Below are 57671 nucleotides of genomic sequence, written 5' to 3'. Positions count from 1 at the left end.
GTAGCCTTTTCTTATTGTACAAATTGGATAGACTAGTTTACAATCGAGCGTATGAAAACGGAATGAAGTAGGGGGATTAAAATGAAGCATATTTCAATTTTAATAGCTGATGATGAGGCGGAAATTGCTGATTTAATTGCGATACATTTAGAAAAAGAAGGTTACCACGTCGTTAAAGCAGTTGATGGAGAAGAGGCAGTTCATGTTATTGAAACTCAGCCAATCGATTTAGTGGTTTTAGATATTATGATGCCGAAAATGGATGGTTATGAAGTGACGCGCCAAATTCGCGCCAAGCATCATATGCCGATTATTTTCTTAAGTGCGAAAACATCTGATTTTGATAAAGTAACAGGTCTTGTGCTTGGTGCGGATGATTATATGACGAAGCCTTTCACACCGATTGAATTAGTCGCGCGTGTAAATGCACAATTACGCCGTTTTCTTACGTTAAATCAACCGAAAGTAGTGGAGAATAAATCTGCTTTAGAAGTAGGTGGAGTTGTTATTGATCCTGAACAAAGAACGGTAAATGTGTACGGAGAGCCAATTGAGTTAACACCGAAAGAATTTGATATTTTATATTTATTAGCAAGTCATCCGAAGAAAGTGTACAGTGTGGAAAATATTTTTCAGCAAGTATGGGCTGAAGGGTATTACGAAAGTGGAAATACAGTTATGGTACATATCCGTACTTTGCGTAAAAAACTTGGAGAAGATAAAAGAAAGAATAAGTTAATAAAAACAGTGTGGGGAGTAGGTTATACTTTCAATGGCTAAAAAGATGAGAAGCTTTCGCTCGAAGATGGTTATGCTATTTGCGTTAAGTATGATATTAGCTGGTGGCGTAACGTATATGATTTATGAAGGATTACGGCTTTACTATAAATCAGTAGTCCGTTATGAGGATCCTTTAGCTCAATTTCGTTCAATGGTAAGACAAATTGGGGACATTAATTTCTTTTTAATTATATTTATTCCTCTGTCCATTATGTTTTTCTTCTTCCTTACTAGACCGTATTTAAAATATTTTGATGAGATTTCTAATGGGATTCATCATCTTGCGAACGGAGATTTTACAAATCAAGTTCGGGTTTTATCAAATGATGAGTTTGGATATATCGCCCGCGAAATGAATGTAGCGAGTGAGAAATTAAAAGAAGCAGTTGAACGAGGAGATTTTGCGGAAAGTAGTAAGGATCAGCTCATTGTTAACTTAGCTCACGATTTAAGAACGCCATTAACATCTGTTTTAGGTTATTTAGATTTAATTCTTAAAGATGAAAATTTGACGAAGGAACAAATCAAACATTTTTCCACAATTGCTTTTACGAAATCCGAAAGACTGGAAAGTTTAATTGATGAATTATTTGAAATAACGAGAATGAATTATGGCATGTTGCAAATTGAAAAAAGACCAATTGATATAAGTGAATTACTTATACAGTTAGATGAAGAGTTATATCCGTTATTAGAAAAAAAGGATTTAGAAGCGAGATTGAATATTGCTCCTCATTTACCTATTAATGGTGATGGAAAATTATTAGCACGAGTATTTGAAAATCTTTTAACGAATGCAATTCGCTATGGGTATGATGGAAAGTTTGTTGATGTGAACGGATATATTGATCTTGAAGAGGTAGTTGTACAAATTATAAATTACGGAGATAGCATTCCAGAAGAAGATTTACCGTATCTTTTTGATATGTTTTATACAGGTGATAAAGCAAGATCGGAGCAGCAGGGCGGAACAGGTCTTGGACTATTTATCGCTAAAAATATTGTCGAGCAGCATAATGGGACAATCACTGCTGAAAGTAATGTAATTCGAACTGTATTTGAAGTGAGATTACCGAAAGAAGAGACTGCGGAAATTTAATAAAAATTTAAACTTTACCCCACTTTTTATTTTAATAGTTTTTTCTATTCTATACGTAAGTTACGTTAAGGAGGAACTAGAAATGAAAAAGTGGGTATTTATTTCTCTTTTTATATTATGTACAGTCTGTGTAGGCTTTTATATATCACCATTATTTCAAAAGGATATCGATGTTAAAATTGCAGAAAAAGCTAATAAGGTAAAATCGGCGAATATTGAAAAGATAGAGGTTACAAAAGAAGAGATTTATAAGGGAAATCTATTATTAGTTAACAAAGATTACCCAGTAAAAAAAGATAGTATTAGGTCTGATATTATAAATGTAAATCACAATAGTGAATTAGTAAGAGGTTATGTGATATTCGATAGAAATCTGCGTTTATCAAAGGAAGTTGTGAAAAAGTTTTTAAACGTTGTTGATGCAGCTGGAAAAGAAAGTGTTAATCATTTTTTGATTAGTAGTGGCTATCGAGATTTCCAAGAGCAAAGACAGCTATATGAAAAAATGGGATCCGATTATGCACTTCCACCAGGATATAGTGAGCATAATTTAGGATTATCGCTGGACGTTGGATCAACTCAAAAGAAAATGGAGAAAGCTCCTGAAGGAAAATGGATTGAAGATAACGTATGGAAATACGGATTTGTTTTACGTTATCCGAAAAATAAAAGTAACATTACGGGCATTCAATATGAGCCGTGGCATATACGTTATGTCGGCCTACCTCATAGCGCAATTATGCAAAAAAAGAAAATTACATTAGAGGAATATTTGGACTTCTTAAAAGAGGAAAAAGAAATTTCGACTGATGTTGAAGGGAAGAAATACACGGTTTCTTATTATAAAGTTTCAAATCGCATGAGCGTAAATATTCCGGTGAATAAGCAGTATGAGATTTCGGGGAATAATATGGACGGGGTTATTGTGACGGTTCAAGAATAGATGTTCCTTTGAAATAAAGTGAAACTTTAATCAGTGGGGGTTTTGTCCATCCCCCACTGATTATTAGCCTTCACCAATCGGGCTTTTACGGGCAGCCCGACTCCCACCTCGCATTCGCCGAATTTTGAGGTGGGAGTCTTACTACCCGCAAATAGCGGGATAAAGTTTGATTTTCCCATAATAGGAGAATCAAAATAGAGGAACAGGTACAATTCTTAATAATAGAAAAAGCAATCTTCATAGGAAGAAGATTGTAATTAAAATATTCTCAACGGCTTTCATTCAGAGTGAAAAAAATTGGAGCCTCATCAACATTCTTCAGCCATATATACTCTTGACCATTTAAACCATTCTTCACCCAAACATCACCTTTATATACATTTGTCTTCTTGCGAAACCAAGTAAGATAAGATTCAACAACTTGAGGATCTTCATCAAGTTCATTCTTTTTGGGGAACGAGATTTGTCTTTGTTCTTTTGTTTTTATATTGATAATATAAAGCGTTGTGACCATCGTCGGAACAGGACCTTCCTTCCATTCCTTGTTCTCTTTTGCACGAGCCACAATCACTTTGTCTGGTGAGAACCATTCCAAATCAAGGTCTACATAACCTACAGGTGTGTATTCCTTTTGTTGCGTTAATGTTATTATGTCTGCAACTGTGAATTTTTTGTTTTCTACAAAAAATCTTCCTTCTCCTGAAATATAGGCCAGTTGATTGGCTGATGGAGCCCACTTCATCCAGTCTTTGAACCCTAGCATTTTACCAATCGCTTGAAAGTGCTCTCCTTTTGATGAGATTGCACATAACGTATTGCTATCCATTGACAAGGAAGCGGTAGGGGTGGCTAAAAAACTAATCCACTTTCCATCAGAACTCCACTTAAAATAGTTAGCATTAATCGAAAATAAATCATTTTCATTTGTTTGAATCGTATAAAAAGGTTTCACTTTATTTGTAGCAAGACTTGCATCTACTGGAATTCTATAAAGTGGGATTGGTCCCCATCCAGTAGGACGCAAGCAGGATTGTGAGGAAACGATAAATTCCTTCCCATTCGGGAACCATTCGAAATCACTAACCCCAAGTGATACATTTTCAAAACCTTGCGGGCGACCATTCTTTGTTTTTGTAATGTTTAATAAACCTTGATCGGTGTAGGCTAATTGATTTTTGTTTGGTGACCACTTAAAGTCAGATGTTACGACCCTCACATAAGGCTGATAGCTTATTTTCTCCTTAGTATCATAAATGAATAGATTAGATTTTTCCGCCTGTTCATCACTATCAATATAACCAATAAACCTACCATCATAAGACCATTTCGGAGAATACACATATTGATTCTTTGTGATTTGTATTTCTTGATTACCCTTTTTAATCCATAGCCGTGAGTGGTGGGGTCTCTGCGCTAACCATCGTTGATAAATGAAAACTGATTAAGATTATAAATAATAAAATCCGAAATCCCAAGAACATCCCTCCTACATATAGGCTGTCCGGATATTTAATGAAAATTCTCCAAGATGCTCATTTCAATTTATAATATTCTAAGTGTTCTTCCACAAAATTGTCCTTTAGTGGAACGACTTTATTTCAAATTCACATTAGAGGAGGAAGTAACGTACAATTAAACATTATAACGTTATATTTACTTCTCCCTTTTTTTGTGTTACGCTAAACGTGTAAAAGAGATATAAAATGAAACTTTAATGTAAGCGTATTCTTATGGCTTCTTATAGAAAAGGGTGGAAATACAATGACAGAACGATTCGTGCTACGTAATGTGAAGCGTGTGAACGGGGAAGAGGTTGACATTGTAGTTGAAAATAATAAAATCGCTGAGGTGACGAAAGCTGGTGCTGGCGTGGGTGGAGAGGTTCTTGATTACTCAGGTACTTACGTATCGAGTGGCTGGATTGATTTGCACGTTCATGCTTTTCCAGAGTTTGATCCGTATGGCGATGAGGTGGATGAAATTGGCGTTAAGCAAGGGGTAACGACAATTGTTGATGCGGGTAGCTGCGGGGCTGATCGTATTACAGATTTAGTATTAAGTAGAGAGCAGGCAAAAACGAATTTATTTGCCTTTTTAAATATTTCTCGCATCGGTTTGAAACGAATTGATGAATTATCCAATATGGAATGGATAGATAAAGAGAAAGTGATAGAAGCAGTAGAAAAGTATAAAGATGTAATCGTTGGATTAAAAGCGAGAATGAGTAAAAGTGTCGTTTGTGATAGTGGAATTGAACCGCTTCATGTTGCACGCTCTTTATCTCGCGAAACATCATTACCGATTATGGTACATATCGGATCAGCACCTCCGCGTATAGAGGAAGTTGTACCACTTTTAGAAAAAGGTGATGTGATTACACATTACTTAAACGGGAAAGAAAATAATTTATTTGATGAAGAAGGAAAACCGCTACCTGTATTACTAGATGCAGTGAAACGCGGTGTGCATTTAGATGTTGGTCACGGTAATGCTAGTTTTTCTTTTAAAGTAGCAGAGGCAGCGAAGCGTCACGGCATTGCCTTTAATACAATTAGTACAGATATTTACCGGAAGAATCGTATACATGGTCCAGTTTACAGTATGGCTAACGTTCTTTCGAAATTCCTTTACTTAGGTTACACACTTGAAGAAGTGATTGATGCGGTTACGAAAAATGCAGCAGAATGGATAAAAAAACCAGAGCTTGGCCGCATTCAAGAAGGGGATATTGCAAACTTAACTTTGTTTACGGTTAAAGATGAACCGATTACGTTAATTGATTCAGAAGGGGATCAGCGCATTGCTGAAAGAAGAATTGATACGAAAGGGATTGTAATTAATGGGTCATTCATTGAATGCTAAGTACGGATTAAAAAGAGTTATTAATGCGAGCGGTAGAATGAGTATTTTAGGTGTATCGGCTCCTACAGATACAGTCATGGATGCGATGAAGCATGGTGGACAAAATTATGTGGAAATTGCCGATTTAGTAGATAAAGCGGGGGACCATATTGCGAGAATTCTAGATTCAGAGGCGGCAGTTGTTGTGAATTCAGCATCGAGCGGAATTGCGCTTTCTATCGCAGCACTTGTGACAGAAGGAAATCGCCGCAAAAGTGAAAGACTTCATCAAGAAGTCATCGCGAAAAATGAAGTGATTATGTTAAAAGGTCATAACGTTCAATACGGTGCTCCTGTTGAAACGATGATTTATTTAGGCGGAGGTAAGCTCGTTGAAGTAGGTTACGCAAATGAAGGGAAAGCAGAACATATTGAAGATGCGATTGGTGAAAATACAGCTGCGATTCTTTATGTAAAATCACATCATGCAGTGCAAAAAAATATGATTTCTGTTGAAGAAGCATGGGAAGTAGCGCAGCGAAATAATGTGCCACTTATCGTCGATGCGGCAGCTGAAGAAGATATTCAAAAATATGTGAAGTATTCAGACCTTGCAATTTATAGCGGTTCAAAGGCAATTGAAGGACCTACTTCTGGTATCGTTGGCGGTAAACGAAAATATATTGAATGGCTGAAAGTGCAATTACATTGCATCGGAAGAAGTATGAAAGTTGGGAAAGAGACGACTTTTGGCTTACTTCAAGCGCTTGATGAATACGGAGTAAAAGAAGATAAGAGCCAGCAAGAAAAAGAGTTGTTACAAGTACTTATGCCGCTGAAGGAATTAAACGGTGTAAATGTAACGATCGTTCAAGATGAAGCAGGAAGAGCGATCTTTAGAGCACGTATTCAAATTAACGAGAAAGAGTTAAATAAAACAGCAAAAGATGTTGTGACCGCGTTACGCGAAGGGGACATCGCAATTTACACACGTGATTATGGAGTAAGACAAGGATTCTTTGATATTGATCCACGTCCACTTCAAGGTGATGATATACATGTTATTGAAGAAAAAATGAGAGAAATTGTAGGGGGAAACTAAAATGACAAACATTCAAAAACGTTTTTATAAAGGCCGCGTAGCATTAAATGTATTAGCGAACAATATCGAGAATGCGAAAGACATTTTCGAAGCAGCAGAAGGTTATGTAGTAGTCGGTGTGTTATCAAAAGATTATCCGACAGTAGAAGAAGCAGTTACAGCGATGAAAGCATACGGAAAAGAAATTGATGACGCTGTATCAATCGGACTAGGTGCTGGAGATAATCGTCAAGCGGCGGTTGTAGCTGAAATTGCGAAGCATTATCCTGGTAGTCATATTAACCAAGTGTTCCCTTCAGTTGGAGCAACGCGCGCAAATCTTGGCGGGAAAGATAGCTGGATTAATAGTTTAGTATCCCCTACAGGAAAAGTAGGTTACGTAAATATTTCTACTGGCCCAATTAGTGCGGCTGGGGAAGAACAAGCAATCGTTCCAATTAAAACAGCGATCGCACTTGTACGTGATATGGGCGGAAATTCATTGAAATACTTCCCGATGAAAGGTTTAGCTCATGAAGAAGAGTATCGCGTGGTTGCGAAAGCTTGTGCTGAAGAAGGATTCGCACTAGAGCCAACAGGCGGAATTGATAAAGAGAACTTTGAAACAATTGTACGTATTGCGTTAGAGGCAAATGTAGAACAAGTTATCCCGCACGTATACTCTTCTATTATTGATAAAGAAACTGGTAATACGAAAGTAGAAGATGTTCGTGAATTATTAGCAGTAGTGAAGAACTTAGTTGATCAATATGCGTAAGAAAATTGCAGCGTTCGGCGAAGTAATGATGCGCCTGCAAGTGCCGGGATATGAATTGCTATCGCAAGCAAACACATTAAATTACTCATTTTCTAGTACAGGTGTGAATGTTGCAGCAGCACTTTCACATCTAGGGCATGAAGGATTTCTTATTTCAACTTTACCGGAAAATTCAGTTGGAGATGCTGCGGTACCGCATATTCAAAAATTAGGCATTCAGGCACCGTTTATTTCAAGAGGCGGTAAATATGTTGGCATGTACTTTTTAGAAAATGGATTTGGGGCACGTGCAAGCCGCGTTACATATTCGAATCGACTAGAAAGTAGTTTCAATACGGCATCTGAAGAGATGTATCAATTTGAAGAAATCGCAAAGGAAATTGATATCGTTCATTTTTGCGGTATTACACTTGCGATGAATGATACTGTTCGTCATCATATGAAATCTTTAGCGAAAGCGGTAAAGGAAAACGGAGGTACTGTTGTTTTTGATTGCAACTATCGTCCATCGCTTTGGGGAGAAGAGGGGTATGAACAGGCGAAACCGCATTATGAAGAAATGCTGGGGCTAGCCGATATTGTAATGATGAATGAAAAAGATGCGATGTTTGTTCTTGGAATGAAAACAGAAGAGACTGAGCGGGAAGCACAGCTTGTCGATCTTATTCCAAAAGTCGCTGAAATATATAATATTGCTACAATTGCTGGTACACATCGTTCTATTAACGGTGATAATACACATTCGCTTCGCGGATTCATATGTAAAGATGGAACGTTCACTTTTGCAAAAACACTTACGTTTTCTGTATATGATAGAATAGGTGCTGGAGATGCTTATACGAGCGGAATTATTCATGGCGAGATAGAAGAGTTTGCACCAGAGAAAGCTGTTTCATTTGCGTCAGCAGCTGGAATGCTTGCGCATACAATCGTCGGTGATACGCCAATGTCATCAGAGAAAGATATACTTCGGGCAATGAAGGCATCAGTAGGTGATGTAGAAAGGTAGAGGGTGTAACGGTGAACGTAACGAGAAAAAGAGGTCCATTATATTTACAAATTAAAAATATTATTCGTGATCGAATATTACATGGTGTTTATGCCATTCATACAAATATTCCTTCTGAACCACAATTAGAAGAAGAGTTCAAAGTGAGTAAAATTACAGTGCGAAACGCAATTAAAGAACTCGTTCAAGAAGGATATTTAGAAAAGAAAAGTGGTAAAGGAACGAGGGTCATCCGTAATACTTCTGCCACAAAGCTTTCAAAAGGGAAGAAATTTACAGAAGTGTTAGTGGAAGAAGGATATAAAGTACAAAAGAAATTGTTAAAGGCAGAAGTAGTTCATAATGAAGAAGGAACAGTGCCATTTCGATTATTCGGTAAAGAGAGTTTTCGTATTGAGCGTCTATATGCTTTAAATGATACTCCGTACATTCATTATACGCACTATTTCTCAGCACAAATGGCAAGTACAGACTTATCGGACTTTGACTTACAATCGCTTTATGATCTAGTCGAGGACCGTGGTATACATTTAGAAAACTTCAGAGATGAATTCGCTGTTGGATTTGCGCCTAATTTCGTTGCAGAAGCATTAGGAGAAAAAGAGGGAACAGCATTATTAAAACGTATGCGTTATTCTTACGATGAAGTAGGCGAAGTAATTGAATATAGTGAAGGCTACTACAATACGGAAATGCAGCATTATGTAGTTAATTATGACGTATAAAAAAGAGGGGATATTCCCTCTTTTTTTATAAAAGTAAGGGGAATGAGATATGGATATATACTTATTAATCGTCACGTTAATTGCAATCGCAATTGTTATTTTAGGAGTATCGTGGTGGAAATGGCATGCGTTTATTAGTTTAACGGTTGCTAGTCTATTTTTAGCTATCATGTCTGGATTGAACTTGGCCAAAATTGTTACTGCCTATGAAACTGGTGTTGGAAGTGTACTAGGGCATTTAGTTGGTATTTTAGCTCTCGGTACGATTTTGGGTAAAATGATGTCTGATTCAGGGGCTGGCATGCAAGTAGCAGATTTCTTCATTCGATTCTTCGGGGTGAAAAAATTACCTTGGGCAATGTTATTTGCTGGATTTGTAATCGGGATTCCAGTGTTTTTTGAAGTAGGGATCGTCATCTTATTACCACTCGTTATTTCTATTCGAAAAACAACGAAGCAAAATATATTATTAATTGCTTTGCCTGTTATTGCGGGATTATCCATAGTACATGGACTTGTGCCGCCGCATCCAGGTGCGATGACAGCAATCGGTATTTATAATGCGAATTTAGGGAAGGTACTATTGTATTCATTAATTATCGCGTTACCAACAGCAATTATCGCAGGGCCGGTATTTGCAAAGTGGGTACATAAGCGAGTTATACCTGAAAATGAACCAGAACTTGTTCGTGTTAGAACAGTATCTACCGATTTACCAAGTCGTAAAGCTTCATTCTTTATCATTTTATTACCAGTAGTCTTAATGATTTTATCAGTAGTCGCACCATATATTTCATTACCGAAAAAAATGACGGAATTTTTAATCTTTATTGGAAGCCCAGTGATTGCTTTACTTATTTCATGTTTCGCAGCATTTTATTTATTAGGTATACGACAAGGTATTGATAAAAAGATGATTAAAAAATTAACAGATGAAAGTTTATTACCGGTCGGTTCAATTATTTTAATTATCGGTGCAGGTGGTGGATTTAAACAAATATTAATTGAAAGCGGTGTCGGAACACCAATCGCTCAAATGGCAGAGCATATTTCATTATCACCAATTGTATTAGCTTTCATGGTAGCTGGATTAATTAGAATTGCAACAGGATCAGCCACAGTAGCATTAACGACAGCAGCAGGAATTGTTTCACCGGTTATCCAGCACATGTCTGGTGTGAATTTAGAATTGCTCGTTATAGCGACGGGGGCTGGTTCATTAATGTTTTCTCACGTAAATGATGCAGGGTTCTGGCTTGTAAAAGAGTATTTAGGTTTGACGGTGAAGGAAACGTTTAAAACGTGGACGGTACTGGAGACATTGTTATCATTTATTGCATTCGGCTTTGCTCTTTTATTAAATATGTTTCTTTAGAAGATACCTTAACAGGTATCTTTTTTTTGCAGCCCTTTTCACGAAACAAGCCCGTTTTTAGGAATGCCAAGCTTCCTATTTGCCCTGAAAACATACTATAAATGGAATCCCCTCATTTAGAACAAGAAGAACTTGTTATGAATGATACTAAAGGAGGAATAGAATAATGGGCGAAAAGTGTGAACACAGACATGATGATTGCGACCGCAGACATGATGATTTCGATCGCAGACGTGGCTGCGGAGGCGGTTTTGCGCTTCTAATCGTATTGTTTATTTTATTAATCATTATCGGTGCTAGCTGCTTCGGCGGAGGCGGCGGTTGTGGCGGTTATGGTGGCGGTTATGGTGGTTATGGCGGCGGCTATGGTGGATACTGCTGCTAATTATTAAAAACTATTGAAAATGGCCTTGTGCGTATTGCACAAGGCCATTTTATTCATGTTCTAATATGCTGTGATAATTTATTAATGTACAGGGAGCGGATTAAGAAGAAGAAAATGATCTCGATAATCCCGAATAAAGTGAGGATGATTAATAACTCTTTTAGTAAAGAGAAAGCGAACATGCTTTGTAAAAACTTAACCGCAAATAATGTGTGAACACCAGCAACGATATAAGGAACGAAAAATAAAATTCCTAATTGAATCGTTGCAGAGCGAAACATTTCTGATTCTGTTAAACCGAGTTTTGTAATCGTAATGTACTTTTGTTTTTCAGAAGTTAAGTCGTTATACATACGGAAGTATAAAACACTAGCTGCACCAATGAAGAAAATAAAGCCGAGAAATGCCCAAATAAAGAATTGAGCAACCGCATTTTCTTTACTGTGAACGAGTTCATCTGTAGCTGTATGAATATAAAACGGTTTGATAAAACCTTCTTCATCCTTATGTGCTTCATACAAGTTGTTTGCATCATGATCTAAGCTTTTTAATATATTTTTTGTGGGGACAATTGCATTTTCCCAATTTTCCACGAAGTAGTTATAAACTGTAATTGTTTCAATATGAGGAATCATATTTTCAATCACACTATCTTGCATAACGATTAAATGAGGTAATGCAAAGGATGGTTCGATTCCTTTATTAATAAAGCCTTTAATATGAAATTTCTTTTTATTAGAGCCAAGTGTAATAGTGTCCTGCTTCGCAAATGGGTTTGACACGAGATTTAATAACTCTGGCGAATAGCGAGAAATAATATAAACTTGTGTAGAATCGAGAGTGATTTCTGCCCTATTTAATTGTTTAGCTAATGCGTTATAATCACTCATTTTCATAATGGCAATTGACTCTTTTAAAGCTGTATCTTTTAAAACGGTAAATTTATATTTGTTATATTGAAAATTAGCATTTGTAAGTGCAGTTTCAATAGTAGTAATATGTTTTTGTTCAAATGCATTATCACCTTCTGAAGTATAGGTGAATGGTATTGGATATCGTTCTAATATCGATGCTTTCGTATGGTTATTTGCAGCAAATAACCCGATAATGATTGTAAATGCAAGTGCAGATAGCATAGAAACGATAAAGAGTACATTAATATTACTACGGGTACGAGCAACTAAATCTGAAATCCATAACATATTTATTTGTTTCAGATAAAACTTTCTTCGCTGTTTTAAAATGTAGATAAAGAGAAGAAATGTTTGTGAAAAGAAAAAATATGTTCCGACTACTACGAGCGGTAAAATAGATAACATAATAAAGACTACAGAGCCATTTTGTACATTTTTTTCTGTTACGTAGCCTTGTGGATAACCGGCAATATAATAACATAGTCCTAAACAAGTTAAAGCGAATATCGAAATGAGTATAGATGGTTTTTTTTCGTTCTTTTCTTTTTTGGTCCCCTTAATGAGCTGCGTTGTTTTACGAGTACGAATAAATATGGGTGTAAACGTAGAAACAATTAAAAATAAAATGATAAAGGTAACGGTTGTAACGATAATCGCTTCTGTTGGCCAATATAAATAAAGGCCTTTCGCACTTGTCAATTTCGAAGTGACTAATAAGAAAAAATTAGAAAATACAAGCCCACCTTGAATACCGATAAAGATAGACAATATCCCGATTATCATGTTTTCGGTAAATAAAAGTCTTTTTAGTTGTCTCTGTGAGATACCAAGAATAGTGAGTATCCCGAATTGTTGCTTTCGTACATTTAAAAATGTTCCGATTGAATATAAGAGAAAGAAGAACGAGAACAGAACGATAACAAACTGTGCTGTACTAGCTAAATTCATTAGAGGATCCCGTTCTTGAAAGCTTTGTACATTGTGTAAGCGCGGGTGATATGCATATACAGTAAATGAAAAGAAAACCATAATGGAAAATGCACTGCTTACAAAATAAGCGAAATATGCTTTAGAATTACGCGTGACATTTTTAAATGCAAATTGCCAAAACGTCATCCACGTCTTCCTCCTAATAATGCTAAAACATCTAATATTTCTTGATAAAATTTCTCGCGATATAGTCCGCGGTGCAGTTCATTGTAAAGTCCACCATCTTTAATGAAGATGACGCGGTTACAATAACTAGCTGCAAACGGATCGTGAGTAACCATTAAAATCGTTGCATCCTCTTCTTTATTTAACTTCGTAAATAACTCCATTACATCAATTGCCGCTTTCGAATCTAAGTTTCCTGTCGGTTCATCCGCAAGTAGAAGTGACGGATTATGAATAACAGCACGTGCTACCGCGGTACGTTGTGCTTGTCCTCCAGAAACTTCAAAAATACGCTTGTCCAAAATATGATCAATTCCAAGTTTTGTTGAGATGTTATCGAGTTTTTCGTCCATTTCTTTCAAAGGGACATTATCTAACGTTAAAGGTAGTACGATATTTTCACCGATTGTCAGTGTATCTAGTAGGTTAAAGTTTTGGAAAACAAATCCTAACTCTTGGCGACGGAAAATAGCAAGCTTCTCTCTGCGGAACGTGTGCGGTTGTTTTCCGTTAATAATGACTTCACCAGAAGTAGGTGAATCAATTGTAGAGATAACGTTTAAAAATGTAGATTTTCCGCTTCCAGAAGGTCCCATAATCGCAACGAATTCACCTTTATCTACGTGTAAATTTATATTTTTTAAAGCAGTATGAGGGACTTTTCCTTCATACACTTTTGAGACGTTTTTTATGTGTAATACTTCTTCCATAATAATCACCTTTCTATTCGTTAAAACTTAATATGTTGTGATAATTTTTGCATATAAAAGGAACGAATTAAAAGGAAAAAGAGAATTTCAACCGTTCCAAAGATTACAAGTACAACTGTAATCTCAGCGAATAATGAGAGATTTAATATTTCTTGCAACATCTTTGTCGCAAACATCGTATGGATGGATGCCATAATGTAAGGAACAAAGAATAAGATAGCAAGTTGGATTGTAGCGGACTGTTTCATCTCAGTTTCTGTTAAACCGATTTTTGTAATCGTTATATACTTTTCCTGCTCATTTGTTAAATCTGTATACATACGGAAGTAAAGAACGCTGCCAGCACCGATAAAGAAAATGACACCTAGGAAAGTACCGATTAAGAAGAACGAAGCGACATTTAGTTTTGTTTTGTATAGAGAATCGCTCGCTTCACTTGCATGGAAAGGTGGGTGTTCTGCTTGGATAGCTTCATTATCTTTATTAATTTTTGTTGTAAATGCTGAACCAATGTCATGTGCTTTTTCCCAATCGTTCACTTTGAAACTATATACACTCATCTGTTTTGAAACGTTTGATAATGCTTCTACATTTTCATCAGATAATACGACTAACTGTGATATTAAGCTATTTGGGAACGGGTTATAACTTTTATATTCTTTTATTTGTAACTGTAAAGAATTTTGGTTCAGCGTAAGAGTATTTTTTGCTTTTTGATCATGAATGGTTCCAATAACTTGACTGTCTAAATCTTTAATAAGGATATAAGATTCATTATTTTTTACGTTGAGATGTTCCCAGTTTAATGCATTAGCCAGTATGTTGTAGTCAATTTGTTTAATTGCATAATAGAGCTGCGGGCTTTCTTCCGCCGAAGATACTTCATATATATCTGTTTTAAATTTCTTATAAGTAAACTGCTCTTCGTTAAATTTTTGTTCTAACCAATTTAAATGTTCATCGGCTAACGTATTTTCAGTATGTGATAAATAAGTAAAAGGGAAAGGGTTTTGCCTTATTTCATCAAACTTTGTGAATTTCCCAAACCCATATAAGAATGTAATCATTGTGAAAGCGAGCGTTGATAACATCGTCACAATGAAGAGCATGTTAATATTTGTCCGAATACGAGTTGCTAAATCAGAAATCCAAAGCATATTAATACGTTTCATATAAAACTTTCTTCGCGCTTTTAATATACGAATGAGTAAGAAGCTAATTTGTGAGAAGAAAAAATATGTCCCAGCTGCAGCAAGTGATGGAATGACAAATATACTGGCGGCGGCGTATAAAAGTCCAGCGATATCTCCTAGTGACATAAAATATAGCGGATTCGCTGATAAAGCATATCCCGATATTAAACATGTCGCGCCAAAGAGAGAGATGAGTACAGATGCTTTTCTTTCTTTTTGTTTTTCACCTTCTTGCAAAAGTCGTACAGCTTTTCTCGTACGGATTAGCATCGGTGTAAAGGAAGATACGAGAATAAAGAGTCCGAAAAAGATTATTATTGTTAAAATAATAGCACTTGTAGGCCAGTATAAATATAGACCAGGTACATGTGTGATTTTGGCGGTAACTAATAGAAAGAACTGTGAAAAGACAAGGCCAAATTGAATGCCAAAAAATATGGAAAGGACACCAATTAACATGTTTTCTAGAAATACAAGCCTCTTTAACTGCTTTTGAGATATGCCAAGTACTGTTAAAATCCCAAACTGTTTTTTTCGTACCTTTAAAAAGGTACCGATCGAATATAGTAAAAAGAAAAATGAAAAGAATACAATGACAACTTCTGAAATTGTCATTAATATGTTCAGAGCATAATTAACGTCTGTCATATGCAATTTAGGATGAAATAAATAAACTGCAAATGAGAAAAAAATTGCAATGGAAAACGCACTGCTTACAAAATAGGCGAAATAAGCTCTGGCGTTCCGCGTCACGTTTTTAAATGCAAACTGCCAAAATGTCATTCACCTAAACCTCCTAATAGAGTTAACGTGAAAGGAGTATGGGGAGAGGTTCCCTCATACTCTTTTCATCAAGTTTGTTTTAAATATTTTGCCCATTAGTATACTGTGATAATTTTTGCATATAAAGCGAACGAATGAATAAGAAAAATACGATTTCAACGACTCCAAAAATAATAAGAACAGTTGCAATTTCAGTAAACAATGATAAACCAATTACATCTTGTAGCATCTTTGTTGCAAACATTGTATGAATGGATGCCATAATGTACGGAACGAAAAATAAAATACTAAGTTGAATGGTTGCAGAGCGTCTCATTTCTGCATCTGTTACGCCAATTTTTGAAATCGTTATATACTTCTCTTGTTCGTTCGTTAAATCGGTATACATTCTAAAGTAAAGAACGCTACCAGCTCCAATGAAGAAGATAACCCCTAAGAATGTCCCAATTAGGAAGTATGCAGCACTTCCTGATGTGATTTTATATAATAAGCCTGCTGATTCATAGGAGCGTATAAGAGGCCCTTCGTACTGGAATTCTTGTCGATCCTTTTGTACTTTTCGTATAAACTCATCAGCAATTTCATACGTTTTTTCCCAGTTTTGTACTTTATAATTGTACGCTGATACATGCTTTATTGTACTTGGTAAGCTGTTTACAACAGCGTCCGGTAAAATTAAAGTTTGATATGAAAAGTCAGATGGAATGGCTCCTGCTTGTTCATAGCCCTTTACTTGTAATATCGTATTTGTGCTAGAAAGTGTAATGGATTTTCTATTGTAGCTTGGCTCAAACTCGCTGAATAAGGTGAAATAAGCGCTACCGCTTAAGACATATGCTTCGTTATCGCTCATGAATAGTTGTTTCATTCGCAGGGCAGCTGCAAGTTTATTATAGTCACTTTGTTTCATTGCATATATGTCATTATAAGCTGTTATACCTTCATCTTCTTTCAGTGGTGTTTCATATAAATCAGCCTTTATCTTTTTATAAGAGAAATTTTCCTTTTGTAACTGCTGTTCAAGCCAAGTTAAATGCTCGTTGACAAAAGGATTTGCGTCATATGAAAAATAAGAAAATGGAAAAGGTGAACTTCTCGTAACCTCTAGCTTTGTAAACTTTCCAAATCCATATAGAAATGTAATCATTGTGAAGGCGATTGTAGATAGCATCGCTACAATAAAAAGCATATTGATATTCGTTCGAATACGGCTTGCTAAATCCGAAATCCAAAGCATATTAATCTGTTTCATATAAAACGTTCTTCTTTTCTTTAAAATATAAATAAGTAAGAAACTAATTTGAGAAAAGAAAAAATATGTCCCAATTGTAACAAGTGTTGGAATCACGAAAATACTTGAAACCATATATATAACGCCTACTTGCGGGTTTATTGAGAAGAAATATTTAGGATTTGCAGCTAACGCATAACCACCTAATAAACAGATTGCACCAAATAAAGAGATAAATATGGATGGTTTTCTTTCTTTTTGTTTTCCGCCATTTGTTTTTAAAAGATGTACCGCTTTTTTTGTACGAATAAGCATTGGTGTGAATGCAGATACAATGATAAAAAGACTAAGAAAAACGATGGTCGTTAAAATGATCGCGTTAGTAGGCCCGTATAAATATATACCTGGTACGTGCGTAATTTTCGCTGTCACTAATAAGAAAAATTGCGAAAAAACAAACCCAAACTGCATGCCGAAAAAGATAGATAAAATACCAATTAACATATTTTCCGTAAAAACGAGACGATGTAATTGCTTTTTCGATATACCTAAAATGGCTAAAATCCCAAATTGTTTTTTTCGAACTTTTAAAAACGATCCGATTGAATATAGTAAAAAGAAGAAAGAGAACAGTACAATGACAACTTCTGAAAAAATCATTAATCCTGAAATTTCAGAGATCATACTGAAATTTTGTAATTTCGGATGAAATAAATAAACAGCAAACGAAAAGAAAACAGCAATGGAAAAGGCACTGCTTAAAAAATAGGCAAAATAAGCTCTTGAGTTGCGCGTTACATTTTTAAATGCAAATTGCCAAAATGTCATAATATGTACCTCCCGTTAGAAGGCCAATATGCAGTTTTATTGCAAAAAATGTATGAGAGTATATTCTCATACATTTTGCTAGCATATGTTATGGTCATGCTTTGGTCACCTTCTCTGTATTTTCTGCTTGATTATTTGCAGCGTTGTGGAAGATGATTTTAATCGTCGTTCCTTTACCAACTTCAGAGTCTAGTTTCACAGAATGACCTAAATAATCACAAATTTTACTTACGATATAAAGTCCCATACCAGTAGATTCTCCGAATGTACGACCATTTTTCCCAGTGTAAAATGGTTCAAATACTCTTCGAACATCTTCTTGCGGAATACCGACGCCTTCATCACGAACTTCTAAAATAATATCTTTTCCATTTCGATAAGCTGATAAGAAAACTTTCTTTCCGCGTTCACCAGAATACCGAACAGCATTTGTCATTAACTGATAAATGATGAACTTTAGCCATTTCGCATCAGAAGTAACTTTTAAATCTGAATGAACTTCTAAAACAGGGAAGACCCCGTTTCGAATGAATAGTTCTTTTAATCCGTTAATATTTTTTGTTACAGTATCTTTTAATGAAATCGTCTCAACATGGAAATCTTCATGGAAATTATTCAACCTTGCCATGTATAAAGCCATATCGAGTCCTTGATTTAGTCGCTCTAACTCTTTTTTAAATTGCGGGATTAAATGTTCATCTTCCATTTCAAGCACCATAAGTTGCATAACAGAAACGGGCGTTTTCATTTGATGTACCCAATGGTTAATAAATAATTGGTGTTCTTGTTGTTTTACTTCGAATGTTTGTAGGTCTTTTTGGAATAGACGATATTGCGTACGAACGAGCTCGTTTACACCGTGGGGCATAGGAGCAGTCGCTCTTTCAATAAACGCATCTTCCATTTTCTCTGGTGGTTCACTTAATCTGTGGTACATTCTACGATTACGAACGTAACGATAAGCGAGGAAACAGATGAATAAGTAAAGACTTAAAACGATGAAGTAAAATTTATTATTTTGAAATCCGTCTACTGCATCATAGAGAACGAAAATAATTCCGAAGTTTAATACATATAGTAGAAAAAATGCAAAATGATCACGTAAAAATAGCTTCATGCTTATTCACTCCAAGTTGCGTTAAAACGATACCCAAGTCCACGTACTGTTTCAATAGAGTTCTCAATACCAAGCTCATTAAACTTTTTACGAAGACGCGTGATGTTTACGTTTAATGTATTTTCTTCAACGAAGCTCTCATCATCCCAAAGGGCAGCTAATAAATCTTCACGGCTTGCTGTACGAGGGAATTTAGATAATAGCATTTCCGCTAAAATTGCCTCTTTCTTTGTTAAAAGAACTTGCTCAGATTCAAAATGAATTTCTGGACGCTCAGGGAATAATTTAAGCCCTTCTACTTCAACGATACGCTCAGAAATATTTGGTGCATAATCACCGTAAATACGGCGTAATTGACCTTTAATTTTTGCCATTACAACGTCGTAGTGGAACGGTTTCGTAATATAATCGTCCGCACCGCTTTCAATCGCCATAATTTGCTCCATTTCACCTGCACGTGCCGAAATGAAAATAATTGGACAAGTAGATTCATGGCGAATTTGACGGCACCAGTAGAATCCATCAAATTTCGGTAAGTTTACATCAAGTAAAACAAGGTGTGGTTTCACAGCGTTAAATGATTCCATAATATCATCAAAGTTTTCAGTAACAACAGCGTCGTAACCGTACTTTTGAATGTGAGATTGCAGTAATGATGAAATATTTGGATCGTCTTCAACGATTAAGATTTTGTACATATGTATATTCCTCCTCAAAAAAACAATTGTAGCTATAGTGTACCATGTGTTTCTCGTCTTTTCATTATGTTGAAATGAGAGCTATATAAATATAAAAATTTAAAAGACGACATAGAACTTGTCTTTTTAGGGGAGAGAGAGGATCCAGTCATGCATAGAAGCGGTCAGAGCCTTTTTCTGCCCAGTACGAAGTAAAAACAAAGAAATCAAATGAATAGGCTTTCCTTTTTTGTTATACATAGTATAGCTGTGGCGTATTTATATGACGAAAGATTAAACAGGATTTATATAGTAAACAGTATAGGTCAAAAGTGGAAAAAGTAAAAAGGGCCTCATAGATAATTGACAATTGACTGAAATCATTTTAACATTTAGATAAATATCTAAATGTCTAATTAGTGGAAGGAAGAAAGACATTGAATCAAGCATTTAAAGCATTAGCAGATCCAACAAGGCGAAAAATTTTAGATTTATTAAAAGAGGGTGATTTAACTGCCGGTGAAATTGCCGAACAATTCAATATGACGAAGCCAAGTATTTCACATCATTTAAGTGCGCTTAAAAATGCTGAACTTATTCAAGATGAAAAGAAAGGACAATTCGTTGTGTATTCTTTAAACACAACTGTCTTTCAAGATTTATTGACTTGGGTGTTTACGTTTACGAATAAGGGGGAAGAGGGGAAATGAGGAAGCATGTATTTCCGTTATTATTAATTGCTTTAACGATTATTGTATGGTGCATCGCATGGCCATATTTACCAGAAGAGGTTCCGAGTCATTGGAACGTTGCTGGTGAGGTAGATGGGCATATGTCAAAAATGGGAATGATGATTTTTGATATAGCAATTATGGTTTTCATATATGCATTATTGACTGTATTGCCTATGATAGATCCGAAGCATGGGAATTATGATAAGTTTTCTAAAGGATATAAGGTAATGAATTATAGCGTACTATTCGTATTATTTTTAGTAAATATCATTGGAATTGGAGCTGGATTAGGTTATCAAGTTCTGATGAATAGTACACCGTATATTATTGTTGGTCTTTTATTTATAGTCATTGGAAACTATTTACCACAGTGCAAACCAAATTACTTTGTAGGCATAAAAACCCCTTGGACGTTAAGTAACGAAGAAGTGTGGAGAAAGACACACCGTTTTAGCGGAAAAGTGTTTGTTGTATTAGGGGTTGTTATGATGTTAAGTAGTTTTGCACCGGTGGCAGGGAAATCTTTCTTGGTGATTGGCATTATTATCGGTGCAGTAGGACTAACGATGGGTTATTCTTATGTTGCTTATAAGAAAGAGATAGGGTCTTAATAGAAAAATATAAAATTTATGGTGGGTGGAGTGATATTAATATATACCTTCATATCAGCAATAAAAGCATATGTTATTTATAACAAAGAACTAGCATAGAACGAGTGAATTAAAAACAGGGGAGTGCAGGAAAGATGAAGAAACATCTTTTTGCAATTATATTAATTGTTACAACTTGTGTAGCGTGGGCGTTTGCTTGGCCACATTTGCCAGATACAATCGCGACACATTGGAGTGGCGGTAAGGTAGATGGCTATTCTTCTAAATTTTACGGAATGATTTCTATGGTTGGAATTATGATTGTGCTATATATATTTCTAAATGTAATACCAAAGATTGATCCAAGGAAAGCAAATTACGAGAAATTTTCTAAAGCTTTTATGATGATGAATAACGGGATACTATTGCTACTATTTGTAGGGAATATAGATATTATTACAAGTGGATTAGGATATAACTTATTCATTAATCGGGTGCCAGAATTATTAGTTGGTATTTTATTTTTAGTAATGGGGAATTATTTACCGCAGTGTAAGCCTAACTTTTTCGTTGGGATGCGTAATCCGTGGACGTTAAGTAATGAAGAAGTATGGCGGAAAACGCATCGATTTAGCGGAAAAGTATTTGTGGCTTTAGGAATTATTATGATTATAAGTGTTTTCGCTCCAGCTGATTGGAGATCTTATATGATGCTTGGGATTATAGTAGTTGCTGTCCTCATAACGAATTTATATTCTTACATTTTATATAAAAAAGAAATGCAATTGTGAGCAATAAGGGATTGAACTACACTATTCAAATTTTATATTTATAGTTTCTATGTGTTAAGAGGTTCTAATACTCAGTGGGGATAACGAAAAAGCTCACTGAGTAAATTTTTTGTTATCAGGTCTGAAAATTCAGTCAAAAATATAGTTTGGGGGAAATAACATGTTAGAAATTATAAATTTTAGCAAGACATACAAAGGTGGAAAAAAAGCAGTAGATCATTTAAATATTACTGTTCAAGCAGGAGATATCTTTGGATTTATCGGGCACAACGGTGCGGGGAAAAGTACAACAATTAAGTCGTTAGTAGGAGTTATAGATTTTGAAGAGGGTGAAATTTTTGTTGATGGTCATTCAGTAAAAAAGGATCCGATTGCATGTAAGAGAGTAATGGCGTATATTCCCGATAATCCAGATTTGTATGAGCAATTAACAGGAATTCAATATTTGAACTTTGTTGCGGATGTTTTTAAGGTGTCTGCAAAAGATCGGGAAAAGGAGATACAAAAGTATGGAGATGCTTTTGAGATTACACCGCACTTGGGAGATTTAATATCTTCTTATTCACATGGTATGAAACAAAAAGTGGCGATTATATCAGCGGTTTTGCATAAACCGAAATTATTAGTTTTAGATGAACCTTTCGTTGGTCTTGATCCAAAGGCTGCTGTAGTATTGAAAGGGATTATGAAAGAGCTTTGTGAAAAGGGAAGTGCGATTTTCTTTTCTACTCATGTTTTAGATGTGGCGGAGAAGTTATGTAATAAAATAGCGATGATTAATAGAGGGAAATTAGCACTTTCAGGGGAAGTGAATTCTTTAATAAAGGAAGGCTCATTGGAAGAGCTCTTTATGAAGGAGCTTGCTAATGAATATTAGTAGTCGAGGTCTTTTAAAAATCCGCTTGATAACACAGCTTGGTTTAAATACTTTTAAATACGAAAAAGATAAAAAGAAGAAGCAGAATAAGATTTTGCTGTCAGTGTCTATTGCCTTGGTGGGTGTCATGTTAATGCTATATTGTGGTGCCTCAGCATATGGATTGGTGAAACTAGGAATAAGTGAAATTATCCCAGTTTATGCACTAGTTATTAGCAGTGTATTGACGTTGTTTTTCACTATATTTAAGGCAAATGGAGAAATTTTTGCTTTTAAGGACTACGATCTTTTAATGTCATTACCGATTCGTGTAAGTACTGTTATTACAAGCAGATTTTTGTATTTATATTTGCTGAATACGATATTTTCAATCATAATTATGCTACCAATGGGAGTTGTTTATGGCATACATGAGAAACCATCAATTTCTTTTTACTTTATGTGGTTCATCAGTATGTTTATAGCATCTTTAATTCCAACAACAATCGCAGCGATCTTTGGAGCTATGATTACGGCAATCGCTTCTAAATTTAAAAATACGAATAAAATAACTACGATTTTAAGTTTTATAGTAATTATTACATTCGGCTTCTTTATGCTAAAAAACGGAAATGCTCAATATAGCCTTAATGATATGAATGGGATTGGTGCAATTGTTTCAGAGCAACTAACTAAAGTGTATCCATTAGCTAACATGTTTCAAAAAGCAATTGTTAATGCTGATATTGTAGCTTTCATCCTATTCGTTGGGATATCGGTTATTTGGTATTATCTTTTTGTAAAAATACTTTCGTTCAAATATAAGCAAATAAACACAGAGATTACCGCTTATCATATGCTTTCAAATTATGAGATTAATAGTATGAGAAAAGAAAGTGTATTAGTCGCGTTGTATAAAAAAGAACTGAAACGTTTCTTTTCTTCTACAGTGTATGTCATAAATAGTGGAATGGGAGTTGTGATGGCAATAGCTTTCGCGCTAGCTATAGTTGTAGTAGGACCAAGTCAATTAATAGCGTATCCTGGAATTGAGACCCTGTTGCAAAAGATTGCACCATTTGCTATTGCAGCAGCGATTTCGATGACGTGTACAACATGTGTGTCATTGTCTTTAGAAGGAAAAAATGTATGGATTATTAAGTCATTGCCTATAGCGCCAAAGATGATTTATGACAGTAAAATTCTTATGAATCTTTCATTAAGTATACCTGCATCACTTATCAGTGCCGTATTACTCATAATAGGGTTAAAACTAGATGTTTGGAGTTCTCTTTTAATCGTCATAACACCGATAACATATTCATTATTTTCGGCAGTATGGGGGATATTTATTAATAATCGATTTGGTTATTATGATTGGGTATCAGAAACTCAAGTAGTAAAACAAAGTGTAGGATCGTTTGTTGGTATGTTTGGTGGCTTAATTATGGCTGTTATACCAGCCTTATTAATCGGTACTGCTACGATTTCGAGCTACAGAGCATTTACTTTTGGAGTTGTTATAGTGCTAGTGATTATTACTATTTTCTTGTATAAGAACGAGTCGAGAAGAAGTATAAAATAAAGTGAAACTTTAATCAGTGGGGGTTTTGTCCATCCCCCACTGATTATTAGCCCTCACCAATCGGGCGTTTACGGGCAGTTATCTCCCACCTAACTTCCTCGCATTTGCTGAATTTTGAGGTGGGAGTTTTACTGCCCACAAATAGCGGGATAAGAAGCTGCTTTTCTTGTAAAGAGGAAGAGCAGCTTCTTATTTTGAAACAGTTTAGACCCTTATATTACTTTTTCAAAACAGGTACCCATATCTCGCTTCTGAAATTCGGCGAGGATACGTCTTTACTTTCATTCCATAAAATTTCTGGTCCTTCTGCTAATTCATAGTTTGAAGAAGGAAACCATTCGGAATAAATACGTCCCCACACATTTTGTAATGCATCAGGAAATGGACCGACTGCTTCAAATATAGCCCACGTTGAAGCTGCGACTGCAAGTTGTTTGAATTGCTCTGGACAATCTTTCGTTGTGGCTACCCCAATATAGTGATCGAGTTCGCCTTTTTCCTCCATTCTTCCTTCAGAAAAATTAGTTGAAGCACTAATAATTCCTGTAGGTTCAATGTTTGAAAGGGACTTTAATGTTTCGATTGATTGGCTGTCTAAACCTTTCCACATAGAAGCAATTTCTTCATTTACACCAGTAAAAACAATCGGTACTCGTTTTTGTATACCAATGATTCGAAATGGATCTTTTTCTTCAATTCGATAGTTCATTTCAGTTCCTCCTTGAATGGATAGTTGGAAGGTCATCGGTGAATAAGCTTTCAAAGAATGACTACTATTCCGAGCTTCTGAAGGTGTTATGCCGTGCAAATTTTGAAATGCACGAGCAAATGAATCTGGTGAATTGTAGCCATATTTTATAGCGACATCAATGACTTTTATATTGCTGTTTTTTAGTTCAAAGGCAGCGAGAGTAAGGCGTCTACAGCGAATATATTCTGATAGTGATATGCCAGCTAAAAAAGAAAACATTCTTTTGAAATGATATTCGGAGCAGAAAGCTATTTTTGCGACTTCTTTAAAATTAATTTCGTGTGTAAGGTTGTCTTCAATATAGCGCATTGCCGCATTCATGTTTTTAAGTGAATCCATTATATGACCTCCTCTGTACATAGAATAGCAGGAATGAAATAGCTCCATCCGACATTTCATGCACAACTTTGTAGGGTGCATTTTTAACCTTACAAAAATGTAATGTTCCTGTAAGGAGAATGAATGGATGGTATGATATCCCAATGCTATAGTAACAAAGTACTTTCATTCATTAGGTTAAATTTTGATTCCTCTGCTTATGTGCCTTACGTAACTGTCATGTTTGTGTAAGAAACATCGATAGTGGCAAGAGTAGAGAGTGTATATAGTTGAAAATAGAGAATAGAAGAAATGAGGGATGTCGAGATGAAAACAGTGTTAGAAGCAAAAAATATAAAAAAAGTGTATGACACAGGTGGTAATAAATTTGAAGCGTTAAAAGGCATTAACTTACAAGTAAAAGAAGGTGAGTTCGTTGGAATTATGGGACCTTCTGGTTCTGGTAAGACGACTCTTTTAAATGTTCTTTCTACAATTGATAATGCGACGAACGGTGAAATTTTAATTGATGGAAAAGATATCGTGAAGATGAATGATGATAAGCTAGCTTTGTTCCGCCGCGATCATTTAGGTTTCATTTTCCAAGATTATAACTTATTAGATACGTTAACGGTGAAAGAAAATATTGCGCTACCTCTTGCGTTATCAAAGGTGAAAGCGAGTGAGATTGATCGCCGCGTTCTTGAAATATCAAAGAAATTCGGCATTGATCATATTTTAAGCCAGTTCCCATATCAAGTATCTGGTGGGCAGAAGCAGCGCTGCGCAGCATCGCGTGCGATTGTTACAAGTCCTAGTATGATATTTGGGGACGAGCCGACTGGAGCACTTGATTCTAAATCAGCGACAGATTTATTAGAAAGTATGAAGTCGTTAAATGAATATGATAACTCTACAATTTTAATGGTAACGCACGATGCATTTGCGGCGAGTTATTGTAAACGAGTTATTTTCATTAAAGATGGTGAGTTATATAAAGAATTGCACCGAGGTGAATTAACGCGTAAACAGTTCTTCCAAAAAGTCGTTGATGTGATGTCTTCCATTTCTGGAGGTATGGCTGATGACCTTATCTAGCATTGCCCTCCGCAACATACAGCGGAACTTTAAAGACTACTTTGTATATTTTGCATCTATGATATTTAGCATCGTCATTTATTTTACATTTAAGGCGTTGCAGTATAATTCACAAATGGAAAAAGCTGCGGAAGCTTCTAAAAAAATTAGCGGTGCATTTCAAGTTTCAAGTGTCATGCTAATTATCTTCGTAGCGGTGTTCATTATATATTCGAACGGTTTCTTTACAAGAAAACGTAAAAAAGAAGTTGGGCTATATTCGTTACTCGGTATTCGAAAAAGACAGATCGGTAAAATGCTCTTTTATGAAAATATGTTAATGGGATTAATGTCTTTAATTATTGGGATTGCGATTGGTAGCGTCCTTTCAAAACTATTCCTTGAACTACTAGTAAGTATGATGGGGTTAAATTTAAATGTTCATTTTGAAGTACCGATGGCTGCAATTGTTGATACAGCAATTATTTTCTTTGTGATTATATTGTATACATCACTTCAAGGATATCGTTTAATTTATCGCTTCAAGTTAATTGAGCTTTTCCGCGCAGAACGTGAAGGGGAAGCAATGCCAAAAGGATCTGTAATTATGGCGTTAATTTCAATTTTCTTAATTGGTTCAGGTTATTTCTTAGCGTTAATGTTTATGAAGGCAGTTAAGTATGCAGACTTTATGGCAGTTGCACTTTATATTTTACTTGCGACAGTATTAGGTACGTACTTACTATTTATGTTCTTTACAGTATTCGTATTAAAACGAGCAAGAAATAATAAATCATCGTTTTATAACGGTATGAATATGGTAACGACGTCACAGTTACTATATCGTATTAAAGGAAATGCAAAGTCACTTGCGACAATTTCTATTTTAAGTGCAGTAACATTAACAGCAGTTGGTACGTCAGTTACGATGTATTACAACACATTTACGCAATCAAAAGAAGTGGCGCCATACAGTTATTCTTATGAGAAAAAAGATGCAGAACTAGATAAGAAAGTAAATGCGATTTTTGCTGAAGAGAAAGAGAATCATCCTGTTAAAGATCAATTTGAAGTTGAGATGGTTCCTGTAAAAGGAAAGTTTGAAGGAGATAAAGTTGATTTCATCCTTAATATGAACTACAGTATCTCAGAGAAATATCAATTTATGTCTCAATCTGAATTTAATAAACTTGCTAAAAAAATCGATGCAGAAACAGTGAATGTAGCTGCTGGTGAAGCATTTATATATGATAGTTCTTATATTGAAGGGCATGAGTTTAGTCCTCAGTATAAAGGAAGTAAAGCGGTATTCCAAATTGGAAATGAAACGAAGAAATTAACGATTCAAGGTGCAAATAATAATGCAATTACGAACTTAGGTGAACTAGTTGTTGTCGTTCCAGATGAAATGTATGAACAAGCGAAGCAAGCATTTGGAACACGTATTGTAAAAAATATCGATGTAAAAGATGAAAGAAACAGTAAAGTGTTAACTGAAAAATTAACAAAAGTGATGCCAGCTGGTGAATCAGAAATGGTACCACCATTTAGAGACTTCTACACTGGTTTCCATATGGGGCTTGAAGGAACTGGACTAATGATGTTCATCGGAATGTTCTTAGGACTTGTATTCTTACTAGCAACAGGTTCTATCATTTACTTTAAACAATTAACAGAAGCAAATGCGGATCGTGAGCGTTATGTTGTACTTCACAAAGTAGGGGTCACAAAACAAGAAATGAAAAAAGCTATTGCAAAACAAGTAAGCTTTATCTTTGCGATTCCGTTAGTAATCGGAATTTTACACAGCTTGTTTGCATTAAAAGGTTTAGGGAACATACTACCATTTGAAATTATGATTCCGCTCCTAATTAGTATCGGGGTATACGGTGTCATTTATATCGGATATTACTTCTTAACAGTTCGCTCTTATTATAAGATTGTGAACGCGAAATAATAGGCAATAGCTGTAAGAGAATAGAAACTAGAAAAATAGCCATTTACCTGATTTTTTATGAGGTGGATGGCTATTTTTTATTTTGCAATATTAGTACTACTAAGAGGAGGACAGAATTAACGTGCATCTATTATGTCAATAAAATTAAAATTATGTTTACGGTCAAAGGTATCTATGCATATTATAGAGCGCTTCAAAGGGTTTATTTCAATTACAGCCATACAACTTGTAGGAAAATAATCATCTTTATAATAAGTAATCAATATTTCTTTTTCTGAAATGTATGAGCGTAATAGATGATCTTCAATCCGCTCTCTATCATCGTATGGTGATACTTTTCGGTCGGCAGGTTGTTTAGACATAATAGTCAGTTGCATCGATTTTGTAATATTAGTACTACTCATGCTTTCTATTCTCCTAACAATATGTTTTCTATATCTTTCTGACTTAGGAAGTTATTAGTTAATCACTATGGAAGTAGCTATTATCAATAATTCAAGCGCCACATTGTATAAACATCCTATTTTAGATTTAACATGCATATAGCGAAGAAATTATGGATTAGTTGAAAAACTAATTTGCTTAGTACTAAAAAATTACCAAATTCACTAACTTATTTATAGTAATTTATTTGTCATTTTTGTACTTTTTTGAATGTGGTTAAAAATTTATTAAAATCAATTTGGATGAAGGAGAATAAAGGTATGGAAAGATTAGAAGAGTATAAAATCGAGGTACATGTTTATTAAATTAAGAAGAAATAAATCGTGATGGTATTACTAATTGAATGGATGAAGGTGAGCTAGTATTCCATCTATCTCACCTCATGTTAAGAAGGTGTTGTTATATTACAGTATGATTTTCACGATATTGTCTAGGAGTCATACTAGTTATTTTTTTGAAAACCCTTGTGAAATAACTTTGATCATTAAAATTAAGCCAGGTACAAATATCTGATAATGGGTAGGTCGTTAATGTTAATAACTTTTTTGCTTCTTCTACTCGCTCTCTCTGAATATATTCACTTAAAGGAATTCCCACTTCTCTTTTAAACAATTTAGATAAATAGGTAGGAGAAATATGTAAAAGGTTAGCAAGGTCATTGAGAGATATATCGTCGTAAATATGTTTGTGAATATGATTTAGGCATGTAGTTATTGAATTAGAATATGCTTGATTACTATATTCTTTAACACGTTCTGCGAAAGTACATAATGCATCTTCAATTAATCTATTTACGGAGTACATGTTATCTAGTTTTTCAATGGTTTGGATATATAAAGTACCAAGTGAAAAAGCAATATCTGATGGAAGATTACCCTCTATCGCATATCGAATAGCTAGAGTAATTGCGATAATACCATTATTTTTTTGGTTTCTGAGTTGATCTCCTTTTGATGAAATTGCCGTGTCTTCTTGTGGGAATGAATACGCATATTGTATTACTTTTTCTTTATTTCCTTCTTTAATTGCTGAAAAAAATTTACGTTCTAATGACATGTTGTAATTTTTAGGGTCATTCCGCCGGCGTTTTGAAATATATAAATCGGGATTTACAATTTTATAAGAAACATCCTCTAGAACTTTGTTTTTTTCCCACACAATATCTATATCTAATTTTTCATTGAAAATTACGTAATGTAACCAAATGCTTATATCAATGAGAGTACTTTTTTTAATCTCAGGTAGAAACTGATAGTAGTCTATTCCTTGTTGCATTTTATTATTAATGTTGGAATACTCCATAAGTTTGATAGCCATTTCATCTGATACTTTTGGATAGGTAGTGGGTCCGATTATAATTGTTCCTTTTATATGTTCATGATTTGTTATATGAATGATAACGAAATTCTCAAGATACTTATTCCCTTTAAGAATTGGAAAGTTACAGGGAGCGTTTTCTTGATAAATCTCACCAAGATGTTCTTCTTTAGAAGAATAAAAAGGACTACAAATAGTATTAGAAGTAGATTCATATAAGATTTTTCTATTAGTAGATAAAAATTGAATAGGTACATGAAAGGTTCTATGTACAAGATCACATAAGTATTGTAGGTCGATGGGATTATTCATTATTTTCTATCTCCTCCTTTTAATTAGGTCGTAAAACACCACATATTAATACCTAGATTTATCTTTTCCTCTGCAAGATGTAAATTTCCTAGTATCTAATTGTTCAAGCGTATTTAGCTATTCTTATTTAGTTGAACAAAAAGGATTACATATATTTCTGTTTGTAGATAAAAAACGAATAGGAACTGAAAATGATTTATGTATTATTTCACATTAGACGTAGCCATGGTGTTTCTTCTTTTAAAAACTAAATTCATTAATGTACTATTAGTTAAAAGTTTATCCAGCAAAAACGATTGGTAAGGGCCAATAATTAGTAAGGGATGAGGAAAATCCTCACTAATTAAAGTTTTAACTTATTTAATATCCGTTATATCAAATAAATAAATTTATTAAGGGTAGATATTTATAAAATTAGGAACACAAAATATTTCATGTATAAGAACAAACACACATTGAAAGTATTGTAGCAGTGGCGATAAAGTAGGGCGTGTATTTGTATAGGCAAAAAAGGAGTACAGTGATGAGTAAATATCCAGAATAAAGGCCTAAGTTTATTGAGAGTAGTGTAAAAGATTAGAACAAAAAGAAGGAGAGTTATTCTGTAGAATAACTCTCCTTCTTTTTAATGTAATGGTTTTTCCGTAGATAGATCAGGCTTTGTTTGAAAAACGATTATATAAATAGTTAATATAATTGTATTGATCAGATTGGCTAATATAGTCATTAAATCACTTGATGGAATGAGGAGAACAAAGATTGAAAGTACGGCAGAAGCAAGTGGAATGAACTTTTGTAGAGTAGTTAACTCTCCATCTTTATGAAGCTTCGAAGACTTAAAGAAGCTAATTAAGAAAATAAAGGATGTAAATAATAATCCTAAATAGCCCCAACCATCTTCAATATACCAAGGTAAAAAGCTCATTCGTGATGTGAAAATAAAAAGATTTAATATTAACATGCTAATCATTAACATATTTAATATAGTGATATTTGTCTGTTTTTTCACTTGAATTACACTCCGATGTTTATTTGTTTTTTATAGATTATAGTATCAATTAACGCTTAGTGAATTGATTTAATTCTTGTAATTCCTTTTCTTTAAAGGAATTAAAGTTGCTCTTTTCAACTTTATAAATCTCTTCTTTTATAAGATCTGCTTTATATTGAGCATCTAAAAATTGAATCTCTTTATCCCAAACTTTGATACTTAATTGAAGGCATTTTTCTCGCTGATTAGTTGGTAAATCCTCTAGATGTTTCGGTTCTTTATGTGGATCTTTTGTATTATCAACACGAATTCCATAACTTAGTTCTAATTCACTTAATTGGTTATATAATTCATCTAACTCTTCTCGTTGTTTCATTATTGAATTGACTTCTGAGCTTGTGATAGTAGGATTAGTTAATTTGAAATGAGCTAGTTCCGCTGCATAAGCCTCAGTTTTTGTACCTGTATTTGCAAACACAACAGTGGATACTCCCATTAGTAGGCCAAGGGATAACGTTGTAATAATTATTTTTTTCATATCATTTTATTCCTTTCATTGTTTAGTATAAATAAAATGTTTTTCGATCTCTTTATTGAGACGTTTTTGCCATTTCCATAAATTTTTCTTCAATTTCATCCAATTCGAATGAATGACATATTCTGTGGTCTTCTTTATCTAAAATTCTATAGTGTTGAGATAGAATATTTTGTTGTATTTTATAACCGTTTACTTCTTTTATTTGTCGCCACCATACCTTTCCTCCTAAAGTCTTCGGGAAGTTAGTGTTGTAATGTGTAAAAGCAATCGTTTTTATAATTTCATTCACATCATCTCCGAATGTCATCTGGACTGTATTGCTCTGTTCAAAGAGTGTTACGACGCAAACTGCGCCTGCCCATGTGAGGGTGCGTCTACCCTTTTCAATTTCTACTAACGTTTTCTTTGATAAACCAATAATCTCTGACATTTTATCCTGTGATAAATCGCTCTCAACACGAATGAGTTTTAATTTTGAATTGACGAGTTCAATAAATTCTTGCTTATCCATAATGTATCTCCTTCTTTCTTGTAGTGTAAATTTACACTAAACGTGTAAATTTGTCAATGATAGTGAAAATGAATTTTTCCAATCAGTAGCTGCTGCAATAGAGAAGAAAGATCCAAGTGTTATTGTGAATAAGGATTCTAATACACATTGAAAAATTGGATGGATTTTGAGTGTGAATGAAATTTAAAGGATAGGAGAACTCATAATAGATGAAAAGAAGAAGAAAGTCCGGAGAAAAGATACAAATGAGCCGCTTTACACTCCCTTTATGTTACGGAAGTGAAGCACCATATTATTATTACGAGGTAGAGCCTTATGAAAGAGAGGGACGCTTCCATTTAACATCAGATCTTTGCGTAATGGACGATGAAAATTACTTTATTAGGGGATGTTTAGAGCTTCCTATAATTGATTACCATGAAAGTTTTATCTGGACTGTGTGGGTATCACTTAGTAAAGAAAGTTATGATAAAGTACTAGAAAAGTGGGATGAAAGAGGACGAGAAAATAGTGATCCTTATTTTGGCTGGTTATCTGTAGAAATACCAGTTTATTCAGAAACACTAAATTTAAAGACAAATATACATATAAGAGAAGTTGGAATGGCTCCGTTCATCGAATTAGAACCGACTGATCATCCTCTTACGCTGGAACAAAGAAATGGAATTACTTTAGAGAGAGTTAAAGAAATACAAGAAATTATACAACGACATAATTAGATTAGAAGAGAAAAAACGAGTGATATCACTCGTTTTTTTTTATTACACAACATTAGGATTATAAATCATTGTAAAGTGCCCTTGTAACAATTCAATATGACAAGGTGTATGAAGGGAACTTTCTCCATCTGTATCTACTTCTTTTTCTTCTTCTGTTTCAATATGAATGGATTTTGCTTTTACGTGGAAGATGTCATTTTCATTTGAGTCTTCAAATAATTTCTTTCCGATATAATCTTTAAACGCCTGGATGCCTGTTGATTTTACGACGAAAATATCAAGTGTTCCGTCATCACATTTTACGTTCGGAATAAAGGAAGGAATACCACCGAGATATTCACCGTTTCCAACCATAACAAGGACAGCTTCGTCTTCATATACTTGCCCGTCGTAAATGATTTTTACTGGGAATGTTTCAGCATTTTTTACAGTTCGAATTGTGCTTAAATAGTAACCAATTTTACCAAGCTTTGCTTTCTCTTCTGCATCGATATTGTTTGATACTTCAGAGACGAGTCCAATACCCCAAAAGTTTAAGAAGTGTTGTCCATTTGCTTTTGCGACATCAATTGGTTTTACATGTCCTTTTGTAATGAGTTTTGCTGCTTCTGCAATATTTTGCGGAACACCAAGTGTGCGAGAGAAGTCGTTGCAAGTTCCGCCTGGAATGATTGCAAGTGTAGGTCTAGTTTCAAGAGGGGCTAAGCCATTTGTGCATTCAAATACAGTTCCGTCACCACCGAAGACGATAATTAAATCTACTTTACTAGCAAACTCCTGACAATATTTTGTTGCATCACCTTGTTGTTTCGTATGTAGGATGCGTAGATCAGGAAAGGCCGTAGCAAGAGGTGGTACGATTTTCGTTAAGTTCGTATGTAAATCGCCTTGTCCTGCTTTCGGATTTACGATGAGGAGTACTTTTTTAAATTTTGTCTTTGTCATTCTTCATCTCTCCCTTTGTTTTTATAAATTACGATAGAAATAAAACTTCCACCAATAATGCATGGAAGCTTATTTGATCCCGCTATTTGCGGGCCAATAATCATTGGGGATGGACAAAATCCAATGATTATTGTTTCACTTTATTGTAATTAGTCTGTTACAACTGAAGCGATAAATGGTAAGTTACGATATTTTTCTGCGCAGTCGATACCGTAGCCAACGATAAATTCGTCTGGAATTTGGAAGCCAACATATTCAGCTTTTAAGTCCACTTTACGACGCTCAGGTTTATCAAGTAACGTACAGAATTTCAATGCTTTTGGTTTATGCATAAAGAAGTGATCTTTTAAGAAGTGAAGTGTTAAACCAGAATCGATAATGTCTTCTACGACAATTACGTTTTTTCCAGTAATGTTTACATCGATATCTTTTAATAGTTTTACTTTTCCAGTTGTTTCTGTTTGATTTCCGTAGCTAGATGCAGCGATAAAGTCGATAGTTAATTCGTTTTTAATATGACGAATTAAATCAGCAGCGAATACGAAAGATCCTTTTAATACAGCGATTACAACGATTTCTTCTCCTTCAAAATCACGTTCGATTTGAAGCGCTAGTTCTTTTACTTTTTCTTGTAATTGTTCTTCAGAAATTAAAGTGTCTTTTATTTCAATATTCATTGGAGTCCTCCTACAGTGTAAAACTTGTGAACATTTCGACTGTAAAGGATAGAAAGAAAAAAGTCAAAGAAGATATAAGGTTTTTACAGAAATCCCCACAAAATAGTCATATGATATGATATACTGATTACATTGAGAAAACGCTTCCATAAAGGGTGATTATGATGAAAAAGAAACAGTATACAAGTGTAACATTTATAAAAGCATTGCTTTTAACAATTGTTCTTGGTATGTTGGCCTACATAATTGATGTACCTGCAATTCGCATTTCACTAATTGGAATGGCTTTAGTATTAGGTGCAATTTCCCATGGTATGATGTCGCAGCTGCAAGAGGCTGGACTTGATGATATGAAAGATCCTATAGATAAGAAATGAGAAACCTTCACGTATATAGAGTGAAGGTTTTTTCGTTTCTTACAAAAATGTAAGGTGATTTGTAAGACAAATCGATAGTTGCATAGTAGTGTTTTGGATAAAATATAAGTGTAAGGTAAAAGGCAAGCATATTTTAGGTAAATTAAGTTTTAGGCACTCTATATGTGAAAAAGGAGTAGGAAGGTATGGAGAAACATTGGACGACCTTTTCTTTTTTAGCAACTAGTAACACCGTAATGCTAGCTGGAGAAACGGATTTTTTGCAGATGTTTGATCGAGAAGACGATCATTCTTCTTCTAAATTTACAATGAAATGGAGTAAGTGGAGCGATAGTTGTAAATTGGAAGAAGAGGCCCCTAACGACAGGCAAAAAATTATTTTAACAAATCCTATTAAAGCATGGGTCGTTCAATGTCGTAAGTGTAACGTCAAAAATCACTTCAAGAAAACTGAGCCGAGACAATTAGTTATCACTCCGGCCCTTTCTACTTCTCACTCACGCGAAAGTAACAAATAAATATCGAGACACACACCCGAAAAAACATCGTATATATTACGGTGTTTTTTTATTTTTCTAAAATGAAATCTTTAAATGAAATATATTTCATCTGCATCTTATATTTACATCTGTTGTTTATTCTAGTAATACATCCGGTGCGATGTGATGTGAATAAAGTATAAAAGGAGAGAAATAAAATGAAAAAAAAACTATTACCAATTTGTGCAATGGCACTTTTAACAGTAGGATATTCTTCAGTAGCGAGCGCTTCTACTGGAACGTTAACAAAAGAAGAAGCGGCGCAAGTGCAGCAAGATGCAGCGAAAAAAGACGAAGCAATTAAGGCCGGGCAAAAGAATGAAGTAGAGAAAAAGGAAGCAGCACAAGTACAAGAAAAAAGTGATATGGCTAAAAAAGAGGAAGCAATAAAAGCCGGGCAAAAGAATGATACAGCTAAAAAAGAAGTAGCGCCACAAGTGCAAGAAAAGGAAGCTCTTGCAAAAAAAGAAGCAGCAATTCAGGCCGGGCAAAAGAATGATGTAGCGAAAAAGGAAATAGCAAAACCAGCTGTAAAGGGAGAGAAATTACCAAATACAGCATCAAATAATGTAGCAATGATGGCATTAAGTGCATGTCTTGTAGCAATAGGCACATTATTTGGATTGAATCGTCGTAATAAAGTGAAGGCATAAAAATAAAATCTTTATTAGCCTATAAAGAATGGGATAATTTCATATATTAAAAATGGTAGGATGTCCCTACCATTTTTTGCATGGAGGGATTAACAGTGACGATTCTAAATCGTATTGGGTTTACGTTAATGATAGTAGGTCTATTAATGGGAGCTTATTATTCTTTTGAATGGTATAAAGGAAAAAGTTCTGCACAAGATTTGACGACGGAAGAGATTAAAAATTTTGAGCAGCAAACATCCAAGCAGCATTCTAGCGAAGTACCAGTAAACGCGCAAATACCTTCTTCTCAAATACAACATAAAGAAGGAGAAAAGGTAGCAATGTTAAATATACCGAAAATAAAGAAGAAGTTTTCTATATATTGGGGAGCGAATGATGCAACTTTGAAAAAAGGAGTTGGTATGTTCGTTAGTGATTTAACGACAACGCCATCTGGAGGAGGACATACTGTACTGAGTGGGCATCGAGATACTGTATTTACAGATTTAGGGGAGCTAAAAGAAAAGGATAACCTTATTTTGGAGTATGATAATAAAACTTACACATACGAAATTCAAAAGACATGGATTACACATGCGGATGATCGCACTGTTATTGTGAAAAAAGAAGAACCGACATTAACATTGACGACTTGCTATCCATTTGATTATATAGGGGATGCACCGGATCGATATATTATCGAGGCAAAGTTAATTACGAGCAATTCAAAATAAAATTATAAAATGCTATCTAATTAAAATGAGAGGGGGAGGCATAGAGTATGTCAAAAAACATTTTAATTGTTGAAGATGAAGATATTTTACGTGAAATATTAAAGGATTACTTTTTGAGTGAACAATATAAAGTACTTGAAGCGAGGGACGGGAAAGAGGCTTTAGTTTTATTTGAAGAAGAAGAGGTTGATTTAGTTATTCTTGATATTATGTTGCCAGAACTTGATGGTTGGTCTGTTTGCCGAAGGATTCGTAAGACGTCCCAAGTTCCAATTATTATGCTGACGGCACGTGTAGATGAAGATGATACGTTACTTGGGTTTGAGCTTGGGGCAGATGATTATGTTGCGAAACCATATAGTCCGCCTATTTTATTAGCGAGAGCGAAAAGGTTGTTAGAAAGTAGAAAAGCAAAAAAGAAACCTTTAGAGAATGAAGATGACACGTTATCAATTCATGGCATTCATGTCCATTTTCCGTCACGTACTGTTACTGTTGATGAGGCAGACATTAGTTTAACACATACAGAGTTTGAAATATTAGTGTATTTCATGAAAAACCAAGGAATTGTACTAACAAGAGAACAATTAATTTCAAGAATTTGGGGATATGAGTTTGCTGGTGATGATCGAACGGTTAATAGCCATATTCGTAATTTGCGAAATAAATTAGGAGAGAAAGCAAAGCACATTACAACTGTAGTGCGAACTGGTTATAAATTCGAGGGGAACATATGAGAAAAGGGATTGTACTTAAATTATTTACCCTTACAACAGCCTTATGCATGTTGATTTTAGCGACGATATTTATTGGACAAACGATATTTTTTAAACAATATTATGCAAATCGAAAAGTGGAAGATATTAAAGTGAATTTAGATTCCTTTGTAAAGAATTATTTAAATCATGCCGAAAGTGCAGAAGAAATTCAGAAACTGGAGCAAGATTTTTTAAGCGAAAATAATACATGGATTACGACATTAGATCAGAATGGGAATTTAAAACATGCGGATGATTTTTATTTTGAGGTAACGATAGACCGTAAGCAACAGAAGAGCTTTGGACAACAAATAATCATGATTCCCTTATACAATCTCATCAATATAGAAGAGATTGATAATAAACCGTCAAATCAGTTTTTAGACCAAGAAATTAATTTTTCTGGAGTGAAAAAAGAAGATAGTTTTATTCCATTTTCTTTCGCGTTAGGCAAGGGGAATTTAAGTGGATCTAATAAACCGTTAGAAAAAAAAATCAGTGAGATTCGAGAAGAGAAGGAAAAAAAGAAAGCGGACCAAGAACCACTTGTTAAGGAAAAGAAGCAAGTTACTCAAGAACAGGCTGCTCAAGAACGAGCTAATCAGGAACAGGGTGCTAAGATAGACGGGCGTGTTACGAAAGTACAGTTACCCGATGTAAAAGGTCCTGTGAATCCAATTTATAAAAATAGTTTATTCTTAGATAGCATAAAGGAATTTCAAACCGATTTATTATTAAAAGAGAGCAATCACATACAGTATTCAACACAAATAGTGGATTATGAAAAAAATGATATAAAATATAAATTATTAATTAAACCAATAAAAGAAAAAGACGGATCGATAGCATATATATATGCGATGGCTTCTTTGCAGCCTGTAGATGAGGCTGTACAAATGGTGCAAGATTATTACATCTATATTGTTGCGTTTGTAGTCGTTCTCATTTTTCTAGCTTCGTTCTATTACTCAAAACAAATCGCAAAACCGTTACTAAAAATAAATGATACAACAAAGAAAATAGCGCATTTAGATTTTACAGAAAAAATTCCGATTACTTCAAAAGATGAGATTGGTGATTTATCAAAAAATATTAATACACTATCTAATAAGCTACATTCACATATTGGACAGTTAGAACAAGATATTGAAAAAGAAAGAAAGTTAGAAAACACAAGGAAAGAATTTATTGCAGGTGTATCGCATGAACTAAAAACGCCGCTGAGTATTATGAAAAGCTGTATTTCCATTTTAAAAGATGGGGTAGCTGAACATAAGAAAGACTACTATTTTCAGGCGATGGAAAAAGAAGTAGACAAGATGGATATACTAATTTTGGATATGCTTGAATTAGCTAAATTTGAGTCTGGCACATATAACATGAAGATGGATTCGTTCTATATCGATGGAGTGATTGAAGAAATATGTGAACAGCTTTCATCGGAGATAGAGAAAAAAGAACTGAGTGTGCACAAACATATATGTCCAGCAGAAGTGATTGGAAATCAAAATAGAATTGAACAAGTAATTGTGAATTTTATTACGAATGCAATACGTTATACACCAGATAAAAAAGATATCATTATTTCCGCAATAGATGAGAAGAATCATATAAAAGTGTGTATTGAAAATAAGGGTGCCCACATTGAAGAAGAACAATTAGATAAAATTTGGGATCGTTTTTATCGAGTAGATGCGGCACGGAAACGTTCACAAGGTGGAACCGGGCTTGGCCTTGCGATTTCAAAAAACATTTTAGAGCTGCACAATGCTGAATATGGGGTCAAGAATACAGAAGATGGTGTGTTATTTTACTTCTACTTACCGAAAAAAGCGTAGACAATACATGTTACGCTTTTTTAATTTAATTTCATATTATCTTTACCTAATCTTTATTTTCAAACAGTATAATTTGGATAGAAAATGAGGTTATGTAAGGAGTAGATTAGCCGTGAATAGCAATTTACTAGGTGTGATGGTATTTATTTTCTTTTGTGCATTTATCGTATTTATTATTGATATTACTCATTGAGAGCTTTGATAAAAAAAAAGAGCGCTAATTAAGCGCCTTTTTTTTGTGAATTCATTTGATAAGCACCAATGCTTTTGAATAAGCGTGGTGAAGTTGTAAATAAAAGAATTAGTAATACAGTACATAATGTGAAAGAAGCGAGCATCGTACTACCGTTTACAATTAATGAATATAAGACGGCTGATTGCCCTTTTGGTGCATATTGGCCCCAAAAGATAATACCTGCAATAAAGTGCCAGAAATAACGTGCAAGGCTACCAATAAATGTAGCAAAGATAATATAAGCAATGGTTTTCTTTCTTTGATTATTCATTAATGTTTGCTGAATGGGCTTATAAAATAGTCCAGCAAATCCAATGAATGCGAAAGCAACGAAGTATTCAATTATTACTTGAATTGGTGTGACGATAATGGCATCTCCAACGACAATTTGCAATAATCCCCAAATTAAGCCGCCTAAGAAAGCCATTTTGAAACCCCAGCGGTATGCGATAATAAAAATAGGTATCATAGCAAATGAGATGGAACCGCCTGTTGGAAGTTTAAGTGATAATGGTAAAATATCGATAATCAAGGCGAAGGCTGCAAGAATAGCAGATTCGATCATCGCTTGTAAATTGGTGTTACGCATGTTGTCTCCCCCTAAATCCAAGTGACGCAAAAAAGAACATTATCATAGGAGGATACGAAATACGTAAATAAAAAAAGAGGTATGTATTTCGAACGTTTGCACAATCCCTGCGCTAGTATTAACTAACAGGTTCGAAGGGTCGGAACGAATTGTTCCCTCTCAGCGGTAAGGCTCCCCCTGTGATAACGAGATTCTTTATTTGCTATTGTTTATTGTAAGCGAAATGGATGAGAATGGCAAATGAACCTTGTATGACAATAAGTGAAATATAATTGTATTGAAATGTTAATAAATATGAAGCAAAAAGATATAGTCCAATTGAAATAGAGTATGATATAATTTGTTTGAAAATAATTATCATTCTCTTCTGAGGGGGAAGGTTATGAGCTTAGTAGATATTAAAATTGGTGAGAAAGTGTTAGTAAAAAGTATTCAGTCGTTAGATAATTTACTAAAGAGAAGACTGGCTGCTTTCGGTCTCGCGGAAGGAAGCGAACTTAGTCTGAAACAGAAAGCGATGTTTAAAGGTCCTTGTACATTGGAGTGTCGCGGACAGTTAATTAGTATTCGTCATTGTGACGCGAAAATGATAAAGGTGGAATTAGCGTGAATAAGGTAGCTTTGCTAGGGAATCCGAATACAGGGAAAACATCATTATTTAATGCACTTACTGGTTCTTATGAGTATGTAGGAAACTGGAGCGGTGTAACAGTAGAAAAAAAGGTTGGTAAATTAAAAGATAAGCAAGGAACATTAATTGATTTACCAGGCGTCTATGATTTGAATCCAGTTTCACGTGATGAAGGTGTCGTTACGAATTTTCTACTAACAGACGAATTTCATCATATGTTAAATATAGTGGATTCTTCACAATTTGAGCGAAATATGCATTTAACATTGCAATTACTTGAATTTGGTAAGCCAGTTTCAATTGGTTTAAATATGGTTGATGTGGCAAAGCAAAGAGGAATTGTGATTAATGTAAAAAGGTTATCAGAAATATTAGGTGTAACAGTCGTTCCTGTCATCGCAAGGACCGGAAAAGGCTGTGAAGAATTACTTACTACTCTTCATGAAGAGAAACAAAAAGAGAAAAAGCCATTCATTATTTCATATGGTGTACAAATGGATGAAGGAATCGGAGAGGTAATCGCTCTTTTAGAGACAGCGAATTATGAGCATCCGAGATGGTTAGCTCTTCAATTTCTAAGCAATAACGAAGTAGTAGAAAAAGAAATGAAAGCATTACCAATTTATAAGGAACTTATAGCCATTCGATCTCGTTTAGACGGAAAACTTGATTGTACGTTGGAGGAGCACATTTACAAAACTCGAGAAGCGTATATTGAAAAGTTAAAAACAAATGTCATGCAGCATGAGAAAGAAGGGAAAATTCCTTTTTCGGAAAAAATCGATAAGTTAATTACACATAAAATTTTAGGACTTCCAATCTTTTTAGCAGTTATGTTTTTTATTTTTCAGGTTACGTTTACGTGGATTGGTACGCCTTTATCTGATATGCTTGATGGATTTTTGGGCGGACAACTTACTGATTGGGTTACAGCTGGGCTCACAAGTGTTGGGGCTTCTGACTTTATTCAAGCACTCGTTACAGAAGGTATTATTGCGGGCGTTGGTGCAGTATTAGTATTCGTTCCACAAATCTTTGCACTATTCTTTTTCATCTCGCTATTAGAAGACTCGGGATATATGGCACGAATCGCAGTTGTTATGGATAGAATTATGGAGTTTTTCGGCTTAAACGGAAAAGCATTTATCCCAATGATTATCGGATTTGGATGTAACGTTCCAGGGATTATGGCAGCGAGAACGATTGAACAGGAAAAAGAACGTTTACTTACAATCCTTGTAACACCGTTTATGTCTTGTTCAGCACGTTTACCTGTATATGCATTATTTGCGGGAGTGTTCTTCCCTCATAGTCAGGCGACTGTTGTATTTTCTTTATATGTTGCAGGGATTGTTCTTGCATTACTCGTTACAAAAATTATGTCTCTTACTATTTTAAAAGCGGAAAAATCTATTTTCGTAATTGAATTACCTCCTTACCGTGTGCCGCAAGCGAAAACGTTATGGCTGAGCACGTGGGAGAAAGGTAAAGGATTTGTTCGTAAAGCAGGTACATTCATCTTCGGTGGTTCGGTTGTTATTTGGTTATTAAACTATGCAGGTCCATCAGGATTTGGTGTTGATATGGGAGACAGTTTCTTAGCGATGATTGGTGGATTTATCGCTCCACTATTCGCACCGCTCGGCTTTGGAACTTGGCAAGCTGGGGCATCCCTTTTAACAGGATTTTTGGCAAAAGAAGTTGTCGTTTCAACAATGGCGATTATTTATGCGGTTAAAGAAGATGTGCTAGGAAATGTAATGGGAGCACATTATACTGCTTTATCAGCGTACGCATTTATGTTCTTTGTTTTATTATATGTTCCGTGCTTAGCGACAGTAGCTGTCATTAAACGTGAAACTGGATCGGTGAAATGGACAATTTTCTCTGTCGTGTATCCATTAGTTGTTGCTTATGTATTAACGCTCATTATATACCAAGTTGGATCCTTACTCGGATTCTAGAAGGAGATGTATTGCAATGATGGTCAATATTATAATTGGAGCTATCATTTTTGGTTATGCAGCATATACGTTAGTTAATTTTGTAAAGAGAAGTAAAAAAGGAAAATGCGCAGCATGTTCTTTAAATAAATCATGTCAGTCGCAAACTTGTAGTCCGGATATGGAGCAAATTGCTCATAAATAGAAAAGAGCTTTGCGAATTTCGCAAAGCTCTTTTGTTTTACTTTTTAATTTTTACAAGTTGAGAAGCTTCTACTCCGTTGTAACCAGGGAATTCTTTACTAGGATCTTTATCGAATTTTAGTACACCTACAGATTTTTCTTCACCTTTTACATTTCCGTAAGTTGCATCGTCAACAATGGCGAACATGTCTGCATATGCACGGCCACTGCCGATAATTGTGTTTCCTTCATATTTTAATTTTGCACCATCAATTGTAGCGTTTTCTACTTTATCTTTTGCGAATAATACACCTTGCTCTGCTGTCACAGCTGGTAATTTATCAAGTGGTGTTGTGTCGTCCTTTTTATCAACTTTGCTAAGTAACTCTTTCTTCACCAGTTCTTCACCAGTTGTCTTATTCATTACAAGTACTTTTTTATCTTCTAATGTTGTAAGTTTCATTTTATAGAAGTCTTTTTCTTTCACTTCTTTTTTATTTTTATCTGTAATTTGTTGAACTTGGTCTTCTGTTCCCTACAGTACAAACCCGTTCGCTTTCTCTCCTAATAAAGAACAACCTGATAATGCTCCGAATGAAATTGCTGCTGCTAATCCGATTCCTACTAATTTTTTCATGATGTTGTCTCCTTTTTGTATGTTTTTTATAGTAAATACACTTTTTGTATTAGTCCTTAAATGATGAGAAGCATGTTTGTTATTTCGTTGCTTCTGGTATTAGTGTATAAGAAATATGGAGATGCAACTATCGAGTTAGCTTACAGTAACATTACAATTATGTAATTTAGTGAAAGTACGTAAAAATAAGTTAATTTTGAGAAAAGAAATAATAAGAATATAGTAGGAATACAATATTCTATCTAAAATGTCATATTATATTGTATGTATTTTGGAAATAACATGTAAGGACATCTTTGTTTTGCTATAATAAACACATAGGTTGTAAAAATGAATATTCTTACTGTAAAGGGAGATTTTTGAGTTTTCCAAGTAGCGAATTTGAAATATGAGGTATATCATAGGAGGAATTTGGATGTCTGTATTTAAGCGATTAAGAGATTTAACAATGTCGAATGTGTATTCATTAATTGAAAAAGCTGAAGATCCAGTTAAGATGACGGATCAATATTTACGCGATATGCAAGCGGATGTACAAGAAGCTGAGAAAAGTGTAGCAGCTCAAATCGCACTTGAGAAGAAGTTTAAATTATTATTTGAAGAGCAAGAAGCACTTGTGAAAAAACGCGAAGAGCAAGCTCATATGGCTGTTCAAGCTAGTAACTTAGATCTTGCGCGCCGTGCATTAGAAGAAAAACAAAATGCAGAGCAAAAGATGAATGAGTATAAAGCAAGCTATGAGCAAAACAAAGCAGCTGCTGATAATCTTCGTGCGAAGTTAGAAGAAATGCGTAAGCAATTAACAGAGCTGAAAAATAAACGTGAAACACTTGTTGCGCGTGTAAATGCAGCGAAAGCACAAAAGAATATTAATCAGGCGATGTCTGGATTCGATTCAAATTCAGCAAAAGCTGGTTTAAGCCGTATGGAAGAGAAAGCCCTTCAATTAGAGGCTGAAGCAGAAGCGAGCGGTGAAGTTTACAAAAAAGAAAAGTCATTAGATGATGAATTCGCAAGCTTAAACAAAAATTCTGCTGTTGACGATGAATTATCCCGTATTATGAAGCAGTATGAGAAATAATATAGAATAGACAAAGAAACCGACATGTCTGAAGAGAATTCATGTCGGTTTTCTATTACCTTTTAGAGGAGGTTTTGCAATGACGTGGACGAATGTTTTAGCCATGCTTGTATGGACTGGAGCGAGTGCGGTACTTTTATTTGCAATTATGTGGGTTGATTCGATTTTTACAAAATACAATGATTTAAAAGAGATAAAAAATGGAAACACAGCAGTGACAACGCGTTTCGTTATGAAATTATTCGCTCAAGGATACATTTTGTCACAATCGATTACGAAAGCGAATGATTTATGGCAAGCGCTTCTTGCCTCAGCAGTTTCTTTCGTTATTTTATTAGTTGTAGAAATGTTCATTGAATTTGTGTTAAAGAAAATGTCTGGTTTAGATTTAGAAGAAGGAACGAAAGAAGGCAGCGTAGCACATGCGTTGTTAGCTGGTTCATTACATATTGTTGGTGCACTAATTTTAGGTGCTTGTTTATAAAGAGAAAAGGAGGGGTAGATTGTGAGTTTATTTAAACGTATTAAAAATATAATGAAGAGCCCCGAGCCGCCGAAACCAGAAAAGAGCCTTTTAACGTTAGCTCCTGGCGATATGATTGAAGTTTCGTTAGTAATGTACGAATTAACTGGGAAAACGAGCATGCATTCTCGCAAGGAGATTGTTTTAACCTTACAGGACGGGAAAGATATTCGTTATTTGAAAATTGAAGACCGTGAAAATACGTATTACAAATTGTATACACCGATTGATGGTCGTTTAGATTCAATCGATGAAATTCCGACGACGATTGAAATGGATGATATAGAGTATCATATGGAAGAACAATATAATGGACGTGTTGTTGTTATGGGAAAAACACCATTCGCTGCTTCAGAAGAACGGTACGTATGGGAATTCCAATCTGATAACCGCAAATTATTACGTGTTGAATGGCAAAATGGTCGCACAATGATGTATGAGGGAGAAGCAATTATTCCTGCTGATGTACAAATCATAAGAGCAACATAAGGGGGGCGTAATCATGTCAAACCGATTGTTTACCATGATTAAATCGTTCGTGATCCCTATACTTGCTATCGTTACATTACTTGTTATTGCCGGCTATGCTTTATCGGGCTGTCAAAGTGGTCAGGCGAAGTCAATTCAAGACCGTTATCCGCTAGAGTCTGTCGCAAAGGATGGTAAACAAGAATCTTACGTGTATAGGGCTGCTAATCGGTCAGTTCCTGAAGTCGCAAAGGAACTTATAGCCGAAAGGAAACCGAAGCAAGCATCTAAAGAAGACGAAAATCAAATGTTCCTCGTTTATTCTGATAAAATGTATAATTTGCAAAAGGATAAAGAGAAACCATCTGATACGTTAATTGAAATAAGTAATGAAGAATTTGTCCGTCAAAATTACCAACCATCCTTCTTACAAGGATATATTATGGGGAGTATATTAAACGATATATTCGGTTCACGGAAATCATCATACGGTGATTATCGCGGATATAACGACAGACAAAATCATAAACCGGTTATCCCGGAAAGACCACCTACGAAAGAAGAAAAGAAAACCCCGCCTCCAATTACGAAGGAAGGGAAAGGATCTATTATTAAGCGAGGCGATAATGTAGATCCGAAATCATCTGTAGGTGATAAAGGAAATATTACGGAAAAAGGAAGTAAAACGACGCCTCCGCCTTCTACCGGAAGCAAAGGGAAAATTACGAAAACGCCAGGTGGATCGAGCGGATCTGATGTGAAGCCGAAATCATCTATTAAAACCCCGCCAAAGAATACGTCTCCCCCGAAAACGAGGGTTGGTGGTTCAGGGAAAATTACGAAGAGAAGATAGCATAGAGACCGAAAAGTGGAATTTACTTTTCGGTCTTTTTTTATGGTAATTAATTCCTTATAGCTGGTACACTTAATACATAAGGAGGGATTAGTATGACTATGTACAAAAGATTTAGTTTGATTATGTTCCTCGTCTTATTCTTGAGTTTGTTCATTAGTACAACGATGAAATTTCACTTTATAGTAGGTATTGTATGGATAATATGTACATGTACTCTCTTTCTGTATTTTCCGCTTCGCTTTCAACATGAAGTGAACGCCTTTCAAAAGTATGTAGATTGGATTAAGAGTGGGAGACGGTGGGGTGAGTGAAAATATATCAATAAAAAAGCCTTCTCATTAGAGAAGGCTTTTAACTATTAATGAATATCATGCTTCTTGAAATTACCGCCTTTTACTTCAGCTACGTCATAAACTGTAATAAAGGCATTAGGATCGATTTCATGAATAAGTTCTTTCATTTTACTTTCTTCTAAACGGTTAATTACACAAGAGATTTCTTTAAATTTCTCTCTTGAATAACCGCCGTAAACTTCATTGTATGTTGCGCTTCGGCCTAAACGATCACGAATTGTTTCTACTATTAATTCAGGCTCTTTTGTAATGATTTTAAACGTTTTAGAACCACTTAAACCTACTTCAACAATATGAATCACTTTAGAAGCGATAAAGTAAGCAATCGCCGAAAGGATAGCTCCTTGAAGACCAAATACTGTTGAGACAAAAATAAAGACAAACATATTTAAGAATAAAATAAGGTCACTTGTTCCAAATGGTAACTTTCGAGAAAGTAATACGGCTAGCATATCGATTCCATCTAATGCCCCGCCGTTACGTAATGCGAGTCCCATACCAAAACCGATAATAATACCACCAACAACAGTAATTAAAAGTGTATCGCCCTCAATAATTGTTGGTACTCCGTGCATGAGAACGGTACCTACTGCTAGCGAAGCAATCCCGATAATAGAATAAATTGCAAAGCTTTTACCGATTTGTTTATATCCTAACCAAACGAAAGGGATGTTAACGACTGCGATTAGAAGTCCTAATGGTAACCCGAATAATCTTGAACTAACGATACTTAAACCAGTTACACCACCGTCTGATACGTTGTTTGGAATTAATACGGCTTCTAATCCGTACGCTGTGATAAATGCCCCAATAATAATCATCAAAGCTTTTAAAGCGATTTTCAGCTTATTGGGCTTGTTTTTCATAATTTTCTCCATATAATTTCCTCGTTTCAAACTAGTTTCTTATTTGTTACATAATTCACATCTAAATTTCATTTTAACATTTTATTTGAAAAAATTCTCCTTTAATGGATGTATGCAGGAAATATTATCACCATATTACCATTAAAATATTTTTGGAATTCGTAAAAGAAATCCCATCCTTTCAAAGGATGGGAGGTTGTTAAGAAAATATAAAACTAACTACTGTTAGGAATAAAGAGAATCCTAAAATAGTTCCGCACACTTTCATATGTCGTTTACGTCCCATAACGACGATTGCAACATATTCGCGAATCATTGCGTTAGGCCAGTAATAAAATGCTGTTTTTGATCCGATTCCTTGGCTATTCAGACTGGCTTGTTTTGCATATATACCAGCTCGGAAAAGATGGAAATTATTCGTTGTAAAGATACTTTTATACTTACCTTCAGGCTTTAATGAATCCATAATTTCTTTAGAAAACAACATATTTTGATATGTGTTTACAGAGCGATTTTCTTGTAAGGTATGTTCAAAAGGAATTCCTTTTTCAACAGCATAATTTTGCATTGCTTCTGCTTCTGGAAGGTTTTCATCTGGACCTTGTCCACCAGAGAAAATGATTGTTGGCGGTGTAGTAACAGCTGCTTGTTTCCAATAGAAGTCGATTGCTTTATTAATACGACTTGCAAGTAACGGCGGTACTTTATCGTTAATTAAGCCGCTGCCAAGAACGATGATGAAATCTTGATTACGTCTTGGTCTATTGAATTGGTATAGAAAATAAGCACTTAAGAAGTTAGATAAATGTATAAAGAAATACATAGTTATAAGAGAAATGGCAGCAAAAATAAATTGAAAGTGTGTTGAGACTAAACTTGCTGGATTTATGATAGGGAGTAGCATAAAGAATAAAATCCCTAAAGCTGCAATTAAAGTTAAAGAGTTTGTAAAGCGTCTTCCTTCACGCTTCATCAAGATTCTCGCATTAAGAAATAGCCCAAACATTAAAGCGACTATAGCAAAAGGTATCATTAAAATTAGTGCTATCATAGGAATAATAACGATAAAATGTAAAGCGTTATTACCAGATGCAAACGAGACGATTGCACAAAATAATAGAAATGAACAGAAAAAGGCATTAAATAAAAAGCCATTTATTATTTTTCGTGGATCTTTTAAGTAAGAGATAAGAAAAATAATAAACAATATAAGAGGAATGATTCCGAAAAACATAAATGTTGTACACCTCAATTTTTATAATGTTTTGTAATACTTTCTATATTACATGATTTTATAATTGTTTAATTAAAAAATAAGGATTTGGAATTTTCTCAATAAATACTATAGATAAATATGGTAAAATATATTCAAGGCGAGATATTAAAAGTAAAATGGTTTAGAGGGCACTCTGTAGAGTGTCTTTTTCTTTGAAATATGTAATTTTGCATATTTTGTTCCTTTTTAATGAAAGAGGATTAAAATATAAATTGTGGGTACACTCTATAAAGCAGAATTGTATACAAACATTAGCCTCTACTCTTTTTGTATCTAACAATCTTGTAACGATTAATGATTCTGTTTTCTAGTGTGTGTTTACGAAAAGTGGGATGGGTTATATATAAACAGGGGAAAGGGTGTCTTCTTGAAAGGTACCTTTTTAATGTTTAGTATAGATAGTTTCCACTATTAAAGTAGTGGAAACTATCTATACTAAACATTAGCAATCTTCCGTATAAAGATTATCAATTTACTATATATTCCAGTGGTGATAAGCTACATATGAAAGGCTTTCTTTTTCAAAATATTACCCCTAATAAAATTTTGAAGAAGTCAACTGTCTCCAAACTTGCCATTCATGATATGAGAAAAAGCACTCTTCTGAGTGCTTTTTCTCATATAAATAAGCTATTTTTATAGGCATTTTTCATACACTGGAAGTAACGAAATGAAAGTAGGTGATAAAATGCCAGCTATTGTTGAAGGGGTTATTATTGAAAACTGTAACGGGACAATTAACTTAGGTGATAAATATAACGTACATCCAATTGAAAAAACGAAAGCTTATAACGGATCAGGATCTTCAAATACCGGACTAAATGTGAGGACATTCAGTGGTATTAGTACGGCAGATGTAAGCGATAGCGATGTGTATGACCAAGTAATTCAATCTACGTTATAATTTTTATATGTAAAATTGCATAAATTGATGTGTTTGCCCTGTGATACAATTGAGCTGTTAGTGATTCTTCTTTATCATAGTTGTTAGATTAGAAATGTAACATCTTATCGAAAATCATACGTATAAGTAAAAAAGACACTTCGCTCGAAGTGTCTTTTTCATTTTAGTGATACCCTTTAGCAGAGTCTTTATGAATTTTATTTTTAAATATGCTGTAGCTCCAAAGTTGGTAACCGATAACGATCGGTACCATGACTATTGCAACGAAGAACATAATTTTTAAGTTTAATTCACTACCGGCTGCGTTATATAACGTTGTACTGTATGCGTCGTTAATACGTGATGGTAGCATTCTAGGGAACATACCTGCAAAACCAGTTGTCATAAACATTGCGATTGTTAAGCAAACGAATGTGAATGCAAGGCCGATTTTATGTTTGTACACCATAATAAGTGCGAGTACACTCATTAACATTGCAAGTACTGGAAGAATGAATAGTACAGGATATTCCGTAAAGTTTTGGAATAAATTTGTACGATTTGCAGTTGCGACATAGAAGATAGCTAAAATGATAGCAGCTGCCATTGAAAATGGTCTTGCGATTTTATAAGCACGATCAGATACTTCGCCAGTTGTTTTAATCATAATCCAAAGGGCACCAGATACGACGAATATAGCAGTGAAGAAAAGACCACCTAAAATACCATAATGGTTTAGTAAGCTAAGTAAAGTTCCTTCATAACCATCTTTTCCGATTTGCAGTCCGTAATACAGGTTAGCGAATGTAACACCGAATAAGAAGGCGATTAGGAAACTACCACTTGTAAATGCCCATTTACAAGTTTTTTGCCAAATTGGTGAATCGTCTTTATGCATAAATTCAAGTCCAGCGGCACGAGCAAATAGTGCCAGTAATACTAAAAATAGTGGTGTATACAGGTAACTAAACATATTTGCATATGTGATTGGGAAGGCAGCGAATGTTGCGCCACCAGCTGTAATTAACCATACTTCATTACCACCCCAGAACGGACCAATAGCTTCTTGTAATTGATTTCGTTCTTGTCGGTCTTTCGCAACGAATGGGAAAATCATCCCGTTACCGAGTGCGTAGCCATCAAGAATGAAGTAAACTGTCCAAATTACGCCCCATAAACCGAACCAGATGACTGCAAGCATATCATGAGACATGAGCTGTACCTCCTTCAGTAGCAGGTTCTTCTAATGCAGCTGGTCCTTTTTTCGCGAACTTCAGCATTAAGTATACGTCTGCAATTAAGAGTAGAGTGTAGAACAATATTAAACTAATTAATGAGAACCAAATTTGTGGAACTGATATAGGTGATACAGATTCTGCTGTACGCATCAGTTTATATACTGTCCATGGTTGACGACCTACTTCAGCAACAATCCAACCAGCGTTAATTGCAATATAAGGAAGTAAGACAGACCACATTGTAATTTTTAAATAGCGTTTTGAGTTTTCTAGTTTTCCTTTTCGGTTTAAATAGAAACCGAACCAAGTTAATGCCATAAAGAACATGCCAAGTGCAACCATTAAGCGGAAGCTATAATACACGAGGTTAACGTTTGGACGATCTTCTTTCGGAATATCTTTTAAACCAACAATTTCTCCATCAAATGAATTTGTATAGAAGAAACTGCCGAGTTTTGGAATAGTAAGGAATTCAAAGTTCTTTTCATTTTTTACATCAGGAATTTGAATGATTGAGAAGCCTTGTCCTTTTCCAGTTTCCCAAACAGCTTCCATTGCAGCCCCTTTTGCTGGTTGATATTTAGCTGCTGATACACCAGATTGGTGTCCCATAAAAGGTGTAATAGTTGCTGCGAATAATCCTAACATTAAACCAAACTTAAATGACTTTTTGAAGAATTCTACTTCATTTTTACGTAGTAAATGATAGGCACTAATTGCCATAACGAAGAAAGCACCGACAATATAACAACCAATTACAGTATGGAAGAACATGTTCCAAGCATATGGATTTGTAACAAGTGCCCAGAAATCATTTAATTCAGCACGGCCGTTACGTACTACGTAGCCAACAGGATTTTGCATAAATCCGTTTGCTGTAATAATCCAAAGGGCAGAAATATTTGTTCCAAGTGCAACCATCCACATACAGAAAGCACGGAACTTTGGTGAGATTTTGTCTTTACCGAATAACCATATTCCCATGAAAGTAGATTCTAAGAAGAATGCAACGAGTGCTTCGATTGCGAGAGGTGATCCGAAAATATCTCCCATATATTTGGAGTACTCAGACCAGTTTGTTCCAAATTGGAATTCCATCGTAATCCCGGTTATAATCCCCATTACGAAGTTAATTGTAAATAATTTACCCCAGAAATTTGCCATTTTGCGGTATGTTGGATTCAATGTGCGGGCGTATTGAGTTTCCATACATGCTACTAAAATAACAAGTCCGATTGTCAAAGGTACAAATAAAAAGTGATAAAAAATAGTAATTGCAAATTGAAAACGACTCAGTAACAGAACGTCGGACATAATAAATATTCACTCCTTTTTACATTATCTACAGTTAGTTTATAGTGAGAATAGGGGTAAAGTATGTGTGACTTGTTACAAAGCTGTGTGTATATTTTGAAAGAATTATGTCGGTTATCTGAAAATATATTGCTTTTATAATAAAACAATATCCTTTTTGAGTTTTTCATATTTTGGTACACTATCTATGTAGTGTAAATGAGAGAAAAGAGGGTTTTTACTATGAAGTCATTAGAAGAGATTTTACAATACAATGAAAAGTTCGTTGAAGAGAAAAAATACGAAGAGTATGAAACAGGAAAATTTCCAAATAAAAAAATGGTAATTATTTCTTGTATGGATACTCGTCTTGTTGAATTATTACCGAAAGCAATGAATATGCGTAACGGTGATGTGAAAATTATTAAAGTAGCAGGTGCTGTTATTTCACATCCATTTGGTAGTATTGTACGTAGTGTTTTAGTTGCTGTATATGAGCTTGGTGCTGATGAAGTATGTATCGTTGGTCATCATGATTGTGGGATGGCAAAAATTCAAGCGAGTAGTACAATTGAAAAAATGAAAGAACGTGGTGTAACAGGGGAGAAATTAGATACACTTCGCTATTCTGGAATCGATTTAGAAAAGTTTTTACGAGGATTCTCTAGCGTAGAAGAAAGTGTAGAACATAGTGTTTCGGTACTTCGCAACCATCCGTTACTTCCTGAAGAAGTACCTGTTCACGGTCTTGTTATAGACCCTGACACTGGAAAATTAGATCTAGTTGTGAATGGTTACGCCAATTAAGAATTTACTTTGTCATCCTTTTTATCTGGGACAGGATCAAATCCTCCTGGATGGAAAGGATGACATTTTAATATACGCTTACATGTAAGCCAAAAACCTTTGAGCGCACCATGTTTTTGAAATGATTCTAATCCATAATGAGAGCAAGTTGGATGAAAGCGACATGTTGGCGGTGTCATTGGAGAAATGAACTTTTGATAAAAGCGTATAATACCGATAAAAATCTGTTTCATAATGGTCTCCTTTTCAGCATAGTCTTAAAGTATTATAGCACGACCGTACATAATTCTTTACTAATACGAAATTCCGTTATATCATATTGGATATAACGGAATTAAATTAAAAGCGGGAGAGATGTTGTATGCCATCAGTAGAAAGCTTTGAATTAGACCATACGATTGTAAAGGCGCCTTATGTAAGACATTGCGGAGTTCACATTGTAGGTAGTGACGGTATTGTAAATAAATTTGATATTCGTTTTTGCCAACCGAACAAACAAACGATGAAACCAGATGTGATTCATACGTTAGAACATTTATTAGCATTTAATTTACGTAAATATATTGATCGTTATCCGCATTTTGATATTATCGATATTTCACCGATGGGTTGTCAAACAGGATATTATCTTGTTGTAAGCGGGACACCAACAGTTCGTGAAATCATTGATTTATTAGAACTAACATTAAAAGATGCGGTTCAAATTACAGAAATTCCAGCTGCAAATGAAACACAGTGTGGCCAAGCGAAGCTTCACGATTTAGAAGGAGCAAAACGCTTAATGAACTTCTGGTTAAGCCAAGATAAAGAAGAACTTGAGAAAGTGTTTGGATAGAAGGAAAAAACTGCCTGTGAAAGGGCAGTTTTTCTTTTTTATGCTTGATGTTTAAATGTAAATAATTCATTTTCTGATACGCTCGATGCAATATCAGTCTTACTTTCCACAGGTTCATCTTTCAATTTTGCTTTTTGTATCGCGGATTGAATACTATCGGTTATTTGGTCATGTAAATAGATTGTGTCCCAAAATAAATAAAATTAACGCAGAAACGAGGAAACAAAAGAATGCTTTCTGTTTTCTATTTTGCTGTATTTCATCGATACCTAAAAGAATAAGCGTTACACTTAAAAGAAGGAATACATAGGGGAAGAGCATAGAAAATTGTGCAAAAAGACTAAACAAAGCAAGGATACAAGCGATAGTAGATATTAAGATTCGAAGGTTTGTTAGCATGGTATCCTCCTTAGTAGAAGTGTTGTTATCGAGAGAAAATAATTACAATGGCAACGATTAAAGTGAATACACCAGAAAAGAAAGAGAGTGTACTATTTACTTTCTTTTGTTTCTTTTTTTCTTCTGCGCTCATGATGAAAGTCATAATAGATAAGGCAATAAGCATATAGGGCATAATAACAAGCGGATTTGTAAACATTCCGGATAGAGCGAGAGCGATGACGATAAGAGCGGATATAATGCGAAATGTTTTTAGCATACTATTCTCCACCTTTTTTGTTTTTTAGATTGTCCTCAAATTTATTACCTGTTCGAAAAAGCCAAATTGGTGAAAGATAATAGTCAGTAGGTGATTAAAAGTACATGTTACCTTTAGCGAAAGTAGATCGATATTAAAACGAAGAACATAAGAATAGAAACGAAAAAATACGGAATACTCATTGATTTTCGTCCGGATTTCAGTTCATTAATTCCTAGAAGAATAAAGAAACAACTGAGAGTAAATTGTATGTATGGGAGAAGTGTGAAATTATCAGTAATAAAAGAATAAGTGCAAAGAGAGAGTATGAGAAGCATAAAAAGCATGAGAAAAATCCTTAATCCTTTTAGCATGAAGTCACTCTCCTGCTATCTTATGTATGTAATGATAAGAACAATCCACAAGAAAGAACCAGCAACAATACAAATAAATCCGGTTCCTGAATCCTTCTTTTTTATTTGCTCAATTGAGATGAGAAACATTAAAGCTCCTAATAGAAATTGTGAAAGTGGTAGAAAGTTATTTTGACCTGTTAGTAAACCAATTGTGGATATGATTATTACAATGAACGCAATTAGTAAGCGTAGTATGCGAAGCATATTATGAATTCTCCTTACTGTTTTTTGTATAAGGGTTATCTTCTGGTTTATCAACGGAATGTTTATATGCATAGCCTTTATTAATTGTCATGACGGAGAGTACTAATATGATCAGTACGATTATAATGCCGATAATTAATATTTTGAGCATGAAATCCCTCCTTTTCTTTATTTTACATAATTTTGTAATTAATGAAAACAATAGAAATTAAAAGGATGAAAGAAGGGTGTTACATGGAGAATAAAAAAACATATTATATATCAGTTGGAAATGGTCAAATTTCACAAGTGAAGACGGCGGATACGTATAATTTTGAAATTTATGCAAATGACGAAGAGATTACGGAGTTAAGAGAGTATTTTGATCAAGCGTATGAAGAGGACTTAGGTTCGTATGTACGTTCCCACGTTCCATTCGTTGAGTATCATCACGATTCGAATAATGATCGATATGATGAACAACTACAAAAAGCATATAAAATGATTTATGATCTAGGGAATCATGAAACAAAAGAATTAGTCGCGCAAATGGGAATAATCAATGGATTGTAATTGGATAATATTATGCAGAAAAGCGAGAATATGCTACAATTTGTGGTAGGAAAAACTTGTAACCATCAATAGGGGAGTAATGGCATGTACAAATTTAAAGATTATTACCACAACACTGTACAATTATCGTTTGAACGTTATCCATTTTCTCCTGAGCCAAAGCATGTTTGGGTTGTATGCCGGTACGGGGATCAATGGTTATTAACGCATCATTTACGCCGCGGTCTTGAATTTCCAGGTGGTAAAGTAGAACTCGGGGAAACACCGGAAGAAGCGGCAGTTCGAGAAGTTCATGAGGAAACCGGCGGCATAGTTTCTGATTTAACTTACTTAGGACAATATAAAGTATCCGGAAAAGACAAAATAATCATTAAAAACATTTATTTTGCAACAATTAGTGGGGTAGAGCAGCATACGCATTACGAAGAAACGAAAGGGTCTGTTTTATTAAAAGACATTCCTGATAATATTAAAACTGATAGAAAATTTAGCTTTATTATGCGCGATGATGTATTAGCGCGTACAATGAAACATATAGAAGAAATCGGCTGTTTTACGAAGTAAAATGGCCGGTTTCTTTTTTGTTCCAAAAAATGGTGTGAATATATCTTTACATTATGGGCTATTCTCCACTTCTAAAAGCGAAAGAACTTCTAATAAATCATCCACCACACGTGAATGTTCAAAGTCACCCCAAAATAAATCTCTCGCCCAAACGCCAAGAATCCCTACTTGTTCAGAACCAAGCACATCGTTTTCAGGATGATCCCCAACGTACATACATTCTTCCGCGTTTACGTTTAGCTTTTGCAAAGCTCGTTCGAAAATTTCTCGGTGTGGTTTTTTAATTCCTTCTGCTTCTGAAATGAGAATTGTATTTGTATACGTATGTATGTTTAAGGCGCGAAGGTTGTTCATTTGAAAATCAGTAAAGCCGTTTGTAATAATACCGATTTTTATATTTTGCTGAGTTAGTCGTTGAAGTAATTCATGCATGTTTGGGAGAGGAATGCAGTGATGTTGAAAGTTTGTAATGTAGTCATGCAGCAGTTGCTCTGCTGTTAAAGTGTTAATGCCGTATTCAGAAAGAAGAGAATCGTATACTCTATCCTTCCACGTATATCCATTATTATCGAGTTCAAGAAAACGAGAACAATACTCGGCTTGTTCTATGTTTATAAAATGAAGAGAAAAGCGATTGTATTGGTCGTGAATAAATCGTACTAAAGATTGACGACGATCTAATAGTGTCCCATCTAAATCAAATAGCACCGCACGAATCATATGTAACCTCCTCAAAGTTTTTATAAATAATTATCGCATATTTGTGAAAAAATGATTATCATATTTTTGTAGACTGTAACGACGGAGGTTCAAATGAAAGAACTATATGGTGGGAAATTAGTTTGTTTTATACTTTCAATTGGCTTAGTAGCTGGATGTGATATGGCGGAAAAAACTTCGAAAAGAGAGAAAAAAGATGTGTGCGAAACGGCAGAAGAATGCACACAAATAGGTGATAAGACGCTTCAAAAAGTATATAAAAA

63 protein-coding genes, 3 pseudogenes and 1 riboswitch (1 of these 67 only partly in view) are annotated in these 57671 nt (G+C 34.8%); of the genes and pseudogenes, 39 read left to right on the top strand and 27 right to left on the bottom strand.

Annotated features, from left to right (window positions below; translation table 11 throughout):
- Nucleotides 1–81 precede the first annotated feature (81 nt).
- The 3 genes from MR071_RS10110 (at nt 82) to MR071_RS10100 (ending at nt 2822) form a co-directional block, all read left to right on the top strand.
- Nucleotides 82–780 carry a response regulator transcription factor gene (locus tag MR071_RS10110; RefSeq protein WP_105585881.1) on the top strand — a complete coding sequence of 233 codons (699 nt, stop codon included), beginning with the start codon at nt 82–84 and terminating at the stop codon, nt 778–780.
- The gene (locus MR071_RS10105) at nt 773–1879 is read left to right on the top strand and encodes a HAMP domain-containing sensor histidine kinase (protein ID WP_242235879.1); all 1107 of its coding nucleotides are present in this window, start codon (nt 773–775) and stop codon (nt 1877–1879) included. Before MR071_RS10110 ends, MR071_RS10105 begins: the two co-directional genes overlap by 8 nt.
- An 82-nt stretch (nt 1880–1961) precedes the next feature.
- Nucleotides 1962–2822: a M15 family metallopeptidase gene (locus tag MR071_RS10100; RefSeq protein ID WP_105585883.1), complete on the top strand. Its 861-nt coding sequence runs from the start codon at nt 1962–1964 to the stop codon at nt 2820–2822.
- A 268-nt stretch (nt 2823–3090) separates the two neighbouring features.
- On the opposite strand, the pseudogene MR071_RS10095 reads toward MR071_RS10100, so the two are convergent.
- Nucleotides 3091–4297 (bottom strand): annotated as a pseudogene (locus MR071_RS10095) (translocation protein TolB).
- A 286-nt stretch (nt 4298–4583) separates the two neighbouring features.
- On the opposite strand from MR071_RS10095, the gene MR071_RS10090 reads away from it, so the two are divergent.
- The 7 genes from MR071_RS10090 (at nt 4584) to MR071_RS10060 (ending at nt 11016) form a co-directional block, all read left to right on the top strand.
- On the top strand, nt 4584–5684 hold the full coding sequence (locus tag MR071_RS10090; protein ID WP_242235876.1) for an amidohydrolase/deacetylase family metallohydrolase: 1101 nt from the start codon (nt 4584–4586) through the stop codon (nt 5682–5684).
- Nucleotides 5662–6765, top strand: a complete 1104-nt coding sequence (locus MR071_RS10085; protein ID WP_105585886.1) for a DgaE family pyridoxal phosphate-dependent ammonia lyase — start codon at nt 5662–5664, stop codon at nt 6763–6765. Before MR071_RS10090 ends, MR071_RS10085 begins: the two co-directional genes overlap by 23 nt.
- Nucleotide 6766: 1 nt before the next feature.
- Nucleotides 6767–7522 carry a 2-dehydro-3-deoxy-phosphogluconate aldolase gene (dagF, locus tag MR071_RS10080; protein ID WP_242235872.1) on the top strand — a complete coding sequence of 252 codons (756 nt, stop codon included), beginning with the start codon at nt 6767–6769 and terminating at the stop codon, nt 7520–7522.
- On the top strand, nt 7515–8531 hold the full coding sequence (locus MR071_RS10075) for a sugar kinase (RefSeq protein WP_242235870.1): 1017 nt from the start codon (nt 7515–7517) through the stop codon (nt 8529–8531). The genes dagF and MR071_RS10075 overlap by 8 nt, the downstream gene beginning before the upstream one ends.
- An 11-nt stretch (nt 8532–8542) precedes the next feature.
- Nucleotides 8543–9256 (top strand): GntR family transcriptional regulator, encoded by a 714-nt coding sequence (locus MR071_RS10070; RefSeq protein ID WP_105585888.1) that lies wholly within the window; start codon nt 8543–8545, stop codon nt 9254–9256.
- Between the two features lie 49 nt (nt 9257–9305).
- On the top strand, nt 9306–10631 hold the full coding sequence (gene gntP / locus MR071_RS10065; protein WP_242235869.1) for a gluconate permease GntP: 1326 nt from the start codon (nt 9306–9308) through the stop codon (nt 10629–10631).
- A 166-nt stretch (nt 10632–10797) separates the two neighbouring features.
- Complete coding sequence (locus tag MR071_RS10060; RefSeq protein WP_105585890.1) at nt 10798–11016, top strand: YjcZ family sporulation protein; 219 nt, start codon at nt 10798–10800, stop codon at nt 11014–11016.
- A 53-nt stretch (nt 11017–11069) separates the two neighbouring features.
- Here MR071_RS10060 and MR071_RS10055 read toward each other — a convergent pair whose 3' ends face one another.
- The 6 genes from MR071_RS10055 to MR071_RS10030 all read right to left on the bottom strand — a co-directional run bounded on the left by MR071_RS10055 (nt 11070) and on the right by MR071_RS10030 (nt 19645).
- On the bottom strand, nt 11070–13046 hold the full coding sequence (locus MR071_RS10055; protein WP_242235867.1) for an ABC transporter permease: 1977 nt from the start codon (nt 13044–13046) through the stop codon (nt 11070–11072).
- The gene (locus MR071_RS10050) at nt 13043–13795 is read right to left on the bottom strand and encodes an ABC transporter ATP-binding protein (protein WP_105585892.1); all 753 of its coding nucleotides are present in this window, start codon (nt 13793–13795) and stop codon (nt 13043–13045) included. Before MR071_RS10050 ends, MR071_RS10055 begins: the two co-directional genes overlap by 4 nt.
- Nucleotides 13796–13815: 20 nt before the next feature.
- Complete coding sequence (locus MR071_RS10045; protein WP_105585893.1) at nt 13816–15771, bottom strand: FtsX-like permease family protein; 1956 nt, start codon at nt 15769–15771, stop codon at nt 13816–13818.
- A gap of 79 nt (nt 15772–15850) precedes the next feature.
- Nucleotides 15851–17830, bottom strand: a complete 1980-nt coding sequence (locus MR071_RS10040; protein ID WP_105585894.1) for an FtsX-like permease family protein — start codon at nt 17828–17830, stop codon at nt 15851–15853.
- Nucleotides 17831–17924: 94 nt separating this feature from the next.
- Nucleotides 17925–18947, bottom strand: coding sequence for a sensor histidine kinase (locus MR071_RS10035; protein ID WP_105585895.1), 1023 nt, complete (start codon nt 18945–18947; stop codon nt 17925–17927).
- Between the two features lie 2 nt (nt 18948–18949).
- Nucleotides 18950–19645: a response regulator transcription factor gene (locus tag MR071_RS10030; RefSeq protein ID WP_105585896.1), complete on the bottom strand. Its 696-nt coding sequence runs from the start codon at nt 19643–19645 to the stop codon at nt 18950–18952.
- Between the two features lie 416 nt (nt 19646–20061).
- Here MR071_RS10030 and MR071_RS10025 point away from each other — a divergent pair, with 416 nt between their 5' ends.
- The 5 genes from MR071_RS10025 (at nt 20062) to MR071_RS10005 (ending at nt 24180) form a co-directional block, all read left to right on the top strand.
- The gene (locus MR071_RS10025) at nt 20062–20334 is read left to right on the top strand and encodes an autorepressor SdpR family transcription factor (protein WP_002067754.1); all 273 of its coding nucleotides are present in this window, start codon (nt 20062–20064) and stop codon (nt 20332–20334) included.
- On the top strand, nt 20331–20969 hold the full coding sequence (locus tag MR071_RS10020; protein WP_242235865.1) for an SdpI family protein: 639 nt from the start codon (nt 20331–20333) through the stop codon (nt 20967–20969). The genes MR071_RS10025 and MR071_RS10020 overlap by 4 nt, the downstream gene beginning before the upstream one ends.
- A gap of 134 nt (nt 20970–21103) precedes the next feature.
- A complete protein-coding gene (locus MR071_RS10015) occupies nt 21104–21739 on the top strand; it encodes an SdpI family protein (protein ID WP_105585898.1) in 636 nt (211 codons plus the stop codon).
- 160 nt (nt 21740–21899) lie between these two features.
- Entirely contained in the window at nt 21900–22616 is a 717-nt protein-coding gene (locus tag MR071_RS10010; RefSeq protein ID WP_105585899.1) for an ABC transporter ATP-binding protein, read from the top strand.
- Nucleotides 22606–24180, top strand: a complete 1575-nt coding sequence (locus MR071_RS10005; protein WP_242235863.1) for a putative ABC transporter permease subunit — start codon at nt 22606–22608, stop codon at nt 24178–24180. Before MR071_RS10010 ends, MR071_RS10005 begins: the two co-directional genes overlap by 11 nt.
- A gap of 217 nt (nt 24181–24397) precedes the next feature.
- On the opposite strand, the gene MR071_RS10000 is transcribed toward MR071_RS10005, so the two are convergent.
- Nucleotides 24398–25270: an AraC family transcriptional regulator gene (locus MR071_RS10000; protein WP_105585901.1), complete on the bottom strand. Its 873-nt coding sequence runs from the start codon at nt 25268–25270 to the stop codon at nt 24398–24400.
- 306 nt (nt 25271–25576) lie between these two features.
- Here MR071_RS10000 and MR071_RS09995 point away from each other — a divergent pair, with 306 nt between their 5' ends.
- Both MR071_RS09995 and MR071_RS09990 read left to right on the top strand, forming a co-directional pair.
- The gene (locus tag MR071_RS09995) at nt 25577–26347 is read left to right on the top strand and encodes an ABC transporter ATP-binding protein (RefSeq protein ID WP_105585902.1); all 771 of its coding nucleotides are present in this window, start codon (nt 25577–25579) and stop codon (nt 26345–26347) included.
- Nucleotides 26334–28283, top strand: a complete 1950-nt coding sequence (locus MR071_RS09990) for an ABC transporter permease (RefSeq protein ID WP_105585903.1) — start codon at nt 26334–26336, stop codon at nt 28281–28283. The genes MR071_RS09995 and MR071_RS09990 overlap by 14 nt, the downstream gene beginning before the upstream one ends.
- Nucleotides 28284–28399: 116 nt before the next feature.
- On the opposite strand, the gene MR071_RS09985 is transcribed toward MR071_RS09990, so the two are convergent.
- The 5 genes from MR071_RS09985 to MR071_RS09965 all read right to left on the bottom strand — a co-directional run bounded on the left by MR071_RS09985 (nt 28400) and on the right by MR071_RS09965 (nt 32396).
- Nucleotides 28400–28687, bottom strand: a complete 288-nt coding sequence (locus MR071_RS09985; RefSeq protein WP_105585904.1) for a YolD-like family protein — start codon at nt 28685–28687, stop codon at nt 28400–28402.
- Nucleotides 28688–29126: 439 nt separating this feature from the next.
- A complete protein-coding gene (locus MR071_RS09980) occupies nt 29127–30356 on the bottom strand; it encodes a helix-turn-helix domain-containing protein (protein WP_242235860.1) in 1230 nt (409 codons plus the stop codon).
- A gap of 625 nt (nt 30357–30981) precedes the next feature.
- The gene (locus MR071_RS09975) at nt 30982–31365 is read right to left on the bottom strand and encodes a hypothetical protein (RefSeq protein ID WP_105585906.1); all 384 of its coding nucleotides are present in this window, start codon (nt 31363–31365) and stop codon (nt 30982–30984) included.
- A gap of 49 nt (nt 31366–31414) precedes the next feature.
- Nucleotides 31415–31885: a hypothetical protein gene (locus tag MR071_RS09970; RefSeq protein WP_105585907.1), complete on the bottom strand. Its 471-nt coding sequence runs from the start codon at nt 31883–31885 to the stop codon at nt 31415–31417.
- Between the two features lie 52 nt (nt 31886–31937).
- Complete coding sequence (locus MR071_RS09965) at nt 31938–32396, bottom strand: helix-turn-helix transcriptional regulator (protein WP_105585908.1); 459 nt, start codon at nt 32394–32396, stop codon at nt 31938–31940.
- A gap of 61 nt (nt 32397–32457) precedes the next feature.
- On the opposite strand from MR071_RS09965, the pseudogene MR071_RS25955 reads away from it, so the two are divergent.
- Both MR071_RS25955 and MR071_RS09960 read left to right on the top strand, forming a co-directional pair.
- Nucleotides 32458–32576: pseudogene (locus tag MR071_RS25955) on the top strand (DUF7003 family protein); the annotation flags it as partial.
- A gap of 29 nt (nt 32577–32605) precedes the next feature.
- Nucleotides 32606–33115 carry a DUF2199 domain-containing protein gene (locus MR071_RS09960; protein WP_242235858.1) on the top strand — a complete coding sequence of 170 codons (510 nt, stop codon included), beginning with the start codon at nt 32606–32608 and terminating at the stop codon, nt 33113–33115.
- Nucleotides 33116–33157: 42 nt separating this feature from the next.
- On the opposite strand, the gene MR071_RS09955 is transcribed toward MR071_RS09960, so the two are convergent.
- Nucleotides 33158–34060 (bottom strand): diacylglycerol/lipid kinase family protein, encoded by a 903-nt coding sequence (locus MR071_RS09955; protein ID WP_242235855.1) that lies wholly within the window; start codon nt 34058–34060, stop codon nt 33158–33160.
- A 149-nt stretch (nt 34061–34209) separates the two neighbouring features.
- Nucleotides 34210–34737: a hypoxanthine phosphoribosyltransferase gene (gene hpt, locus MR071_RS09950; protein ID WP_105585911.1), complete on the bottom strand. Its 528-nt coding sequence runs from the start codon at nt 34735–34737 to the stop codon at nt 34210–34212.
- A 161-nt stretch (nt 34738–34898) separates the two neighbouring features.
- Here hpt and MR071_RS09945 point away from each other — a divergent pair, with 161 nt between their 5' ends.
- The 6 genes from MR071_RS09945 to MR071_RS09920 all read left to right on the top strand — a co-directional run bounded on the left by MR071_RS09945 (nt 34899) and on the right by MR071_RS09920 (nt 39618).
- Nucleotides 34899–35114 (top strand): hypothetical protein, encoded by a 216-nt coding sequence (locus MR071_RS09945; protein ID WP_142395839.1) that lies wholly within the window; start codon nt 34899–34901, stop codon nt 35112–35114.
- Nucleotides 35115–35299: 185 nt separating this feature from the next.
- Nucleotides 35300–35632: a hypothetical protein gene (locus tag MR071_RS09940; RefSeq protein ID WP_105585913.1), complete on the top strand. Its 333-nt coding sequence runs from the start codon at nt 35300–35302 to the stop codon at nt 35630–35632.
- A gap of 179 nt (nt 35633–35811) precedes the next feature.
- Nucleotides 35812–36306, top strand: coding sequence for an LPXTG cell wall anchor domain-containing protein (locus MR071_RS09935; RefSeq protein WP_242235853.1), 495 nt, complete (start codon nt 35812–35814; stop codon nt 36304–36306).
- A gap of 95 nt (nt 36307–36401) precedes the next feature.
- Nucleotides 36402–37022, top strand: coding sequence for a class D sortase (locus MR071_RS09930; RefSeq protein WP_105585915.1), 621 nt, complete (start codon nt 36402–36404; stop codon nt 37020–37022).
- A gap of 47 nt (nt 37023–37069) precedes the next feature.
- Nucleotides 37070–37759 carry a response regulator transcription factor gene (locus MR071_RS09925; protein WP_105585916.1) on the top strand — a complete coding sequence of 230 codons (690 nt, stop codon included), beginning with the start codon at nt 37070–37072 and terminating at the stop codon, nt 37757–37759.
- On the top strand, nt 37756–39618 hold the full coding sequence (locus tag MR071_RS09920; RefSeq protein ID WP_105585917.1) for a sensor histidine kinase: 1863 nt from the start codon (nt 37756–37758) through the stop codon (nt 39616–39618). Before MR071_RS09925 ends, MR071_RS09920 begins: the two co-directional genes overlap by 4 nt.
- 221 nt (nt 39619–39839) lie before the next feature.
- Here MR071_RS09920 and thiT read toward each other — a convergent pair whose 3' ends face one another.
- Entirely contained in the window at nt 39840–40463 is a 624-nt protein-coding gene (thiT, locus tag MR071_RS09915; RefSeq protein ID WP_181149501.1) for an energy-coupled thiamine transporter ThiT, read from the bottom strand.
- Nucleotides 40464–40528: 65 nt separating this feature from the next.
- Nucleotides 40529–40630: riboswitch (TPP riboswitch) on the bottom strand.
- Nucleotides 40631–40824: 194 nt separating this feature from the next.
- Here thiT and MR071_RS09910 point away from each other — a divergent pair.
- Genes MR071_RS09910 through MR071_RS09900 form a run of 3 tightly spaced genes read left to right on the top strand, consistent with a single transcriptional unit; the run spans nt 40825 to nt 43221 of the window.
- Nucleotides 40825–41052 carry a FeoA family protein gene (locus MR071_RS09910; RefSeq protein WP_071744389.1) on the top strand — a complete coding sequence of 76 codons (228 nt, stop codon included), beginning with the start codon at nt 40825–40827 and terminating at the stop codon, nt 41050–41052.
- Nucleotides 41049–43037: a ferrous iron transport protein B gene (gene feoB, locus MR071_RS09905; RefSeq protein ID WP_105585919.1), complete on the top strand. Its 1989-nt coding sequence runs from the start codon at nt 41049–41051 to the stop codon at nt 43035–43037. The genes MR071_RS09910 and feoB overlap by 4 nt, the downstream gene beginning before the upstream one ends.
- 16 nt (nt 43038–43053) lie before the next feature.
- Nucleotides 43054–43221, top strand: coding sequence for a FeoB-associated Cys-rich membrane protein (locus MR071_RS09900; RefSeq protein WP_000989597.1), 168 nt, complete (start codon nt 43054–43056; stop codon nt 43219–43221).
- Between the two features lie 36 nt (nt 43222–43257).
- Here the strand turns inward: MR071_RS09900 and MR071_RS09895 are convergent.
- Nucleotides 43258–43836 (bottom strand): annotated as a pseudogene (locus MR071_RS09895) (lipoprotein BA_5634 family protein).
- Nucleotides 43837–44251: 415 nt separating this feature from the next.
- On the opposite strand from MR071_RS09895, the gene MR071_RS09890 reads away from it, so the two are divergent.
- From MR071_RS09890 to MR071_RS09870, 5 genes are all read left to right on the top strand, one after another.
- Nucleotides 44252–44917: a PspA/IM30 family protein gene (locus MR071_RS09890; protein WP_105585921.1), complete on the top strand. Its 666-nt coding sequence runs from the start codon at nt 44252–44254 to the stop codon at nt 44915–44917.
- A 79-nt stretch (nt 44918–44996) separates the two neighbouring features.
- Entirely contained in the window at nt 44997–45401 is a 405-nt protein-coding gene (locus tag MR071_RS09885; RefSeq protein ID WP_098889437.1) for a DUF350 domain-containing protein, read from the top strand.
- 21 nt (nt 45402–45422) lie between these two features.
- Nucleotides 45423–45929 carry a DUF4178 domain-containing protein gene (locus MR071_RS09880; RefSeq protein WP_242235851.1) on the top strand — a complete coding sequence of 169 codons (507 nt, stop codon included), beginning with the start codon at nt 45423–45425 and terminating at the stop codon, nt 45927–45929.
- 13 nt (nt 45930–45942) lie between these two features.
- Complete coding sequence (locus tag MR071_RS09875) at nt 45943–46761, top strand: DUF4247 domain-containing protein (protein WP_105585922.1); 819 nt, start codon at nt 45943–45945, stop codon at nt 46759–46761.
- A gap of 95 nt (nt 46762–46856) precedes the next feature.
- The gene (locus MR071_RS09870) at nt 46857–47075 is read left to right on the top strand and encodes a hypothetical protein (protein ID WP_105585923.1); all 219 of its coding nucleotides are present in this window, start codon (nt 46857–46859) and stop codon (nt 47073–47075) included.
- Between the two features lie 47 nt (nt 47076–47122).
- Here the strand turns inward: MR071_RS09870 and MR071_RS09865 are convergent, their stop codons facing one another.
- A complete protein-coding gene (locus tag MR071_RS09865; protein ID WP_105585924.1) occupies nt 47123–47995 on the bottom strand; it encodes a YitT family protein in 873 nt (290 codons plus the stop codon).
- Between the two features lie 187 nt (nt 47996–48182).
- Nucleotides 48183–49217, bottom strand: a complete 1035-nt coding sequence (locus MR071_RS09860) for a YdcF family protein (RefSeq protein ID WP_105585925.1) — start codon at nt 49215–49217, stop codon at nt 48183–48185.
- Between the two features lie 712 nt (nt 49218–49929).
- Between MR071_RS09860 and MR071_RS09855 the strand changes: the two genes are divergently transcribed.
- The gene (locus MR071_RS09855) at nt 49930–50163 is read left to right on the top strand and encodes a spore germination protein (RefSeq protein WP_105585926.1); all 234 of its coding nucleotides are present in this window, start codon (nt 49930–49932) and stop codon (nt 50161–50163) included.
- Nucleotides 50164–50326: 163 nt separating this feature from the next.
- Here MR071_RS09855 and cydB read toward each other — a convergent pair whose 3' ends face one another.
- Together cydB and cydA are read right to left on the bottom strand one after the other, a co-directional pair.
- Entirely contained in the window at nt 50327–51355 is a 1029-nt protein-coding gene (gene cydB / locus MR071_RS09850; protein ID WP_105585927.1) for a cytochrome d ubiquinol oxidase subunit II, read from the bottom strand.
- A complete protein-coding gene (gene cydA / locus MR071_RS09845) occupies nt 51345–52694 on the bottom strand; it encodes a cytochrome ubiquinol oxidase subunit I (RefSeq protein WP_002112462.1) in 1350 nt (449 codons plus the stop codon). The genes cydB and cydA overlap by 11 nt, the downstream gene beginning before the upstream one ends.
- Nucleotides 52695–52916: 222 nt before the next feature.
- Here cydA and MR071_RS09840 point away from each other — a divergent pair, with 222 nt between their 5' ends.
- Nucleotides 52917–53480 (top strand): beta-class carbonic anhydrase, encoded by a 564-nt coding sequence (locus MR071_RS09840; protein ID WP_105585928.1) that lies wholly within the window; start codon nt 52917–52919, stop codon nt 53478–53480.
- On the opposite strand, the gene yidD is transcribed toward MR071_RS09840, so the two are convergent.
- Nucleotides 53477–53713, bottom strand: coding sequence for a membrane protein insertion efficiency factor YidD (gene yidD / locus MR071_RS09835; protein WP_085312588.1), 237 nt, complete (start codon nt 53711–53713; stop codon nt 53477–53479). The genes MR071_RS09840 and yidD overlap by 4 nt on opposite strands.
- Nucleotides 53714–53841: 128 nt before the next feature.
- Between yidD and luxS the strand changes: the two genes are divergently transcribed.
- The gene (gene luxS / locus MR071_RS09830; protein ID WP_105585929.1) at nt 53842–54315 is read left to right on the top strand and encodes an S-ribosylhomocysteine lyase LuxS; all 474 of its coding nucleotides are present in this window, start codon (nt 53842–53844) and stop codon (nt 54313–54315) included.
- Between the two features lie 168 nt (nt 54316–54483).
- Here luxS and MR071_RS09825 read toward each other — a convergent pair whose 3' ends face one another.
- The 4 genes from MR071_RS09825 to ytzI form a co-directional block, all read right to left on the bottom strand.
- Complete coding sequence (locus MR071_RS09825) at nt 54484–54636, bottom strand: DUF3953 domain-containing protein (RefSeq protein ID WP_472926929.1); 153 nt, start codon at nt 54634–54636, stop codon at nt 54484–54486.
- A gap of 103 nt (nt 54637–54739) precedes the next feature.
- Nucleotides 54740–54973, bottom strand: a complete 234-nt coding sequence (locus tag MR071_RS09820; protein ID WP_105585931.1) for a DUF3953 domain-containing protein — start codon at nt 54971–54973, stop codon at nt 54740–54742.
- A 368-nt stretch (nt 54974–55341) separates the two neighbouring features.
- On the bottom strand, nt 55342–55572 hold the full coding sequence (locus MR071_RS09815; protein WP_105585933.1) for a DUF3953 domain-containing protein: 231 nt from the start codon (nt 55570–55572) through the stop codon (nt 55342–55344).
- A gap of 1 nt (nt 55573) precedes the next feature.
- Nucleotides 55574–55723, bottom strand: a complete 150-nt coding sequence (gene ytzI / locus MR071_RS09810; protein ID WP_142395840.1) for a YtzI protein — start codon at nt 55721–55723, stop codon at nt 55574–55576.
- A gap of 83 nt (nt 55724–55806) precedes the next feature.
- Here ytzI and MR071_RS09805 point away from each other — a divergent pair, with 83 nt between their 5' ends.
- Both MR071_RS09805 and mutTA read left to right on the top strand, forming a co-directional pair.
- Entirely contained in the window at nt 55807–56124 is a 318-nt protein-coding gene (locus MR071_RS09805; protein ID WP_002089150.1) for a hypothetical protein, read from the top strand.
- 84 nt (nt 56125–56208) lie between these two features.
- Nucleotides 56209–56688, top strand: coding sequence for an antimutator 8-oxo-(dGTP/GTP)ase (gene mutTA, locus MR071_RS09800; RefSeq protein ID WP_105585935.1), 480 nt, complete (start codon nt 56209–56211; stop codon nt 56686–56688).
- A 51-nt stretch (nt 56689–56739) separates the two neighbouring features.
- On the opposite strand, the gene MR071_RS09795 is transcribed toward mutTA, so the two are convergent.
- Nucleotides 56740–57408: an HAD family hydrolase gene (locus MR071_RS09795; protein ID WP_105585936.1), complete on the bottom strand. Its 669-nt coding sequence runs from the start codon at nt 57406–57408 to the stop codon at nt 56740–56742.
- 93 nt (nt 57409–57501) lie between these two features.
- Here MR071_RS09795 and MR071_RS09790 point away from each other — a divergent pair, with 93 nt between their 5' ends.
- A protein-coding gene (locus MR071_RS09790; RefSeq protein ID WP_242235849.1) for a recombinase family protein crosses the window boundary here: on the top strand, nt 57502–57671 show its start. The gene runs 943 nt beyond the window's last position; 170 of the gene's 1113 nt are visible here — the first part of the coding sequence; it begins with the start codon at nt 57502–57504; its stop codon lies off the right edge, out of view.

It is taken from the genome of Bacillus cereus group sp. BfR-BA-01316 (assembly GCF_022664195.1).
GTDB lineage: Bacteria > Bacillota > Bacilli > Bacillales > Bacillaceae_G > Bacillus_A.
Note: the sequence above shows the minus strand (reverse complement) of the source record. Positions and strands in the feature narration are given on the sequence as shown.

Coding starts and splice junctions, on each gene's coding strand:
- MR071_RS10110 (WP_105585881.1), top strand. CDS start 82: ATGAAGCATATTTCAATTTTAATAGCTGATGATGAGGCGGAAATTGCT.
- MR071_RS10105 (WP_242235879.1), top strand. CDS start 773: ATGGCTAAAAAGATGAGAAGCTTTCGCTCGAAGATGGTTATGCTATTT.
- MR071_RS10100 (WP_105585883.1), top strand. CDS start 1,962: ATGAAAAAGTGGGTATTTATTTCTCTTTTTATATTATGTACAGTCTGT.
- MR071_RS10090 (WP_242235876.1), top strand. CDS start 4,584: ATGACAGAACGATTCGTGCTACGTAATGTGAAGCGTGTGAACGGGGAA.
- MR071_RS10085 (WP_105585886.1), top strand. CDS start 5,662: ATGGGTCATTCATTGAATGCTAAGTACGGATTAAAAAGAGTTATTAAT.
- dagF (WP_242235872.1), top strand. CDS start 6,767: ATGACAAACATTCAAAAACGTTTTTATAAAGGCCGCGTAGCATTAAAT.
- MR071_RS10075 (WP_242235870.1), top strand. CDS start 7,515: ATGCGTAAGAAAATTGCAGCGTTCGGCGAAGTAATGATGCGCCTGCAA.
- gntP (WP_242235869.1), top strand. CDS start 9,306: ATGGATATATACTTATTAATCGTCACGTTAATTGCAATCGCAATTGTT.
- MR071_RS10060 (WP_105585890.1), top strand. CDS start 10,798: ATGGGCGAAAAGTGTGAACACAGACATGATGATTGCGACCGCAGACAT.
- MR071_RS10055 (WP_242235867.1), bottom strand. CDS start 13,046: ATGACGTTTTGGCAATTTGCATTTAAAAATGTCACGCGTAATTCTAAA.
- MR071_RS10050 (WP_105585892.1), bottom strand. CDS start 13,795: ATGGAAGAAGTATTACACATAAAAAACGTCTCAAAAGTGTATGAAGGA.
- MR071_RS10045 (WP_105585893.1), bottom strand. CDS start 15,771: ATGACATTTTGGCAGTTTGCATTTAAAAACGTGACGCGGAACGCCAGA.
- MR071_RS10040 (WP_105585894.1), bottom strand. CDS start 17,830: ATGACATTTTGGCAATTTGCATTTAAAAATGTAACGCGCAACTCAAGA.
- MR071_RS10035 (WP_105585895.1), bottom strand. CDS start 18,947: ATGAAGCTATTTTTACGTGATCATTTTGCATTTTTTCTACTATATGTA.
- MR071_RS10030 (WP_105585896.1), bottom strand. CDS start 19,645: ATGTACAAAATCTTAATCGTTGAAGACGATCCAAATATTTCATCATTA.
- MR071_RS10020 (WP_242235865.1), top strand. CDS start 20,331: ATGAGGAAGCATGTATTTCCGTTATTATTAATTGCTTTAACGATTATT.
- MR071_RS10015 (WP_105585898.1), top strand. CDS start 21,104: ATGAAGAAACATCTTTTTGCAATTATATTAATTGTTACAACTTGTGTA.
- MR071_RS10010 (WP_105585899.1), top strand. CDS start 21,900: ATGTTAGAAATTATAAATTTTAGCAAGACATACAAAGGTGGAAAAAAA.
- MR071_RS10005 (WP_242235863.1), top strand. CDS start 22,606: ATGAATATTAGTAGTCGAGGTCTTTTAAAAATCCGCTTGATAACACAG.
- MR071_RS10000 (WP_105585901.1), bottom strand. CDS start 25,270: ATGGATTCACTTAAAAACATGAATGCGGCAATGCGCTATATTGAAGAC.
- MR071_RS09995 (WP_105585902.1), top strand. CDS start 25,577: ATGAAAACAGTGTTAGAAGCAAAAAATATAAAAAAAGTGTATGACACA.
- MR071_RS09990 (WP_105585903.1), top strand. CDS start 26,334: ATGACCTTATCTAGCATTGCCCTCCGCAACATACAGCGGAACTTTAAA.
- MR071_RS09985 (WP_105585904.1), bottom strand. CDS start 28,687: ATGAGTAGTACTAATATTACAAAATCGATGCAACTGACTATTATGTCT.
- MR071_RS09980 (WP_242235860.1), bottom strand. CDS start 30,356: ATGAATAATCCCATCGACCTACAATACTTATGTGATCTTGTACATAGA.
- MR071_RS09970 (WP_105585907.1), bottom strand. CDS start 31,885: ATGAAAAAAATAATTATTACAACGTTATCCCTTGGCCTACTAATGGGA.
- MR071_RS09965 (WP_105585908.1), bottom strand. CDS start 32,396: ATGGATAAGCAAGAATTTATTGAACTCGTCAATTCAAAATTAAAACTC.
- MR071_RS09960 (WP_242235858.1), top strand. CDS start 32,606: ATGAAAAGAAGAAGAAAGTCCGGAGAAAAGATACAAATGAGCCGCTTT.
- MR071_RS09955 (WP_242235855.1), bottom strand. CDS start 34,060: ATGACAAAGACAAAATTTAAAAAAGTACTCCTCATCGTAAATCCGAAA.
- hpt (WP_105585911.1), bottom strand. CDS start 34,737: ATGAATATTGAAATAAAAGACACTTTAATTTCTGAAGAACAATTACAA.
- MR071_RS09945 (WP_142395839.1), top strand. CDS start 34,899: ATGATGAAAAAGAAACAGTATACAAGTGTAACATTTATAAAAGCATTG.
- MR071_RS09940 (WP_105585913.1), top strand. CDS start 35,300: ATGGAGAAACATTGGACGACCTTTTCTTTTTTAGCAACTAGTAACACC.
- MR071_RS09935 (WP_242235853.1), top strand. CDS start 35,812: ATGAAAAAAAAACTATTACCAATTTGTGCAATGGCACTTTTAACAGTA.
- MR071_RS09925 (WP_105585916.1), top strand. CDS start 37,070: ATGTCAAAAAACATTTTAATTGTTGAAGATGAAGATATTTTACGTGAA.
- MR071_RS09920 (WP_105585917.1), top strand. CDS start 37,756: ATGAGAAAAGGGATTGTACTTAAATTATTTACCCTTACAACAGCCTTA.
- MR071_RS09910 (WP_071744389.1), top strand. CDS start 40,825: ATGAGCTTAGTAGATATTAAAATTGGTGAGAAAGTGTTAGTAAAAAGT.
- MR071_RS09900 (WP_000989597.1), top strand. CDS start 43,054: ATGATGGTCAATATTATAATTGGAGCTATCATTTTTGGTTATGCAGCA.
- MR071_RS09890 (WP_105585921.1), top strand. CDS start 44,252: ATGTCTGTATTTAAGCGATTAAGAGATTTAACAATGTCGAATGTGTAT.
- MR071_RS09885 (WP_098889437.1), top strand. CDS start 44,997: ATGACGTGGACGAATGTTTTAGCCATGCTTGTATGGACTGGAGCGAGT.
- MR071_RS09875 (WP_105585922.1), top strand. CDS start 45,943: ATGTCAAACCGATTGTTTACCATGATTAAATCGTTCGTGATCCCTATA.
- MR071_RS09870 (WP_105585923.1), top strand. CDS start 46,857: ATGACTATGTACAAAAGATTTAGTTTGATTATGTTCCTCGTCTTATTC.
- MR071_RS09865 (WP_105585924.1), bottom strand. CDS start 47,995: ATGGAGAAAATTATGAAAAACAAGCCCAATAAGCTGAAAATCGCTTTA.
- MR071_RS09860 (WP_105585925.1), bottom strand. CDS start 49,217: ATGTTTTTCGGAATCATTCCTCTTATATTGTTTATTATTTTTCTTATC.
- MR071_RS09855 (WP_105585926.1), top strand. CDS start 49,930: ATGAAAGTAGGTGATAAAATGCCAGCTATTGTTGAAGGGGTTATTATT.
- cydB (WP_105585927.1), bottom strand. CDS start 51,355: ATGTCTCATGATATGCTTGCAGTCATCTGGTTCGGTTTATGGGGCGTA.
- cydA (WP_002112462.1), bottom strand. CDS start 52,694: ATGTCCGACGTTCTGTTACTGAGTCGTTTTCAATTTGCAATTACTATT.
- MR071_RS09840 (WP_105585928.1), top strand. CDS start 52,917: ATGAAGTCATTAGAAGAGATTTTACAATACAATGAAAAGTTCGTTGAA.
- yidD (WP_085312588.1), bottom strand. CDS start 53,713: ATGAAACAGATTTTTATCGGTATTATACGCTTTTATCAAAAGTTCATT.
- luxS (WP_105585929.1), top strand. CDS start 53,842: ATGCCATCAGTAGAAAGCTTTGAATTAGACCATACGATTGTAAAGGCG.
- MR071_RS09825 (WP_472926929.1), bottom strand. CDS start 54,636: ATGCTCTTCCCCTATGTATTCCTTCTTTTAAGTGTAACGCTTATTCTT.
- MR071_RS09820 (WP_105585931.1), bottom strand. CDS start 54,973: ATGCTAAAAACATTTCGCATTATATCCGCTCTTATCGTCATCGCTCTC.
- MR071_RS09815 (WP_105585933.1), bottom strand. CDS start 55,572: ATGCTTCGCATACTACGCTTACTAATTGCGTTCATTGTAATAATCATA.
- ytzI (WP_142395840.1), bottom strand. CDS start 55,723: ATGCTCAAAATATTAATTATCGGCATTATAATCGTACTGATCATATTA.
- MR071_RS09805 (WP_002089150.1), top strand. CDS start 55,807: ATGGAGAATAAAAAAACATATTATATATCAGTTGGAAATGGTCAAATT.
- mutTA (WP_105585935.1), top strand. CDS start 56,209: ATGTACAAATTTAAAGATTATTACCACAACACTGTACAATTATCGTTT.
- MR071_RS09795 (WP_105585936.1), bottom strand. CDS start 57,408: ATGATTCGTGCGGTGCTATTTGATTTAGATGGGACACTATTAGATCGT.